General features: G+C 59.9%; 46 protein-coding genes (1 of these 46 running past the window's edge). 22 read left to right on the top strand and 24 right to left on the bottom strand.

Going from position 1 to position 57671, the window contains the following annotated elements; genetic code table 11:
• Positions 1-79: the end of a fused MFS/spermidine synthase gene (locus tag PMI32_RS12915; RefSeq protein ID WP_008030173.1), read on the top strand. 2435 nt of this gene lie to the left of the window's left edge; the window shows 79 of its 2514 coding nt (coding positions 2436-2514); its start codon lies beyond the left edge, outside the window; it ends in the stop codon at positions 77-79.
• A gap of 117 nt (positions 80-196) precedes the next feature.
• On the opposite strand, the gene PMI32_RS12920 is transcribed toward PMI32_RS12915, so the two are convergent.
• Positions 197-868, bottom strand: a complete 672-nt coding sequence (locus PMI32_RS12920) for a DUF3313 domain-containing protein (protein WP_008030171.1) — start codon at positions 866-868, stop codon at positions 197-199.
• A 213-nt stretch (positions 869-1081) separates the two neighbouring features.
• On the opposite strand from PMI32_RS12920, the gene PMI32_RS12925 reads away from it, so the two are divergent.
• Complete coding sequence (locus tag PMI32_RS12925; protein WP_008030168.1) at positions 1082-3436, top strand: tetratricopeptide repeat protein; 2355 nt, start codon at positions 1082-1084, stop codon at positions 3434-3436.
• Positions 3437-3576: 140 nt separating this feature from the next.
• Here PMI32_RS12925 and PMI32_RS12930 read toward each other — a convergent pair whose 3' ends face one another.
• From PMI32_RS12930 to nirA, 3 genes are all read right to left on the bottom strand, one after another.
• Entirely contained in the window at positions 3577-4545 is a 969-nt protein-coding gene (locus PMI32_RS12930; protein ID WP_008030165.1) for a hypothetical protein, read from the bottom strand.
• An 89-nt stretch (positions 4546-4634) separates the two neighbouring features.
• The gene (locus PMI32_RS12935) at positions 4635-5114 is read right to left on the bottom strand and encodes a DUF934 domain-containing protein (protein WP_008030161.1); all 480 of its coding nucleotides are present in this window, start codon (positions 5112-5114) and stop codon (positions 4635-4637) included.
• Complete coding sequence (gene nirA / locus PMI32_RS12940) at positions 5111-6784, bottom strand: nitrite reductase NirA (protein ID WP_008030159.1); 1674 nt, start codon at positions 6782-6784, stop codon at positions 5111-5113. Before nirA ends, PMI32_RS12935 begins: the two co-directional genes overlap by 4 nt.
• Before the next feature lie 379 nt (positions 6785-7163).
• Between nirA and ccoN the strand changes: the two genes are divergently transcribed.
• Complete coding sequence (ccoN, locus tag PMI32_RS12945) at positions 7164-8591, top strand: cytochrome-c oxidase, cbb3-type subunit I (protein WP_008030155.1); 1428 nt, start codon at positions 7164-7166, stop codon at positions 8589-8591.
• Positions 8592-8605: 14 nt separating this feature from the next.
• A complete protein-coding gene (locus tag PMI32_RS12950; RefSeq protein ID WP_008030151.1) occupies positions 8606-8827 on the top strand; it encodes a hypothetical protein in 222 nt (73 codons plus the stop codon).
• Between the two features lie 131 nt (positions 8828-8958).
• On the opposite strand, the gene PMI32_RS12955 is transcribed toward PMI32_RS12950, so the two are convergent.
• Both PMI32_RS12955 and PMI32_RS12960 read right to left on the bottom strand, forming a co-directional pair.
• On the bottom strand, positions 8959-9453 hold the full coding sequence (locus PMI32_RS12955) for a hypothetical protein (protein ID WP_008030149.1): 495 nt from the start codon (positions 9451-9453) through the stop codon (positions 8959-8961).
• Positions 9454-9522: 69 nt separating this feature from the next.
• Complete coding sequence (locus PMI32_RS12960) at positions 9523-10290, bottom strand: helix-turn-helix domain-containing protein (RefSeq protein ID WP_008030147.1); 768 nt, start codon at positions 10288-10290, stop codon at positions 9523-9525.
• 78 nt (positions 10291-10368) lie between these two features.
• Here PMI32_RS12960 and PMI32_RS12965 point away from each other — a divergent pair, with 78 nt between their 5' ends.
• The gene (locus PMI32_RS12965; RefSeq protein WP_008030145.1) at positions 10369-11061 is read left to right on the top strand and encodes an aspartate/glutamate racemase family protein; all 693 of its coding nucleotides are present in this window, start codon (positions 10369-10371) and stop codon (positions 11059-11061) included.
• A gap of 1 nt (position 11062) precedes the next feature.
• Here the strand turns inward: PMI32_RS12965 and PMI32_RS12970 are convergent, their stop codons facing one another.
• The 3 genes from PMI32_RS12970 to PMI32_RS12980 form a co-directional block, all read right to left on the bottom strand.
• Complete coding sequence (locus PMI32_RS12970; protein WP_008030144.1) at positions 11063-11584, bottom strand: GNAT family N-acetyltransferase; 522 nt, start codon at positions 11582-11584, stop codon at positions 11063-11065.
• A 166-nt stretch (positions 11585-11750) separates the two neighbouring features.
• On the bottom strand, positions 11751-12731 hold the full coding sequence (locus PMI32_RS12975) for a LysR substrate-binding domain-containing protein (protein WP_008030141.1): 981 nt from the start codon (positions 12729-12731) through the stop codon (positions 11751-11753).
• A 75-nt stretch (positions 12732-12806) separates the two neighbouring features.
• Complete coding sequence (locus tag PMI32_RS12980; RefSeq protein WP_008030139.1) at positions 12807-13247, bottom strand: carboxymuconolactone decarboxylase family protein; 441 nt, start codon at positions 13245-13247, stop codon at positions 12807-12809.
• A gap of 201 nt (positions 13248-13448) precedes the next feature.
• On the opposite strand from PMI32_RS12980, the gene pdxR reads away from it, so the two are divergent.
• From pdxR to PMI32_RS13000, 4 genes are all read left to right on the top strand, one after another.
• Positions 13449-14882, top strand: a complete 1434-nt coding sequence (gene pdxR, locus PMI32_RS12985; RefSeq protein ID WP_008030137.1) for a MocR-like pyridoxine biosynthesis transcription factor PdxR — start codon at positions 13449-13451, stop codon at positions 14880-14882.
• A gap of 122 nt (positions 14883-15004) precedes the next feature.
• The gene (locus tag PMI32_RS12990; RefSeq protein ID WP_008030135.1) at positions 15005-15298 is read left to right on the top strand and encodes a putative quinol monooxygenase; all 294 of its coding nucleotides are present in this window, start codon (positions 15005-15007) and stop codon (positions 15296-15298) included.
• A 359-nt stretch (positions 15299-15657) separates the two neighbouring features.
• The gene (locus tag PMI32_RS12995; protein ID WP_008030133.1) at positions 15658-16068 is read left to right on the top strand and encodes a cupin domain-containing protein; all 411 of its coding nucleotides are present in this window, start codon (positions 15658-15660) and stop codon (positions 16066-16068) included.
• Positions 16069-16293: 225 nt separating this feature from the next.
• On the top strand, positions 16294-17004 hold the full coding sequence (locus PMI32_RS13000) for a hypothetical protein (RefSeq protein WP_008030131.1): 711 nt from the start codon (positions 16294-16296) through the stop codon (positions 17002-17004).
• Positions 17005-17188: 184 nt separating this feature from the next.
• Here PMI32_RS13000 and PMI32_RS13005 read toward each other — a convergent pair whose 3' ends face one another.
• The 4 genes from PMI32_RS13005 to PMI32_RS29375 form a co-directional block, all read right to left on the bottom strand.
• On the bottom strand, positions 17189-22093 hold the full coding sequence (locus PMI32_RS13005; protein WP_008030130.1) for an NAD-glutamate dehydrogenase: 4905 nt from the start codon (positions 22091-22093) through the stop codon (positions 17189-17191).
• A 499-nt stretch (positions 22094-22592) separates the two neighbouring features.
• Complete coding sequence (locus PMI32_RS30295; RefSeq protein ID WP_157214365.1) at positions 22593-22904, bottom strand: hypothetical protein; 312 nt, start codon at positions 22902-22904, stop codon at positions 22593-22595.
• 29 nt (positions 22905-22933) lie between these two features.
• Positions 22934-23650, bottom strand: coding sequence for an RHS repeat-associated core domain-containing protein (locus PMI32_RS29845; RefSeq protein ID WP_008030128.1), 717 nt, complete (start codon positions 23648-23650; stop codon positions 22934-22936).
• A 59-nt stretch (positions 23651-23709) separates the two neighbouring features.
• Positions 23710-24789 carry an RHS repeat-associated core domain-containing protein gene (locus PMI32_RS29375; RefSeq protein ID WP_008030125.1) on the bottom strand — a complete coding sequence of 360 codons (1080 nt, stop codon included), beginning with the start codon at positions 24787-24789 and terminating at the stop codon, positions 23710-23712.
• Positions 24790-24950: 161 nt separating this feature from the next.
• On the opposite strand from PMI32_RS29375, the gene PMI32_RS13010 reads away from it, so the two are divergent.
• The 10 genes from PMI32_RS13010 to PMI32_RS13055 all read left to right on the top strand — a co-directional run bounded on the left by PMI32_RS13010 (position 24951) and on the right by PMI32_RS13055 (position 38145).
• A complete protein-coding gene (locus tag PMI32_RS13010) occupies positions 24951-25307 on the top strand; it encodes a hypothetical protein (RefSeq protein ID WP_008030124.1) in 357 nt (118 codons plus the stop codon).
• A 250-nt stretch (positions 25308-25557) separates the two neighbouring features.
• Positions 25558-26517, top strand: coding sequence for an AAA family ATPase (locus PMI32_RS13015; protein ID WP_008030123.1), 960 nt, complete (start codon positions 25558-25560; stop codon positions 26515-26517).
• 5 nt (positions 26518-26522) lie between these two features.
• The gene (locus tag PMI32_RS13020) at positions 26523-27467 is read left to right on the top strand and encodes a DUF58 domain-containing protein (protein WP_008030122.1); all 945 of its coding nucleotides are present in this window, start codon (positions 26523-26525) and stop codon (positions 27465-27467) included.
• Entirely contained in the window at positions 27464-27958 is a 495-nt protein-coding gene (locus PMI32_RS13025; protein WP_008030120.1) for a DUF4381 domain-containing protein, read from the top strand. The genes PMI32_RS13020 and PMI32_RS13025 overlap by 4 nt, the downstream gene beginning before the upstream one ends.
• A complete protein-coding gene (locus tag PMI32_RS13030) occupies positions 27951-29030 on the top strand; it encodes a vWA domain-containing protein (RefSeq protein ID WP_008030119.1) in 1080 nt (359 codons plus the stop codon). Before PMI32_RS13025 ends, PMI32_RS13030 begins: the two co-directional genes overlap by 8 nt.
• Positions 29027-30763: a VWA domain-containing protein gene (locus tag PMI32_RS13035; protein ID WP_008030117.1), complete on the top strand. Its 1737-nt coding sequence runs from the start codon at positions 29027-29029 to the stop codon at positions 30761-30763. The genes PMI32_RS13030 and PMI32_RS13035 overlap by 4 nt, the downstream gene beginning before the upstream one ends.
• Positions 30760-32400, top strand: coding sequence for a BatD family protein (locus PMI32_RS13040; protein WP_008030115.1), 1641 nt, complete (start codon positions 30760-30762; stop codon positions 32398-32400). The genes PMI32_RS13035 and PMI32_RS13040 overlap by 4 nt, the downstream gene beginning before the upstream one ends.
• 269 nt (positions 32401-32669) lie before the next feature.
• The gene (locus tag PMI32_RS13045; RefSeq protein ID WP_008030113.1) at positions 32670-33914 is read left to right on the top strand and encodes an exonuclease SbcCD subunit D C-terminal domain-containing protein; all 1245 of its coding nucleotides are present in this window, start codon (positions 32670-32672) and stop codon (positions 33912-33914) included.
• A complete protein-coding gene (locus tag PMI32_RS13050; protein ID WP_008030111.1) occupies positions 33911-37552 on the top strand; it encodes an SbcC/MukB-like Walker B domain-containing protein in 3642 nt (1213 codons plus the stop codon). The genes PMI32_RS13045 and PMI32_RS13050 overlap by 4 nt, the downstream gene beginning before the upstream one ends.
• Positions 37549-38145, top strand: coding sequence for a glutathione S-transferase (locus tag PMI32_RS13055; RefSeq protein ID WP_008030109.1), 597 nt, complete (start codon positions 37549-37551; stop codon positions 38143-38145). Before PMI32_RS13050 ends, PMI32_RS13055 begins: the two co-directional genes overlap by 4 nt.
• Before the next feature lie 104 nt (positions 38146-38249).
• On the opposite strand, the gene PMI32_RS13060 is transcribed toward PMI32_RS13055, so the two are convergent.
• From PMI32_RS13060 to PMI32_RS13095, 9 genes are all read right to left on the bottom strand, one after another.
• Positions 38250-38507 (bottom strand): hypothetical protein, encoded by a 258-nt coding sequence (locus PMI32_RS13060; protein WP_008030107.1) that lies wholly within the window; start codon positions 38505-38507, stop codon positions 38250-38252.
• Complete coding sequence (locus PMI32_RS13065) at positions 38504-38716, bottom strand: hypothetical protein (protein ID WP_008030105.1); 213 nt, start codon at positions 38714-38716, stop codon at positions 38504-38506. The genes PMI32_RS13060 and PMI32_RS13065 overlap by 4 nt, the downstream gene beginning before the upstream one ends.
• A 115-nt stretch (positions 38717-38831) precedes the next feature.
• A complete protein-coding gene (locus PMI32_RS30880) occupies positions 38832-38957 on the bottom strand; it encodes a hypothetical protein (protein WP_008030104.1) in 126 nt (41 codons plus the stop codon).
• Between the two features lie 211 nt (positions 38958-39168).
• Positions 39169-39348: a hypothetical protein gene (locus PMI32_RS13070; RefSeq protein ID WP_008030101.1), complete on the bottom strand. Its 180-nt coding sequence runs from the start codon at positions 39346-39348 to the stop codon at positions 39169-39171.
• A 155-nt stretch (positions 39349-39503) separates the two neighbouring features.
• Positions 39504-40673 carry a lactonase family protein gene (locus tag PMI32_RS13075; protein WP_008030099.1) on the bottom strand — a complete coding sequence of 390 codons (1170 nt, stop codon included), beginning with the start codon at positions 40671-40673 and terminating at the stop codon, positions 39504-39506.
• Entirely contained in the window at positions 40666-40962 is a 297-nt protein-coding gene (locus PMI32_RS13080; RefSeq protein ID WP_008030097.1) for a DUF5629 family protein, read from the bottom strand. Before PMI32_RS13080 ends, PMI32_RS13075 begins: the two co-directional genes overlap by 8 nt.
• A 199-nt stretch (positions 40963-41161) precedes the next feature.
• Entirely contained in the window at positions 41162-42736 is a 1575-nt protein-coding gene (locus PMI32_RS13085; protein ID WP_008030094.1) for an aldehyde dehydrogenase (NADP(+)), read from the bottom strand.
• 10 nt (positions 42737-42746) lie between these two features.
• Positions 42747-43739: an AraD1 family protein gene (gene araD1, locus PMI32_RS13090; protein ID WP_008030092.1), complete on the bottom strand. Its 993-nt coding sequence runs from the start codon at positions 43737-43739 to the stop codon at positions 42747-42749.
• Between the two features lie 140 nt (positions 43740-43879).
• Complete coding sequence (locus tag PMI32_RS13095) at positions 43880-45202, bottom strand: MFS transporter (protein WP_008030089.1); 1323 nt, start codon at positions 45200-45202, stop codon at positions 43880-43882.
• Positions 45203-45395: 193 nt separating this feature from the next.
• On the opposite strand from PMI32_RS13095, the gene PMI32_RS13100 reads away from it, so the two are divergent.
• From PMI32_RS13100 to PMI32_RS13110, 3 genes are all read left to right on the top strand, one after another.
• On the top strand, positions 45396-47132 hold the full coding sequence (locus PMI32_RS13100; protein WP_008030087.1) for an IlvD/Edd family dehydratase: 1737 nt from the start codon (positions 45396-45398) through the stop codon (positions 47130-47132).
• Positions 47133-47329: 197 nt separating this feature from the next.
• A complete protein-coding gene (locus PMI32_RS13105; protein WP_008030085.1) occupies positions 47330-48049 on the top strand; it encodes a FadR/GntR family transcriptional regulator in 720 nt (239 codons plus the stop codon).
• A gap of 271 nt (positions 48050-48320) precedes the next feature.
• Complete coding sequence (locus tag PMI32_RS13110; protein ID WP_008030083.1) at positions 48321-53018, top strand: dermonecrotic toxin domain-containing protein; 4698 nt, start codon at positions 48321-48323, stop codon at positions 53016-53018.
• Positions 53019-53252: 234 nt separating this feature from the next.
• On the opposite strand, the gene PMI32_RS13115 is transcribed toward PMI32_RS13110, so the two are convergent.
• A complete protein-coding gene (locus PMI32_RS13115) occupies positions 53253-55637 on the bottom strand; it encodes an efflux RND transporter permease subunit (RefSeq protein WP_008030082.1) in 2385 nt (794 codons plus the stop codon).
• A 28-nt stretch (positions 55638-55665) separates the two neighbouring features.
• Positions 55666-56739: a WD40/YVTN/BNR-like repeat-containing protein gene (locus PMI32_RS13120; RefSeq protein WP_008030080.1), complete on the bottom strand. Its 1074-nt coding sequence runs from the start codon at positions 56737-56739 to the stop codon at positions 55666-55668.
• Positions 56740-57671: the final 932 nt, after the last annotated feature.

Raw genomic sequence — 57671 nt, 5'->3', positions numbered from 1 at the left:
TGCGTGGGCCAGGGATATTCGCGAGGTGATGCGCGGGGATGGGGGGAATCCGTATTACCGGTGGTTTGTCGGGGAGTGATTCAGCGCCTGGTAGACCGCCTTCGCGAGCAAGCCCGCTCCCACATTGGATTTGTGATTGGCACATAACCCATGTGGGAGCGGGCTTGCTCGCGAAGGGGCCCTCAGCCCCGATACATTATTTGGATTTGAGCTTCAGATACGACTGATGCATATCCGCAGCCCAGCCATCGATCACGCCTTTCACGTCATCGGCCTTCATTACCTGCGATTCGTTTTCCAGCGGTTTTCCGGTGCCCTTGCGCACGACCTGGGCCACGACTTTATTGCTGCCGCCGTCGAGGAACACCGCTTCGGTGGCCAGGTCGGTCTGTTGATCACGAATACCGCTGGCAGTACTCACCGCCGCTGCCACCAGCGCAATCGGGATCACTTCATAAGGCTTCAGCCCTTCGGTCTTGCTGCTCACGGCAGTGATCGCGGCGCGCACCACAATCACACCCGGGCCAGGGCCTGAGGCCAGAGGCAGGGATTTGCCGATTTCGCGTTTGAGCGCCTGATCGTAATAACTGGTGATTCCGTTCAGGGTGGTCTGAGGGATTTTTGCCGTCGGCTGAGGCTTGGGATACAGCTGGGTTGGCTCGATGTACACGCTTTGGAATTTCTTGATGTCAACTTTCGGATCGATCCAGCGCATCACTACTGCACCCGAAGGTGACTTGGCTTCCTGGAGTTGGCTGTAATTTTTGAGGAAGCCTGAATACTCGTCTGGCTCGACCTTTTTGCTGGCGCAGCCAACTACGCCGATCGAGGCAATACACAATGTACTCATCATCAATGCAAGCTTCATGCGGTAACTCCTGTAGGGCGGTCGACTACGGTTTGGAAACGGTTTAACAGGTATAGCTAATGCAGCGCGTTTTGTTGTGCAGAATCACAACATTCATCTATCGCCGCGCAGAGGATCACAGCTGTCATTTGACAGACGCCCGGCATCCGTCAAAGCTGCATCGAGCTAGAACGCGCGCCTGACGGCAAACGCACCCGGACTATGGAAGTCGCAATGCCGAAACATAAAAATAAAGCAGCCGCCCCAAACCCTGATTCGTCACCGACTTCGTTTTCTCGTTATCTGTTTCCCGTTCTCATTAGCGTGTTGCTCCTGGCGATCGCGGGCATTGGCTGGTTTCTGTTCAGCAGCCAACCCGCCCCGGTGACCTATGCGCCGCCGCTCAGTACACCAGTCATTGCTCCTGAAAAACCCGTGGTCGCCGCGCCGGCGAAGATGGTCGATGAGCAACAGTGCCAGGCTTGCCACAGTGAACAAGTGAAGGACTGGCAAGGCTCGCATCACCAATTGGCGATGCAGGAAGCCAGCGCCGGAACGATGCTTGGCGACTTCAACAACGTCACCTTCAAGGCCGAAAACGAGACGACCCGGTTTTCGCGCAAGGACGACGAATTCTGGGTCAACACGCCGGGCATTGATGGCAACAACGCTGACTTCAAGGTCGCCTACACCTTTGGCATCGCGCCGTTGCAGCAGTATTTGATTGAGGTCGGTGACGGTCGGTTGCAGGCGTTGGGCGTCGCCTGGGATACCGAGAAACACCGCTGGTTTCACCTTTATCCAGGCCAGGGTGTGAACTTCAAAAACCCGTTGCACTGGAGCAAGCCGAGCCAGAACGCCAATTTCATGTGCGTCGAGTGCCATACCACCGGCTACAAACGCAACTTCGACGCGGCTAAAAACACCTTTGACAGTCAGTGGAACAGCCTTGGCGTGGGTTGTCAGGCGTGCCACGGTCCGGCATCCAGCCACCTGGAATGGACCGCGAAAAAGACTGATCTGATCCACGCCGGTTTCGCCGTCGACCTCAAGGACAAGGACGCGACCGTCGAGATCGAAACCTGCGCCCGCTGCCACTCACGGCGCGCACCGCTGGGTGATGGTTTTACCGTCGGCAAGCGCCTGATGGATGACTATCTGCCCAGCCCCCTGACCCGCGAGTTGTATGCGCTGGATGGCAAGATCAAGGACGAAGTGTTCGAACACGGTTCCTTCGCCCAGAGCAAAATGTTCGACAAGGGCGTGCGCTGCAGCAACTGCCACAACCCCCACAGCAACGAACTCAAGGCACCGGGCAACGGCGTCTGCCTGCAATGCCACAACAGCGCCGGCAAAACCTCGGTGGCCGGTGTCGAGGGCAAGGGCTTGCAGGCGAAAAACTACGATTCTGTCGAGCACACCCGCCACGCCATGGGGCAACCGGGTTCGCAGTGCGTGGATTGCCACATGCCCGGCAAGTTCTACATGGGCAATGACTTTCGGCATGACCACAGCTTCAGTATTCCCAATCCTGAACGGGCGAAAAAACTCGGCACGCCGGACGCCTGCCTGACCTGCCATCAGGGTAAGGCCGGTGACAAAGTCACTGAACAATTCAAGCTCTGGAACACCGCAGCCACCGCCGCCCAGGCGCCGCGTTACGACGAAAGCCTGTGGCTGATTCGCAACGGTCAGCCCGGCGCGGCGCAAGCCTTGTACGAACAGCTGCAACGCAGCAACCTGCCGGCGATCCAGCGCGCAACGCTGCTGGCCGAGTTGCCGCTGTACCCCAGCGAACAGGCGTTGAAACTGGCGACTCAGGACTTGCGCAACCCGGCACCGCAAGTGCGTGAAAGCGCCGTTCGGGCGATCAGCGCATTCCTCCCGCCGCCGGAGCGCGCACCACTGTTGACACCGTTACTGGGTGACCCGGTCAAAGCGGTACGCATCGCTGCCGCCCGGGATCTGCTCAGCGTCGCCCGCAATGGTTTGGGCAGCGCTCAGGCGAACTGGAACGCCGCCATCGCCGAGTATGAGGATGTGCAAAAGAGCCTGGCCGAACGCGCGGAAGCCAACCTCAACCTCGCCATGCTGTATCAGGCCAGCGGTCGCAGCGCTGAAGTTGAAGCACTGTTGCGCACGGCGCTCCAGCGCGATCCGGACTTTTACCCGGCGCTGGTGACGCTGGTGCAGTGGCTGGAAGCCAGTGGGCGCGGTCAGGAGGCACAGACCCTGCTGGAACAGGGCATCAAGGAGCATCCGGACGCCGCTTTGCTCTTGCATACCCAAGGGTTGTCGCTGATACGAGCGGGCAAAACGGCCCAGGCCATGCCGGTGCTGCGCAAAGCCGCCGGGCTGGAACCCCAGAGCGCGCAGTTCGGCTACGTGCTGGCGGTGGCGCTGCATGACAGCGGCAAGGTTGATGAGGCCTGCGAGGAACTGGAACGGTTGTTGAAGATGCAACCGGCGAACCGCAATGCGCGGTTGTCGTTGATCCAGTACTACCTGGAAAACGGACAAGAGCCCAAGGCCCAGGTGCTGTTGCAAGGCTGGAAGAAGATGAACATGGGGGATCCGGCGTTGAAGTGATCCGAGGGTTGATTCGAGGGCCCCTTCGCGGGCAAGCCTCGCTCCTACAGGTTATGTGTCGTACAAAAAAATGGCGTACACACATTACCTGTAGGAGCGAGGCTTGCCCGCGAAAGCGTCGCCACGGTCTTAACCTTGCATCACCACGAAGAACCACTCTTCAACGCCAACTCCCGCCGACTGTTCGCCCGCATCGCCTTGATCAACGACACCGTGCCCACCAGCAGAATCGCGGCGCCGAACAGGAAGTCGATGTTGTACAGCTGGAAGTCCTCCAGCGGTCCCACCAACAGCACGCGGATCGCGCCGATACTCACCAGTGTCGCGAGAAAATCGATGCCCGGTTCGTCGCGGTAAAATACGTGCATCAGCGGCAGGCAGATCACCAGCAACAACAGCAGCACGATCACCTTGAACGAGCCTTTGCGCTCGACACTGAAGGCGCACTCATTGGCCGCGTAGGGCTTGTAATCGTCCTCGCGAACCAATGAATTTTTCTCGTTGATGTACTCGACCCGGTTGTACTTTTGAATCGGCGTGAAGGTATTGGACATCTCCATGAGGGTGGTGATGCGCTTGAACTTCAGGTCGATCCGCTCATTGCCCTTAAGGATGTACAGCACCGGTTTGTAGCCGTAGCGCCAGGTGTCGAACGGAAACGCCGCTGCCCGCCCCTGCACGCCGATGGGCCGGGATTCAAGCTCGGCGTAGGCGCTTTTGTCGAGCGAAGAGAGGTTGCGACTCAGCGGTTTGATCCTGACCTGCTCAAGGAAGATTGGCGTGACGCCGTAGGACCATTGAAGAGGTTCCAGACGCAGGCGCAACTCGTTGCGGCCCAGGTCATACCGATCGAAAGTGCGCTCGGAGACGATGACCGCCCCCGAGAGCATGAAATCGCCCCGCACGTTGTTGGTGATGCGCAGGGTCAGGTGATCCTTGCCCAGCGCTGCCGCATCGCTGGCCGGTGGCGTGCCGCACCAGGCAGAACTGTCGGTCGACGCCCCGAGTTGCCCGTCACGGTTCTCCTGGAACAGGTACACATAACTGCCCCACAGGGCCGCCATCAGCAACACTGCGACCAGCCCTAAAACTTTCTTGCCCGCGCTCAAACCAGACTCCTTTCTTTGACCCGCTTCCTTATGAGGCGCGGACTCTATCAAAACGGGGTCCCCGGCCAAAGCAAAAAGTCGTGTGGTTGTCAGCGCCGCCGAAACAACGGTCGTGGCTCGATCACCGAGCGGCCATACAACACGCTCATGCCGGCGAGGCCCTTGAGCGCGTCTTCGGCGGACTTGTCCTCGCGCACCGCGAAGCTGTCGAAACCGCATTGGCGCATGTGGCTGAGTTGATCGCGCAGGACATCGCCAACCGCGCGCAACTCGCCGGTCCAGCCCAATCGGGTACGCAGCAAATACGCCTGGCTGTAACCACGACCGTCGCGAAAACTCGGGAAGTCCAGCGCAATCAGCGGCAGTTGGTCGAACCACGGCTTGAGGCTTTCCACCTCATCGTCCGGCCCCAGCCACACGCCCTGCTGCCCGGGCTCCTCCAGCCAGCAGGCCAGCGGCACTATCACCGGACCTGAAGGTAATCCGGTGGCTGGATCCCTGACCAGGGTCCACGGATCGGCGCTATCGATCCGCGCCACACCGGTCTCCAGTCGCAGCAGATTGTTCATGCCGAGACCTCCAGCAACTTCGGATAGACCGTCTCTTTGAACGGCTCCAGACCAAGGCGCTGCAACGTGTCGACGAACAGTTCCTCACTCTCGCGGTAACGCACGAACGTGGCGATGATCCGCTCGATCACGTCGGGCACCTCAGCCGCGCTGAAGGACGGGCCGATGACTTTGCCCAACGCGCTGTTCTTGCCCTGAGCGCCGCCGAGGGTGATCTGGTACCACTCGCTGCCGTTCTTGTCGACGCCAAGAATGCCGATATTGCCGATGTGGTGATGACCGCAGGCGTTCATGCAACCGGAAATGTTGAGGCTGATGTCGCCCAGATCGTGCAGATAGTCCAGGTCGTCAAAACGCGCCTGAATGCCTTGCGCAATGGGGATCGACTTGGCGTTGGCCAACGCACAGAAGTCGCCGCCGGGGCACGCGATGATGTCGGTCAGCAAACCGACATTGGCACTGCCCAACCCATGCTGGCAAGCCACACGCCAGAGCGTGAACAGGTCCGACTTCGGCACGTCCGGCAGGACGATGTTCTGTTCATGGGCAATGCGGATTTCGCCGAAACCGAATTGCTCGGACCACGCGGCCACGGCATCCATTTGTTCACCGGTGACATCTCCCGGCGGCGAAGCACTGCCCGGTTTGGTCGACAGCACCACACTGGCGTAGCCCGGCACTTTGTGCGGCTGGACATTGCGCGAGACCCAGCGGGCGAATGCCGGGTTTTCGGCCAGGCGGGTGCCAAACTCCAGATCAGTGCCGGACAGCGAACGGTAATCCGGCGGCACGAAGGCACTGGCGACACGCGCATATTCGTCGCCGGTCAACTGCGCCGGACCGTCCTTGAGATGCTGCCACTCTTCCTCCACTTCCCTGGCAAAGGCGTCGATCCCGAGTGCCTTGACCAGAATCTTGATCCGCGCCTTGTACTTGTTGTCCCGCCGACCGTGGCGGTTGTAGACTCGCAGCACCGCTTCGACATACGACAGCAAATGCTGCCACGGCAAGCCTTCGCGAATCTGCAGGCCCAGAATCGGCGTGCGTCCCAAACCACCGCCAACGATCACCCGCAGGAGCATTTGTCCGTCGGCGCCGGGGTAAAGATAAAGACCGATGTCGTGCATCATGATCGCCGCGCGGTCCTGTACGGCCGAGCAGATGGCAATCTTGAACTTGCGTGGCAGGAACAGGAATTCCGGGTTGATCGTCGACCATTGGCGCAGGATTTCCGCCAGTGGTCGCGGGTCGATCAACTCATCCGCCGCGACCCCGGCGAAGGCTTCGGTGGTGATGTTGCGCACGCAGTTGCCGGACGTCTGGATCGCGTGCATTTCTACCTGGGCCAGGCGTTCGAGGATTTCCGGCACCTGGGCCAGTTCGATCCAGTTGAACTGCATGTTCTGCCGGGTGGTGAAGTGGCCGTAGCCGCGGTCGTAATCCCGGGCGATGCTCGCCAGCGTACGCATCTGTTGCGCGCTGAGCGTGCCGTAGGGAATGGCCACGCGCAGCATGTACGCGTGTTTTTGCATGTACAGACCGTTCTGCAAGCGCAACGGCAGGAATTCCTCTTCGCTCAACTCGCCTGCCGTGAAGCGTTCGACCTGATCACGAAACTGCGCAACGCGCTCGAAGACCAGCGCCCGGTCATAGTCGTCGTACTGATACATCTGGCTACCTCATCAGGATTAGTCACGGAACCCTGTAGGAGCGAGCTTGCTCGCGAAGGTCGTGAACGATAATGCGTAAAACCGGATGCCCAGCGGCACCCTTGGGTTTTTCGCCAGCAAGCTGGTTCCTACAGGCATCAGGCTCTGCGGCTCGTTTTCTGGGGAGTGACTATGGACCTGCGGCGCAGTGCATTACAGATTCAGCTAAACAGTAAAAAACCGTATCAGCGTGCCGCCGATGATCGCAGGCAGGCGCCGCATCTGATCCGCATAAACTCGTTTTTTCTGAGTCTGTTTTGTTTAGGCCCGGGTTTCTACAGTGGGTTGCATGCCAGTCCGGGTGGCCTGGCAAGACTTTGCAACCGTGGAAGCATTGACCATGAGCACAGCAACAATCGGACAGGCCTATAACTACAAGGTCGTCCGCCAATTCGTCGTGGCGACCATTTTCTGGGGCGTCGTGGGGATGGCGATGGGGGTGTGGATCGCCTCGCAACTGGTGTGGCCCGAGATGAACCTCGACCTGCCGTGGACCTCGTTCGGGCGTTTGCGTCCGCTGCACACCAGCCTGGTGATTTTCGGCTTTGCCGGCAGCGCGCAGTTCGCCGCCAGTTATTACGCCGTGCAGCGTACCTGCCAGGTGCGGCTGTACTCGGACACCCTCGCCGCCTTCACCTTCTGGGGTTGGCAATCGGTCATCGTGGTGATGCTGATCACTCTGCCGCTGGGCTACACGACCACCAAGGAATACGCCGAGATCGAATTCTCCGGCGCGGTGTGGATGACCGTGGTCTGGGTGGCGTACGCCGTGGTGTTTTTCACGACGGTGGTGCAACGCAAGACCCACCACATTTACGTCGGCAACTGGTTTTTCGGTGCGTTCATCGTGGTGATCGCCATGTTGCACGTGGTCAATCACCTGTCGATTCCGGTGGACTGGTTCAAGTCCTACCCGGTGTATTCCGGCGCCACCGACGCCATGGTGCAGTGGTGGTACGGGCATAACGCGGTGGGTTTTTTCCTGACCACCGGGTTCCTCGGGATGATGTATTACTTCGTGCCGAAACAGGTCGGGCGGCCGGTGTATTCCTATCGCTTGTCCATCGTGCATTTCTGGGCGTTGATCACCCTGTACATCTGGGCCGGCCCGCACCATTTGCACTACACCGCGTTGCCGGACTGGGCGCAGTCGTTGGGCATGGCCATGTCGCTGATCCTGCTGGCGCCGAGCTGGGGCGGCATGATCAACGGCATGATGACGCTCTCGGGCGCCTGGCATAAATTGCGCACCGATCCGATCTTGCGTTTTCTGGTGCTGTCGCTGGCCTTCTACGGCATGTCGACCTTCGAGGGGCCGATGATGGCGATCAAAACCGTGAACGCCCTCTCCCACTACACCGACTGGACGATCGGCCACGTGCACGCCGGCGCCCTCGGTTGGGTGGCGATGATCACCTTCGGCGCGGTCTACCACATGATTCCGAAAGTCTTTGGCCGCGAGCAGATGTACAGCACGCCGCTGATCAACCTGCATTTCTGGCTGGCGACCATCGGCACCGTGCTGTACATCGCCTCGATGTGGGTCAACGGGATTACCCAAGGCCTGATGTGGCGCGCGATCAACGACGACGGCACGCTGACCTACTCCTTCGTCGAAGCCTTGCAGGCCAGTCATCCGGGATTTGTGGTGCGGTTTGCCGGCGGCGTGTTCTTCCTCAGCGGCATGCTGTTGATGGCTTACAACGCCTGGCGCACCGTGCGGGTTTCCGATGTGGCGATGGCTGAACGTGATGCACGGATTGCCTGAGGCGAGGAGCTGAAATGTTCGAGATCGTGTTGAATATCGTGGGTGTTGCGGGGCTTTGGCTGTCGGTCGAGTACTGCCTGAAGCAGCAGACGGCAGAAAGTCTGGAGGAAGCGAGCCTGATCCCGTTTGCCGATGACCCGGAGGTGGCTCGACGGGTGGAGTTGGCGACGGGGAAAGTGGTGAAAGCGGTTGCGCCGGAAGTGGCAAAACCCGGTTGGATAAACCTCGAAATCTGATGCACCGCAGATCCATTGTAGGAGTGAGCCTGCTCGCGATGACGGTTTGGCAATCAACATAAATGTTGGCTGAACCACCGCTATCGCGAGCAGGCTCGCTCCCACAGGGGAAAGGTGAAAGTCCGGAGAGATCAGCTCCGATCGCGGGGGATCAAGCTCTGCAACTGCTGCGCCAGGAAATTCGCATCGAAGGCAAAGGTGTCCGGGTCCTTCAAGCCATTGGTCTTGCGCCATTGCCAGTTGTTGGAAGGCGGCAGGCACACCAGCGAAATGCTGCCATACCGCGCGGCGGTCAAACCCATCACCGCCAGGGAAATCTGCCCACCTGCGCCCATCACGTCCGGCACGAATTCCACGGGTTTGCCGGCGATCACGATGCCCAGTTTCTCGGTCTTGAACGTTGAAGTCTCTACCGGAACACTCGGCCCCGAGGCGACATACGCCTCGCGGCTGACTTCCAGCAGGTTCGGCGCCCGGACCGGTTCCAGCCATTGCTGGATCTGATCGAACAGTTCGCCAATGCGCGTCACCCACACGGCCGATTGCGACTCGAACAGTTGTTTTTTGTGCGCTTCGCTGTCTGCGTAGTGGCGAAGCATCTCGCCCAGTTGCTGTACGTCGTCCATTGCGGTGTTCCTTTGTTGAAACAGTGCTGCGGACTTTGAGCATGGCAGATGCGCGCGGCGGGCGTACGACTAAAAGCGTGAGCGGTATTGGCTGGGGGTCATGGCGAGGAATTTGCGGAAGGCGCTGCCCATGTGGGACTGGTGGGCGAAACCGGCATCAAGGGCGATGTCAGCCAGGCTCAGCCGGGTGTGCTCGATCATCCGCCGTGCCGCCTGCAATCGTACTTCAACGAGGTAAGCGTGCGGTGTCAGGCCGATGGCGCGGGTAAAGTCGCGCAGAAAGCGCAGCTCGTTCTGGCCGTAGGCCGCCGCCAGTTGTTGCAGCGTGAGGGGCTGGTGGAATTGTTCTGCAATCAGGTCCAGCACTTGGGCGAGTGCGGCTGGCGCGGGCCGATGAGCCATTTCGACCTGCGGTTGCGCCAACCCCACAAATCCCAGGGCACATTGTTCGAGTGCCAGAAGGTCGGGTTGTGGCGCCAGTAACAAACGCCGCACTTCGCGTGCCAGGCTCAGCGCCTGTCGATTGCCGCATGACTGTACGCGATGGCCAATGGAGGGCAAATGCTCATCGGCAAACGATTCGTCCAGCCGCATCAGCAAATATTCGCCACCGCTGGACGATTCGGAAAACACTTCGACGCCCACCGGGGTATACGCCAGAACACCGGGCAACGTATCGAAATCCACCCGCCGATCCGAGTCAATCGCGTGCACGCCCTGCTGGCGCTCCAGCGTCACCCCAAGGGTTCGCGATTGCGCCGGATCGCGTGCGCTGTAAGCGGCACGGGGCAAGAGTTGCAAGCTGACTTTAGCGCCCGGCAGCCGTTGGCTCAGCATGTGAAATTTCCTGATAGAAAGCCGTGAAGCGCCACGGGATACTCCCAGACAAAGGGTTGCCAACAACAGGAGCACGCCATGCGCACCATCGGCCTTATCGGCGGCATGAGCTGGGAGTCCAGCGCCGAGTATTACCGCCTCATCAACCAACAGGTACGCGACCGGCTCGGGCCGTTGCGTTCGGCGAAACTGCTAATGTACAGCGTCGACTTCGGGCCTGTCGAACAGGCCCAGCATGCCGGTCGCTGGGACGATGCGGCGCTGATTCTGGTAGATGCCGCGCGGCGGTTGGAGGCTGGCGGCGCCGATTGCGTGGTGCTGTGCACCAACACCATGCACAAGGTCGCCGGGCAGATTCAGGCGGCCATCAACATTCCGTTCCTGCACATCGCCGACCCGGCCGGACAGGCGGCGGTGGATGCCGGTGCGCTGAACGTCGGGTTGCTGGGGACTGCGTTCACCATGGAACAGGACTTTCTCAAGGAGCGCCTGACTTCGATGGGGCTGACCGTACTGGTGCCGGGCGCCGAGGAGCGTCAAGCCGTGCACCGGATCATCTACGACGAGTTGTGCGTCGGGGTGATCAGCGAGGCCTCACGCCGGATTTATCAGCAGGTGATCGAATCCCTGCACCAGCGCGGTGCCCAGGTCATCATCCTCGGTTGCACCGAAATCGGCCTGCTGATCAAGCCCGAACACAGCACCCTGCCCCTGCTCGACACCACCGAACTGCATGCGCAGGCGGCGGTGGCGTTTGCACTGGGCGAGTGAATCAACCGGCCTTGGGCGTGCGGCGCAGACGCGCCATGCTCAAGGTGTCCACCAGCACTCCGTCACGCACGGCGTAGTCCCGAAACAGGCCTTCGGTTTCAAAACCAAACTTGCGGTACAAACCGATGGCTGCTTCATTGTCGGCGTACACCGACAGCTCGACCCGTTGCAGATTCATCCAGTTGTCGGCGATGTCCAGCGCGGTGGCCAGCAGCTTCGAGCCAACACCCTTGCCCTGCCACGCCTCAGAGACACCCATGCCGAAATTGGCAGCATGACTGCGGCGGATGCGCGAAAACTGCTCGAGGCCGATGTTGCCGATCACCCTCCCCTGACTCAGCGCCACCAGTTGCACATGCCGTTCGTTGCCCGGATCCAGGCGTTTGCGCCAGACCTCGATGGACTGAAACGGCATTTGCAGCACTTGCCGGGTAATCGCTGGCTCGTTGTAAAGCGCGGTGATGCCTTCGAGGTGGGATTCGTTGAAGCGTTCAAGCGTAATGACAGCGTCAGTGGCGGGCATGGGTGATTCATCCTTGATACAGACATGGCCGCTCACTCTACAACGCAATCTTCCAGCATGGCGAGAAACGACTGTAGGAGCGAGCTTGCTCGCGATGGTGCATCACGCGACACCGATGTGACTGACCCACCATCGCGAGCAAGCTCGCTCCTACAGTTGATAGTGCTCAGGCTTCGAACCACTCCCGGCGCTCATTGAAGGTGTTTTGAATCAGCTCGACGATCATCTGCACCTGCGCCTCATCCTGCGACTGCGCATTGACCGCCATCCACACCTGGCGCTGCATCGGCTTGCCAAACAACCCTGGCAGCGCGATGAGACCACGGTCAAAACGGCTCATGTAACCCGGCAACAAACCGATGCAGGCGCTGCAACGAATCATCTCCAGCATCAGCTCATAGGCATGCAACTGCACCACCCCGGCGAGGCGCTGATCCACCAGCGCATTCCACGGCACAAAACTTTCGACCTGACGATGAGGCTGCCATTGCACCAGCAAGAAATCAGCGAGGTCATCGAGGTTGTCCGGGCGTGACGCAGTGCGTGAATAACGCTTGGCAATGTGCGGCAGGTAGTCGAGCCGCGCCAGGCGCCGGGGTTCGCTGACGGCAAAACTCGGGCCCGGCAGTGGCGAATCAGTGCCGGCCAGCCACACCACCACATCGGCGCTGACGGCGCGCAGGGCCAGCTCGCTGTCGAGGGAAATGATCTCCAGACGCACACTGGCGTTGCGGCGCAGCAAGGCCACCAGGTCGCGACCGAGGATGTCATGCAGGATCGATTCGGCGACGGCCAGGCGCACCAAGGGCTGTTCGATCACCGGCAAGTCGCGATCATGGGCCAAGGCAATCAGCTGCGCCTGAAGCTGCAAGCCTTCACGACTGAGGGCGACACCATTGTCGCCATGGCTGAACAGCGGGCACTGCAGTTGCGCTTCGAGTTGCGCCAACTGCTTGCGCAGCAACGTCGCCTTGATGTTGAGACTGCGCGACGCCTGCATGTAACAGCCGCAGCGGGCACTGACCATGAACGCTTGCGCCAGTTGCGGATCAAGCGCGGCGGCCTGCGCATGTATGGATGACGATGTGTCTACCGGCGAGCGGTATTCGGCAGGGCTTTGGCGCCCGGCGGTTTCCATGAATGACATCAATGACTCCCTGTCGATCTGTCCTTTGAAAACCTCATCCTGCGCAACGCTCATGAACCTGATGTGACAGCGTCATCACGCGCTGGGGGACTGGCGGAAACTCACCGCCAGGCGATTCCAGCTGTTGATGGTGGTGACGGCGATGGTCAGGTCGACCATCTCGCTCTCGCTGAACTGTTCCCGGGCCTGGGCGTAGACGTCGTCCGGCACATGGCTTTGCGAGAGCAAGGTGACCGCTTCGGTCCAGGCCAGCGCCGCGCGCTCGCGCGGGTTGAAAAAGCCGCTGTCGCGCCAGACCACAATCGAATACAGACGCCGGTCGGTCTCGCCGAGGCGTCGCGCGTCCACCGAGTGCATGTCGGTGCAGAAGGCGCAGCCATTGAGCTGCGAGGCGCGGATCTTGATCAGGTGCAGCAACGCCGGCTCGATGCTCAGGTTGCTGGTCAACGCCTCCATGGCGATCATCGCTTTCATCGCTTTGGGCGACGCGCTGTAGTAATCCAGACGGGAAGTCATGGCGTGCCTCGTGGATTGATAGATGTTTTCACGGTAAGCGCTGATGCGCCGGTGTTACAGATCCAATTGCGCGAAATACCGGTGGACCACTCCGAGCAGACCAATCCGCGGTTTTTCCCCCACGCAACTTCTGCACGGCGGCGCATGCGCGTAATCTGGCGCGACGCACACGCGCCTCAACCGCCCAGGAGCCCCGCCGGTATGGAACTTCATGTTGTCATCAACGGCCGCAAGGACCTGGCAGGCCAGTTGTACAACCAACTGCGCAGCGCCATCGAATCCGGTCGTCTGGCAGCCGGGACGCAACTGCCGCCCAGCCGTCTGCTGGCCGAACAGCTGGGCATCTCGCGCAAGACCATTTCCGACACGTACGCGCAACTGACCTATGAAAACTTCCTGACCGGGGTGATCGGCAAAGGCACCTACGTCAATGCCCGGACGGCCAAAGCGCAGCCCAAGCAAAGCCATTCGCAGTTGGCGAGTGCCGAGGTCATCGAGTCGTGGCGCAATTTGCCGGTGTTTTTGCGTCACCCGACGCTGGAAGGCTCGCTGCGTTATGACTTCATCGGTGGCGCCACCAGCAAGGGCCAGTTTCCGCAGGATGATTGGCGGCGCTGCACCTCCCACGCGCTGCGTCAGATGTCCGGTTCCAAAGGCTTCTACAGCTTGCCTGAAGGCCTGCCGGCGCTGCGCAATACGATCGCCCGGCACATCGCGTTTTCCCGTGGGGTGAATTGCCAGGACGAAGACGTGGTGGTGTGCAACGGTGCGCAACAAGCGCTGGACCTGATCTCCCGCGTAATCACGCGCCCCGGCAGCATCGTCGCCATGGAAGACCCCGGTTACCCGCCCGCGCGCCTGCTGTTCGGCAGCCACGGCGCCACGGTGATCGGCGTACCGGTCGACGCAGACGGCATCCAGGTCGACAAAATCCCCCTCGGCACCCGGCTGATTTATGTCACGCCGTCCCACCAGTTTCCGCTCGGCATGCCGATGAGCCAGGCACGTCGCGTGGCGCTGCTGGAGCGCGCCTACGAGTTGGGCGCGATCATCATCGAGGACGATTACGACAGCGAATTCCGCTACGAAGGCCGGCCCACCGACTCGCTGCAAAGCATGGATGAGCGCGGGATCGTCGCCTACGTCGGGACCTTTTCGAAAACCCTGTTGCCGGAACTGCGCCTCGGCTACGCGATTTTGCCGCCGGCGATTCTCGAAGCGGTGATCCGCGCCAAGCAACTCACCGACCTGCACACCTCCACCCTGCCCCAATGGGCGCTGGCCAAATTCATTGCCGAAGGCTGCCTGCTCAAGCACATCCGGCGCTGCCACACCATCTACGCCGGGCGTCGCGAACGCATCCTCACGCGCATCGCAGGTGACCTGTCACCCTGGCTCGAAGCGATCCCGAGCACGGCGGGTTTCCACATGGTGCTTATGTGCAAAGTGCCTATCGATATGCCATTGCTGATTGAACTGGCGAAAAAGGTCGAAGTCGGGCTGTATTCCATCGATACCTTTTACTACCAGCGGGCCCCACAGGCCGGGCTTCTCATGGGGTTTGGCGCCATTGAAACCCTGGACATCGACACCGCGCTGGACCGCTTGCGCGACATTTTTCAGCAAATCGCCTGAGCGATTGGTCTGGGTTTTTATCCGGCAATTGGCTATTGGCGGTCCGCAAGTGCAGGCCTATCCTCGTAAGCGTTATCCCTCAATGAGCAGGATTCGTCCGGCCTGATTCAGGAGTGTGAGCAATGTCCAACGAAGTGATCAACACCGTAAAGGTGCAGGCCGTAGCCGGCCGCTCGGACGAACTGGGTAAGCAACTGCAAAAGATTGTCGAAACCCTGCGTGAACAATCGGGCTGCGAATCCTATATGGTCGACCGCTGCCCCGAGGACAGCAACCGCTGGAACGTCAGCGCCCGCTGGCAATCGGAAGCGGCCATGCAATCGCATTTCAACACCCCACAGGCGCAAGGTTTCATCGACCTGATCGATTGCCAATTGGCGAACGCCGTGGACTTCAACAGCTTCCCGATCCGTTAAACACCCCCCTGTAGGAGCCAGCTTGCTGGCGATAGCATCACCGCGGTGTACCTGATGCACCGCGGTGATGCTATCGCCAGCAAGCTGGCTCCTACAGGCGATCCATTCACCTCGGTGTGCCTGATGCACTGCGGTGATGCGATCGCCGGCAAGCCGGCTCCTACAGGCGATCCATTCACCGCGGTTCGCCTGATGCACTGCGGTGATGCAATCGCCGGCAAGACGGCTCCTACAGGTTTTGCATCGCCTTGCGTAAATCCGGATTGGTCCCCTGACCTTCTGCTGAATTGGCTGTTTGATTGCGGTCACTGGCGGACTAACGTTGTTTGCGACAACTAACCCCCCGCAGGTGATGAATCATGAAAGTTTTGCGTTTATTGGCCACCCCGCTTGCCGTCCTCGCCCTGAGCGTTTCTGCCTCGGCATTCGCCCACGACCCTTCGGAAAAAGTCACGATTCTGCAAGATGAAGTACTGAAGAACGTCCCGGGCAAAAAAGCGCTGATGATCGAAGTCGACTACAAGCCGGGCCAGTCCTCCATCGCCCACAAGCACGAAGGCACCGCGATGGCGTATGTGATTTCGGGCTCGATCACTTCCCAGGTGAAAGGCGAGCAACCGAAAACCTACAAGGCTGGCGAGTACTGGTATGAAGCCGCCGGTTCGGAGCATCTGGTCTCGAAAAATGCCAGCGCAACCAAGCCGGCCAAACTCCTGGTGTTCATGGTGTTGTCCCCCGACGAGAAAGTGTTGATCCCATTGGAAAACTGATAGCTGAACGTACAGCCATAAATAAACAGGCCCGAATCGAAAGTTCGGGCCTTTTTATTGCCCGACGCAATTAGCCGACAACTTTTAAACCAAACAATACTATTGGTCACCTGACAAGTTCATGAATTGGCTATTTCATTCAGCCGCCACAGGTTTAGTCTGAAGTCACTGCCGACACCGGCAACTTTAACTTCCGACTCAAGTTGTTTCACTGGAGAAACACCCATGAAACTTGCACTTGTCAGCACCTTGTCGTTTGCCGCTGTTTTAACCGGCTGCTCAATTCCCACTGCACCGACGGCAGTTTCTTCACTCGACGGTATTTTCAGCGCACCCGTCGGCCGCAGCAGCGCCACCCATGTCGCCAGCGGCGGTCAGGTCTCGCTGGGCATCGTCTACAGCCGCAACACCCAGACCAACCGCGCCTACCTGCAGGACTATCAGGCCAATGCCGGCACCGGTTTCGGCCAGAGCCTGCTGGTGCAACCGATTCATGATGCCTATGTCGCCACCTCCAAACCCGACCTGGCGGTGGATTGGGTCAAGGCCTCGTTGCAACGCCAGTTCGGCTCGGTCACGGTGTACCCGGACATGCAAAGCCTCAGGGCGGCGAAACCGGACGTGGTCGCGATTATCGACACCCGCAGCCAATTGATCACCTCGCGCAGTTCGGACATCAAGGCCGATGTAAGTGCAGACTTTTATGATGCCAACTTCAATTACATCGGGACTGCACAAGGGCATGACGCCAAAGCATTGAGCCCGGTGTGGGCGGACTATAAACGCAGCGAAGAGATCGTGGCGGATATTAATGAACAGCAGAATGTACAAGTTCGGGCATTGCAGAAGTTTGACCAGTCGCTCAGTAATTTATTGACCGGGCCGACAGATAAAGTGTCGATGATTGATAATAAAGCTGGCTGGAAGTTGTATTGAGGCAGATGGCCCATCGCCAGCAAGCCGACTCCTACAGATTTTATGTCGTTCGCAGCCCCAGTGATCGACACAAAACCTGTAGGAGCCGGCTTGCTGGCGATGAGGCCCGCCCGGACACCACAATCCTCCAGACAAAAAAAAGCCCCGCATCTCTCAATGCGGGGCTTTTTCATTCAGCGACTGATCAGGCCGCCGGTTCCAGCTCGGCACTGGCGGTGACAGCAGCGGCAGGCACCACCGCTTGCCCGCTCAACGCCAGGTCCAGCAACTCACGGTTGGCTACCGCATACATCGCGTAGTCAGTACCGCTCGCTGCACGGATTTCCACCAGCATGGCGCGCCAGCGTTCGATCATGCCTTCGTTCTCTTCCATCCACAGCGCCAGGCGTGTTTCCACATCCTGAGTGCCGCCGCCCTGTTGCAGGACAGAGATGGTGATCGCACGTTGCTGCCAGTCGACGTCATCGCGGAACGCTTCACGGGCCAGGGCCTGCCAGTTGTTTTCAACCGGCAGAGCGCTGATCTGTTGCAGGTACCAGGTGACGTCCAGCGCGCTGCCCACGGCGAAGTAGGCCTTGGCCACGTCCGCAGGGTTCTGGCCGGTCACGTCGGAGGCCTCGATGATCGGCAGCAGCGTGTACAGGTGCGAAGTACCAGCCACCATGCGCGCCAGCAACTCCGGCACACCGGCTTCGACGTACGCCTGATAACGGGACTGCCAGTTTTCGTGGATCTCGCCGCTCAGCAGTTCGTCGAGCTTGAGACCCAGCTCCTTCAGGTGCGGACCGAAGTGCGCAACGTCACGGGCAGCGTTCTGCTCGTTGCGGCGGGCACGCAGGAACCAGCGCGTAGCGCGACGGCCCAGACGCATCAGCTCGTCCATCAGCTCCAGTTGTACGTCAGCGGAAACCTGGTAATCCAGGGCTTCGATCTGACGGAACCAGTGCGGGAGGTGGAAGATGTCACGCACGATCACGTACGCACCGGCCACGTTCGCCGGGCTCATGCCGGTCGACTCTTTGAGTCGCTGAACGAAGGTGATGCCCATGTGGTTCACCAGATCGTTGGCGATCTGGGTGCTGACGATCTCGCGCTTCAGACGGTGACGACGCATGGCCTCGGAGAACTTGCTCACCAGTGTTGGCGGGAAAGCGGTTTCCATGTCGCGGGTCAGGTAGTCGTCGTCCGGTACACGGGAGTCGAGCAACTGCGCCTTGAGGTCGATCTTGCTGTAGGAGATCAGCACCGACAGCTCGGCACGGGTCAGGCCGTGGCCTTCCGCGAGGCGTTCGTTGATCGCGTCTTCCGACGGCAGGAACTCGATGGCGCGATCCAGCTTGCCACGGCCTTCCAGATCGTTCATCAGGCGCTTGTATTCGGCAATCCGCACGAAGGCACGGCGGGCCGCCAGGGACAGGGCCTGAGTCTGCTTGTAGTTGTTGCCCAGCACCAGGCTGCCGACTTCGTCGGTCATGCTCGCCAACAACTGGTTACGTTGCTTGTCGGTCATGTCACCGGCGTGAACCACTTCGTTCAGCAGGATCTTGATGTTCACTTCGTGGTCGGAGCAATCCACGCCACCGGCGTTGTCGATGAAGTCGGTGTTGGAACCGCCGCCATTGAGGCCGAATTCGACACGACCCAATTGGGTCATACCGAGGTTACCGCCCTCGCCCACGACTTTGCAGCGCAGTTCGTTGCCGTTCACGCGCAGCGCATCGTTGGCCTTGTCGCCGACATCGGCGTGGCTTTCGCTGCTGGCTTTGACGTAAGTACCGATACCGCCGTTCCACAACAGGTCTACCGGTGCCTTGAGCAAGGCATTCAGCAGTTCGGTCGGGGTCAGCTTGTCGGCCTGAATGTCGAAGCGCTCTTTCATCTGCGGGGAAATCGCGATGCTTTTCGCGCTGCGCGAGAAGATCCCGCCGCCTTCCGACATGATGCTGGTGTCGTAATCCGACCATGCCGAACGCGGCAGATCGAACAAGCGCTGACGCTCGGCGAAGCTGTTCGCAGGCTCTGGGTTCGGGTCGATGAAGATGTGCAGGTGGTTGAACGCTGCGACCAGTTGCAGCTTGTCGGACATCAGCAAGCCGTTACCGAACACGTCACCGGCCATGTCGCCGACGCCAACCACGGTGATGCTGTCTTCCTGGACATTGATGCCGCGTTCGCGGAAGTGACGTTGTACGCCAACCCACGCGCCTTTGGCAGTGATGCCCATTTTCTTGTGGTCGTAACCGGCAGAACCACCGGAGGCGAACGCGTCACCCAGCCAGAAACCGTAGTCGATGGCGATGCCGTTGGCGATGTCGGAGAAGGTTGCAGTGCCCTTGTCCGCAGCGACCACCAGGTACGGGTCATCGTCGTCATGACGCACGACGTTGGCCGGCGGTACCAGTGCGCCGTCTTTCAGGTTGTCGGTGATGTCCAACAGGCCCGAAATGAAGATGCGGTAGCAGGCGATGCCCTCGGCCGCGATCTCGTCACGGCTGCCGCCCAGTGGCAGGCGACGCGGCAGGAAGCCGCCCTTCGCGCCGACGGGCACGATGACCGAGTTCTTCACTTGCTGGGCTTTTACCAGGCCCAGGACTTCGGTACGGAAGTCTTCTTCACGGTCAGACCAGCGCAGACCGCCGCGAGCCACGTTGCCGAAGCGCAGGTGCACGCCTTCGACGCGAGGCGAGTAGACGAAGATTTCGAACTTCGGAACCGGCTTCGGCAGCTCTGGGATCTGGTGCGGGTTGAACTTGAAGCTGAAGTAGGACTTGTTCTGACCGTGGGCATCGGTCTGGTAGAAGTTGGTCCGCAGGGTCGCTTTGATCAGGTCGAGGTAGCGACGCAGGATGCGGTCTTCGTTCAACACCTGGACGTCGTCCAGTGCTGCCAGAATCGCGTGTTCCAGACGTTGCTGCTTGTCTTCCAGATCATCGGTGGCCAGCTTGCGCGCCAGGTAGAAACGGGTCTTGAACAACCGGGTCAACTCGCGAGCGATGTCGGTGTGGTTGTTCAGGGTGCTGGCGATGTAGCCGAGGTCGAAGCCCAGGCGAATCTGCTTCATGTAGCGTGCGTAGGCACGCAGCAGCGCAACATCGCGCCATGGCAGGCCGGCGGTCAGTACCAGACGGTTGAACGCATCGTTCTCGGCATCGCCACGCACGATGTGGACGAAGGCGTCCTGCAAGGTGTCGTTGAGTTGCTGGATGTCGAGTTCCAGGCCTTCGGCGGCGGTGAACGCGAAATCGTGAATCCAGAACTCGCGGCCATTGTTGTGACGCAGGCGATACGGGAACTCACCCAGCACACGCAGGCCGAGGTTTTCCAGAATCGGCAACACGTCGGACAGGGCCAGCGGGGTGTCGGCGTGATACAGCTTGCAGTGCAGCTCGCGCTGGCCGGAGACCTGACCCAGCGGCTGATAGAAGCTCATCACCAATGGATTTTTTTCGTTCAGGCTCAGCAGGTGCTGCATGTCGACCACAGCCGAATGCGCAGCGAAACGCTCGCGGTAACCGGCCGGGAAGCCTTTCGGGAAGTCCGCCAGCACGTTGGTGCCGTGGGCTTCGCCGAAGCTTTCCACCACCAGGCTGGCGTAGTCGTCCTGCCAGCTGCGGCAGGCCTGGATCACTTCGTTTTCCAGTTGCAGCGGGTCGATGTCCAGACGGTTCTTCGGATCGACGCGCAGAATCAGTTGCACGCGGGCCAGTACGGACTCGGAGAAGAAGGTCCAGAACTCGCAGTCCGAGGCTTTCAGGCGATCCATCAGCACTTGCTGGATCTTCTGGCGCACTTCGGTGGAGTAGATGTCACGCGGCACGTAGGCCAGGCAGTAGCAGAAACGGCCGTACGGGTCTTTGCGCAGGAACACGCGAATCTTGTTGCGCTCCTGGATCTGCACGATCGACATCACGGTGCTGAACAGCTCGTCGACCGGGGTCTGGAACAGGTCATCACGCGGCAGCACTTCGACCACCTGCGCCAGTTCCTTGCCCAGGTGAGCCTTGGCCTGGAAGCCGGAACGGCGTTCGATCTCTTCGACCTTGCGGCGGATGTACGGAATGACCCGCACGCTCTCGCCATACACCGACGAGGTGTACAGGCCCATGAAACGGCATTCCTTGATGACCTTGCCGTCGGCGTCGATCTCGCGGATCGACACGTAGTCCGGGTAAGCCGGACGGTGTACACGGCTTGGGTGCGCAGCCTTGGCGAACGACAGCAGGGTCGGTTCGCGCAGGTAGTTCACGGCGTAGTCTTCGATGCGCAGGTCATCGTAGGTCAGGCCGGTGCGCAGCAGTTTGGTCAGGCCGAGGAAGGAATTCTGGTCGTAAACGATGTGGCCGCCATCGGCTTCATCCTGAACCACGAACTCTTCGTAGCCGAGGAAGGTGAAGTGGTTGCCCACCAGCCATTCCAGGAAACTTTTGATTTCAGCTTTTTCTTCGCCGTCGACCGCAAATTTGCTGTTGTCGAGGCCGGTCAGGATTTCCTGGACCTTGGCTTTCATCGGCTCGAAATCGGCGACCGCGACGCGGACTTCACCGAGAACCTGTTCCAGCTCTTTGCCCAGGACATTCAGTTCTGCGGTGTTCGCGCAACGGTCGATTTCCAGGTACATCAGGGATTCTTGCAGGATCCCTTCGCCCTGGGTGCCTTTAGGCAGGATCTCCAGCAACTCGCCTTTGCTGCCGCGACGCACGCTCAGCACAGTGGTTTGCAGGGTATGAATGCTGTAGCCGCGACGGTTCAGCTCGGTGCGCACCGAGTCCACCAGGAAAGGCAGGTCGTGGTGCAGCACTTCGACCGCGGTGTGAGTCGACTGCCAGCCGTGGCGTTCGTAATCAGGGTTGAAGACGCGAACCTGCGGTTGCGCGTGATCGAAGCGCTCAAGCAGGCGCCACGCAGAAAGGGTGCAGCCGGCGAGGTCGGACAGCCGACGCTGGGTCAGCTCGTCAAGGGAAATGATGCCGAAGAATTGTTCAGCGAACAGCGCCACTTGTGGCAGTGCCTGTTCACTGATGTGCTGCGCCAGTGCCGCTTGCAGTTGGTGCTGGAAGTCGGCTTTGCTGGCTGCGGTGAAGAACGCCATCTGTGGTACTCCGCTTGGGCTTGTTATTGATGGAAGCGTCGCGTGCAAAACCCCTTTCGGGGCGATCCGTCACCCGGTTCCTGATTCTCGGGCAGAGGAAACAGGGTGACAGGTGGGTGAAGCTGGACGAGACACTCGGGTCACATTCACCTTCCATGAATGGGCATCTGCAAAAACGACTCTGCGATCAATTGCACAATGTCTTTACAGGTATCCATTCGATGCGCAGCTTAACCAGTGCGGCAAGGCCTGTGCTTGCGGTGCTGCGACATATTCGGTCATCGGTACGCAGCGCATCGGATAACACTAGCAGCCGTGTAGGAAATTGGGCGTTTTGTGCTCGGATTTCGGGTACGTTCGTGCCAGAAATGACCAGCTACACCCTGATTGTTCACGACACATCTTCTGACCGTCACTTGAGCAGAAATTCCTCAGAGTTGCAGGCGCGCCCCTGAATATGTCTGCCTCCTCGACTAACAGCTAGTCATCACGAGTAAAATCAGGCTTTCTTGACGGGGTTCCTGATCTCACTTGCCGATGCCACATTGTTATCTTTACCTCGAGGCTGAAAATATTCTGGAATATAAGGTTTGCCTTCCTTCAAAACTCCAAACCGCGCAGGAACGTCGACATAACCGGAGGACATAGGTAGATCCAAGCTCCAGACTATTCCTGAGTAAGCTTTTACAGGCAGCCCTGTAACATCAGAAAATTCTTGAGCAAAAGAAACAGATCGGGGACTGATGAACGAAGGAACATCAGCACTAAAACACATCACGAGACGTATATTTTTATAGTCTTCAAATTTCACACCTAGCTTTTCAACTCGATGCTTTAAGCTCAATGGTGAGTCAATCGAAAACTTGCCTGAATGGTAATAACCAATACGCCCCCATGCCCCTTTATCGTAAGTCTCGGCATACCATGATAAGTATCTTTTATCAGTCGACCGCTTTCTCCAAACCATGTTACTGATACTTCTTTGTGCGAAACAAACATCCGCCGACCACCAGAATTCACAAAAGAGCCAACACCTCCTGACGGGTCTACCCGATTCACTGGATCGCCCTGACAATAAGAATAGGTATTCAACCCACCCTCACCAAACGGACTCAATTTGTCCGGACTATTAAATCGCATCAGCAACGGATTAAACGCTCTATACCCATTACCCAATAAGTAATGCCCCGTCACTGATTCCGTTCGTTGACCATTGAAACGTGGCAAGCTGGTCAACCCACTTTCACAGTGGTGATATCCATAGGGTGAGTAGGCGATGGGTCGTTGATGGTTTACCAGTAGGGTATTGAGTACAGAACGCTGCTGATCCATGGCCAGCAACGTATTGTCGAGTCCGTCGCTGTCGCGCCGTTGCTGCGCAAGCAAATGATCTCCGTGCTGGACGATTGAAACCTGTTCGCCGCCCCCAATTTCTGAGACCAATCGACTTTCACAGTAGAAGCGCTGTCGATCGACACTACCCTGCCGACAATGGCGGGCAAGCCGATCCAGTGCATCGTATTGATAACGGATTTGAGTGGTTTGTTTATGTAACATGGCCTGAGCTCCAATAAATCAGTATAGGGGGCGTTTACTGCTATCAAGCGCTTTTTCAACTATGCTCCAACACGTCTAACCGGACGCTTAATCTTATCAAACACAACGGGCCGATACTGCACACCATACCGCTTCAGTGAACTGTCTTTTTTTGCGATCCCAAAATAGTAAAACCCCTCATAAACTTCGCCAATTTTCAGGTTTTCGAAAACCTTACCCGTATTGATCGTTTGAATCCTCCCTGAATAAGCTTTAACCGGGCGTTTCGCAAGCCGATTAATACTTTCAGCAAATGAAATATCTTCTATGCCAAATGAATTTTTTTCAATATCCGCCGAATGACACGCCGCAATTCTTATACTCTCAAATTTTGAGACATCAACCCCGTTGCGCTTAGCAAGCTTTAGCAAATCCAAACCAGTAAAATCACCCTTCACGCCCCCTGGAAAACCATGGGCATCAAAGGTAAGCCTGGAACCGCCCTTGTAAACATCTTCAAATGTAAAAACACCTTCAGAGAGCCTTGTCACATTCGATACAGGCTTAAGTTTTATCCCGAGTTCATATGAGGCGACCACTGCGGGAGCCTTCTTCAAAAACTGACTTAATGAAGAAGCAAGATGCCCCGTAGGATCACTCCTATTAATCGGATCTCCCAGACAGTACGCATAAACATTCAACCCGCCCACTCCAAATGGACTAAAACTATCTGGGCTGTTAAATCGCATCAGAATAGGGTTAAACGCTCGATAGCCGTTACCCAACAAATAGTGCCCCGTCACGGGGTCCGGTAGCTGACCGTTGAAGCCCGGTAAACCGCTACCAAAAGAATGATGACCGTAGGGAGCGTAGGCCGAGGAGCGTGGATTTTTTGTATCGAGGGTATAAAGCACAGAGCGTTGCAGGTCCGCGGCCAACAGCGTGCTTTCAAACCGACCCTCTTTTTGCTGCTGTTGCGCCAGCAGTTGGTCGCCGTGCTGCACGCCTGATTGGTGCTCCTCACCCTGGATCTCGGTAGTCAGGCGATTTTCGCAATAAAAGCGTTGGCGCTCGCAGCGAGCCGGCTGTCTGTGGCTGGTCATTCGATCCAGTGCATCGTATTTATAGTGGATGAAAAACCGATCCAGTTTGCCGATCATCGTTAAACCCTCCAGGAGCCCGGAATTATCGATGGCTTAGGCAACTGATAGCCACTAGCAGAACTGATAGGGCTCCCAAACGCGACCCAGCAAAAAACCGCCAACACTGGCAAAATCCCCCTTTGCCTGCCAACACCGCGCCCAGCGCCAGGACTGCTCAAATGCAAATGACCACCTCCCTCTTGATCGTCAACCCGTGCGACGAGGAAGAAGACAACATGGCCATGCTCGCCTGCCACAGCGATCAGGGTGAAATGTTCCTGATGAGCCGCTACCCGGACGAGGACGAGCTGGAGATCACCCTTGATGGCGAGCCTTCAACGCTGGACGGCGTGAAAGTGACGCTGAGCCCTACTCGCTTGCTGATCGAAATCGCGGCGGCGGATGCGGATGCGTTGAATGGGGATGATTCGCTGGAGATTACGCACAGCACGGATGCGGGTGATTTGGCGGAGGTGGAAGAAACGTTGCAGAACATTCTCAAGGGTACCGGCACTTACATAAGCCAGATTGCCTGACAGACCGCCATCGCCGGCAAGCTAGCTCCTACAAGGATTCGTGTCGAACGCAGATCAACTGTAGGAGCCGGCTTGCCGGCGATGGCGTCCGCAAGGACGCAAAATCCCCAAAACAATATCGATATCCCGACCCTGCGCACATTTGCACAAAATGCCGTTAGTCGCCGCCCCCCGCGATAGATTAAAGTAACGCCCCCAGCCCTGGCGTTATTCGAACGTCTTCGGTCACCCTTTCCAGGAACAGTCATCGATGGAACATCGTGAAGCGCTGCTCGCGCTGCGAACCTTTCTTTCAACGCAGATTCTCGGCCAGGAAAAACTCATCGAGCGCTTGCTCATCGCCCTGCTTGCCGACGGCCACATGCTGGTCGAGGGTGCTCCCGGCCTGGCCAAGACCAAGGCCATCAAAGAACTCGCCGAAGGCATCGAAGCCCAGTTCCATCGCATCCAGTTCACCCCTGACCTGTTGCCTGCCGACATCACCGGCACGGAAATCTATCGCCCGGAAACCGGCAGCTTCGTGTTCCAGCAAGGCCCGATCTTCCATAACCTGGTATTGGCGGACGAAATCAACCGTGCTCCGGCCAAGGTTCAGTCGGCTTTGCTTGAAGCCATGGGCGAGCGTCAGGTCAGTGTCGGGCGCAGCACCTACGAGCTGTCGCCGCTGTTCCTGGTGATGGCCACGCAAAACCCGATCGAGCAGGAAGGCACTTACCCACTGCCCGAAGCGCAGCTGGACCGCTTCCTGATGCACGTGAAAATCGGCTTCCCGGACGCCACCGTCGAGCGCCGCATCCTGCAACAGGCCCGTGGTGAAGCCTTGAACGGTGAAACCAAACCCGAGCGCCGGGTCAGCCAGCAGGCCATTTTCGCCGCCCGCAAGGAAATCCTCGGTCTGTACATGGCCGACGCCGTGGAGGAATACCTGGTGCAACTGGTCATGGCCACGCGCACGCCGGCCAAGTTCGACCCGGAGATGGCCGAGTGGATCGCCTACGGTGCCAGCCCGCGCGGTTCGATTGCCCTCGACCGCTGTGCCCGCGCCCACGCCTGGCTGGCCGGTCGCGACTTCGTCAGCCCGGAAGACATTCAAGCAGTGCTGTTCGACGTCTTGCGTCACCGCATCATTCTGTCCTTTGAAGCCGAAGCCGCTGGCATCGACCAGGACCGGGTGGTCCAGCGGATTCTCGACGTCGTAGCCGTCGCTTGACCCCGATGAACGCCATTCTGCCGCCCGAGCCGGGCATCCGCGTCAGCCTCGCCGAGCTGATCGAGATGCGCCATCGTGTGCGTGAAGTGCAGCTGTTTTCCACGCCGAGCCAGCGCAGCCCACTGATCGGCCTGCACCACTCCAAGCTGCGTGGCCGTGGCGTCGACTTCGATCAGGTGCGGGTCTATCAGGCCGGCGACGACGTACGCAGCATCGACTGGCGCGTCACCGCCCGAACCCAGGAACCGCACACCAAGCTGTTCCACGAAGAACGCGAGCGGCCGATTTTCATCATGGTCGAACAGAGCCGACGGCTGTTTTTCGGTTCGGGGCTGATGTTCAAATCGGTGCTCGCCGCCCAGGCCGCCAGCCTGATCGGCTGGGCCGCGCTCGGCCATAACGATCGAGTCGGCGGGCTGGTGTTCGGCGATAACGAACACTACGAAATCAAGCCCCGGCGCAGCAAACAAAGCCTGCTGCAATTTCTCAACCGGCTGGTGCGTGTCAATCAATCGTTGCACACCGAAAGCGAGCAGAACCGCGATTCCCTCAACCTGGCCCTGCGTCGTGCCCGGGAGGTGCTGCGCCCCGGCAGCCTGGTGATCGTGATCTGCGACGAGCGCGCGCTGACTGAGGGCTCCGAGCAGCAACTGAGCCTGCTGTCGCGCCATTGCGACCTGTTGTTGCTGCCACTGTCCGACCCACTGGACCACGCCCTGCCCGCTGCGGGCCTTTTGCGCTTTGCCGAACGCGGCGCGCAACTGGAACTCGACACGCTGAATTTCGACCTGCGCCAGACCTACCGCGCCCAGGCCGAAGCACGCATCGCCCATTGGGAATTGCTCGCGCAAAAACTGCGGGTGTTGTTGATGCCCCTGAGCACCCAGAGCGAGATGGTCGAACAACTGCGCGAGTACCTGAACCCGCAAAAACCGGGGAAATATCGATGAGCAGCCTCGATCAACTGCAACCGCTGATTTCCCCGCCGCCGATTGGCTTTTGGCCACCGGCACCGGGCTGGTGGTTTTTGCTGTTGTTACTGCCGCTGATCGGATTCGGCCTGTGGAAGGCGCGGCGTTTCCTGCCGAACAAGCGCCCCATCGTGCGCGCCGAACAACCGCTGGACCCGGTGCGCATCGCCGCACTGGCCGAACTGGCGCTGATGCCCAAGCCCTACGACGGCGCACCGGCCGGTGCCTGGCTCCAGCAACTCAATGGCTTGCTCAAACGCCTGTGCCGCAACCATTACCCCTACAGCCAGAGCCACACCCTCAACGGGCGCAAATGGCTGGCGTTTCTCGACAACCGTTGCCCGGCAGCCGGGCTGACGCGCTGGATGGTACTGGTCGAAGGCGCCTACAAACCCGAATGCAAACTCGACGACAAGGCCATCGCCGGCCTGACCCAAGCCGTCGACACGTGGATTCGCAAACATGTTTGAGTTCGCCTGGCCGTGGATCTTCGCCTTGCTGCCGCTGCCGTGGTTGATGCGCATCGTGTTGCCGGTGGCCGACAGCGGCGAACCGGCGCTAAAAGTCAGTTTCCTCAGTGACCTCGAAGGCCTCGCCCGACGCCGTGCCCGGGCCAACTTGCCAGCCTGGCGGCAACAAGCGCCGTTCATCCTGCTGTGGCTGTTTTTGCTGATCGCCGCAGCGCGCCCGCAATGGCTCGGCGAACCGTTGCCGATTGCCGCCAGTGGCCGTGATCTGCTGGTGGCGGTGGACGTTTCCGGCTCCATGGATTTCCCTGACATGCAGTGGCAGGACGATGAGGTCAGCCGCCTTACGCTGGTGCAACATTTGCTCGGTGATTTTCTCGAGCGACGCGAAGGCGACCGTGTCGGCCTGATCCTGTTCGGCAGCAGAGCGTACCTGCAAGCACCGCTGACCTTTGACCGGCGCACCGTGCGGGTCTGGCTCGACGAAGCGCGCATCGGCATCGCCGGCAAAAACACCGCCATCGGCGACGCCATCGGTCTCGCGCTCAAACGCCTGCGCCTGCGTCCGGCACAAAGCCGTGTGCTGATTCTGGTCACCGATGGTGCTAACAACGGCGGCGAAATCGACCCGTTGACCGCAGCGCGGCTGGCGGCCAAGGAAGGCGTGAAAATCTACCCGATCGGCATCGGCGCCGATCCCGAGCAAAGCGGCACCGCAGGATTCCTCGGCATCAACCCGAGCCTGGACCTCGACGAGCCTGCGCTGAAGGCCATCGCCGCCGCCACGGGCGGCCAGTATTTCCGCGCTCGCAACGGCAAGGAATTGCAAACGATCAAGGAAACCCTCGATCAACTGGAACCCGTGACCCAGCAACCGACCCAGGCCCGCCCGGCGCAGGCGTTGTATCACTGGCCGTTGGCGATGGCGCTGCTGTTGAGCCTATTGCTGGTGGCGCGCGAACGCTGGCCGGATAACCCGTTGCAGCGCCTGTTTACCAAGGATCTGTTCTTGCAAACGCAACTGCCTGACTGGCGCCAGCGACTCAAGCGCCTGCGCCTGCGGAGGCGCCGATGAGTGCACTGTGGCCTTACTGGTTCCGCCCCTGGTGGCTGCTGCTGTTGCCGCTGCTCGGCTGGTTGCTCTGGCAACTCTGGCATCGACAGAAGCGCGTCGGGCGCTGGCAGATGATTCTGCCGCCGGCCTTTCATTCCGCGCTGCTCAGTGGCGGCAACGGTCGCGACAGCAAATTGCCGTGGGTCGCCCTCGGTGTGGCGTGGCTGCTGACGATTCTGGCGCTGTTGGGGCCTAGCTGGGAGCGCGTCGAGCAAGCCAGTCAGAAACCGGCCGACCCGCTGGTGGTGATCCTTGAGCTGACCCCGGAGATGCTCGCCACAGACGTGACGCCAAACCGGCTGGAACAGGCCCGGCGCAAGCTGTTCGACCTGCTGCAAAACCGCAGCGACGCCCAGACCGCCATCGTCGTCTACGCCGGCAGCGCACACACGTTGGTGCCGCTGTCGGATGACCTGTCTACCAGCCGCAATCTGCTGGAGGCGCTCAAACCGTCGTTGATGCCCCAGACCGGCCATCGCGCCGATCTCGCGGTGACCAAGGCCCTTGCGCTGCTGAATCAGGCCGCGCTGGGTGACGGCCGGATTCTGCTGATCGGTTCGTCCCTGACCGAACTGGAACGCGAAGGCATTCAACAGGCGCTCGACGGCAAGTCGACCCGGTTTTTGATGCTCGGCATCGGCACCGCCGAAGGCGCACCGATCACTCAGGAAGATGGCAGTTTCCTCAAGGATGATCAGGGCGCGATTCTGGTGCCGCACCTCGACGAGCCGAACCTGAAAGCGTTCGTCAACGGCCTCGATGGCCGCTATCGCCACGCGCGCCTGGACGATGCCGACCTGCGCGCCCTCGGCTTGCTCGATGGCCCGCGCAACTTGCGCAATGACGGCCAGACCCTGCGTCTCGATAGCTGGGCCGATCAGGGTTATTGGCTGTTGTTGCCGCTGTTGCTGCTGGCGGCCTGCGCCGGTCGACGCGGCTGGTTGCTCTGCCTGCCGCTGCTGTTCCTGTTGCCGCAGCCGAGCTATGCCTTCGACTTCGAAGACTTGTGGTTACGCCCTGACCAGCAAGGCCTGCATCTGTTGAAAAAGAAGCGTCCGGCCGAGGCCGCGCAACATTTCCAGGATCGGCAATGGCAAGGCGTGGCGCTCTACGAGGCCGGCGACTACAGTGGCGCCGCCCAGCGGTTCGCCGAAGGCAATGATGCCCACGCCCACTACAATCGTGGCAACGCCCTGGCCAAAGGCGGTGAGTTGGAAGCAGCGCTGGATGCTTACGATCAGGCACTGGAGCGGCAACCGGATCTGCGCCCGGCGCAGACCAACAAGGCCTTGGTGGAAAGCTTGATCAAGCAGAAAAACACGCCGGCACCCGTTGAACCGGACAAAACCGAAGGCGACGAGACCGGGACCCCGCAGGAGCCACCGCCGGGCGCAGCCACCCAACAGTCGAACAGTGGCGAACCGAAGTCCGATGCCCAGACCACGGCACCCGATGCAGAGCAGTCGGATACGACACCGGCGCGCCCCGGCACCAATGAGGTGCCCGGCAGCGAGTTGGGCGATGAACAAAGCACCACCCCGCCGCTGCGTCCTGCCAGCGATACCATCGATGGCGAACAGCGCCAGGCGCTGGAACAATGGCTGCGCAAGATCCCGGACGACCCGGGCGAATTGCTCAGGCGCAAATTCTGGTACGAACAGCAGCAACATCAGGATCAGGAAAAAACCCGATGACCCGCTTCACCGCTTTCATGCTTGCACTGTTTATCTGGACCGTTCAGGCCCAGGCTGCGCAACTGGTCGCCAGTGTCGACCGCAGTCGCCTGAACTCCGGCGAAACGGTCGAGCTGACCCTGGAGTCCAACGATGTCACCCAGTTCGGCAAGCCTGACCTGACGGCGCTGGAACCGCTGTTTGAAGTGCGCGGCACCCGTCAGGTCAACCAGTTGACGACCCTTAACGGCGGCAACGGCGCCACCACCCGCTGGATCATCACCCTGCTGCCTCGCCAGAACGGCAGCGTGGTGATTCCGTCGCTGCAACTGGGCGATGTGCAGAGCCAGCCGATCACCCTGCAAGTGGTCGAGAGCGAAACCCAGGACAGCACACAAAAACTGGCCCCGGTATTCATCGACGCCAGCCTCGATCAAAACAGCGTGTACGTGCAGGCCCAGGCGATCCTGACCTTGCGCATCTACCATTCCGTGTCGCTGTATGACGACAGCAGCCTGACTCCGTTGCAGATTCCCGATGCGCGCATCGAGCAGTTGGGCGAGTCGCGCACTTACGAAAAAGACATCAACGGCCTGCGCCATGGCGTGATCGAATTGCGCTACGCGATCTACCCGCAACACAGCGGCCAGTTGACCATTCCGGCGCAGATCTTCAGCGCTACGCTGGTGGACGCGCAGCCGGCCAAGGACGTCGAGTCCCAGGTGCCGAAATCCGGCAAATTGATGCGTGTCAGCTCGGTCGAACTGCCACTGACCGTCAAGCCGAAACCTGCCACTTACCCGGCTGACGTACCTTGGCTGCCGGCCCGCAGCCTGACCCTGAGCGAGAGCTGGAATCCGGAACCGGATCACACGCAAGTGGGTGACTCGCTGACTCGCAGCCTGATTTTGGAAGCCGAAGGTTTGGCCAGTTCACAACTGCCGCCATTGCCGGCCACCGACGTCAACGGCTTGCGGCGCTATCCTGATCAGCCGGTGCTGGTCAACCAGAATAGCGAGCGCGGCCTGATCGGCAGCCGCGAGGACCGTGAGGCGCTGGTGCCTGTCCAGCGAGGGAACGTCGAGTTACCGGCTGTGGATGTGGTCTGGTGGAACACCTTCGAAGATCATCTGGAACACAGCAGCCTGCCGGCGCGGACGCTGCAAGTGGCCAACAACCCGGGCTTGATGGTTGATACCCCGGCCGGTACGCCGCTGGTCATTTCCCCTGCCGACAATGAAGCGCTCTGGTGGTGGAAACTCAGCACCGTCATTCTCGCCTGCACCACCCTGCTGGGTTTCGGCCTCTGGTGGCGTGCCCGCTGGCAACCGGCGATCCTGCGCGCCGCCCAGACCGGCCCGAGCCCACGTACCGTGCTCGACGACCTCAAGCGCGCCTGTCAGGCCAACGACTCCCACGCCACCCGCCAGGCCCTCGACGCCTGGGCCCGGCAACAACCGGAAACCCTGGCCGACATGGCGGCGCGATTCGTGCCGTTGTCGGACGCGCTGGATGGTTTGAACGGGGCGTTGTACAGCGAAACCGGCCAGCATTGGCAGGGTGAAGAACTGTGGCGTGCGATCAAGGCGATCCCGATTGCCGAGCGGGTTCAAGACCCGGTCGGCGACAGCGGCCTGCCACCGCTCTACCCGAAGTAACCCCAATCCTGTAGGAGCCGGCTTGCCGGCGAAGCGATCCCGAGTTCCGCGTCGCGCTCAAGGCCGCCTTCGCGGGCAAGCCTCGTTCCTACAAGGCCTGGGGGCGGCGCGAATCCCTGTAGGAGCCAGGCTTGCCGGCGAAGGGGCCCTTGAGGTTGTGGCGGCCAGTTCCTGCAGTAGGTTTGGTGTCGCTTTACCCGTAAACTCTATCCCCTTTCGCCGCTGTCAATTTCCTCGCGGCCATCACCTTATTTCCTACGGAGCTCGCCTTGCGTCTGTTTCACACCTCCGACTGGCACCTTGGGCAGAACCTGCACGGCCAGGAACGCGATTTCGAGCACGGCTGTTTCCTCGATTGGCTGCTGCATCAACTGAAACTGGACCAGCCCGATGTGCTGTTGATCGCCGGCGATATCTTCGACACGGTCAATCCACCGGTCAAAGCCCAGGAGCGCCTCTACGATTTCATCGTCAGCGCCCACGAACAACAGCCGAAGCTGACCATCGTGATGATCGCCGGCAATCATGATTCCGGCTCGCGCATCGAATTGCCTGCACCGTTGATGCGCCGTTTGCGCACGCATGCGCTGGGTCGTGTGTTGTGGCTGGATGACGGCCAACTCGACGCCGAGCGCCTGCTGCTGCCACTGCCGGACGCCAAGGGTAAAACCGTCGCCTGGTGCCTGGCGTTGCCATTTTTGCGACCTGCCGAAGTGACCGGCGCACACCTGGGCGACAACTACCTGCGCGGGATCGGCCAGGTTCACGAATGGCTGATCGAAGCCGCCAACGCCAAGCGCAAGAAAGGTCAGGCGCTGATTGCCATCAGTCATGCGCACATGGCCGGCGGTTCGGTGTCCGAAGACTCCGAGCGCAGCCTGATCATCGGCAACGCCGAAGCGCTGCCCGCCAGTCTCTTCGGCCCGAGCATCAGCTACGTTGCCCTTGGCCACTTGCACAAACCACAGAAGGTCAACGGTGAAGAACGCATTCGCTACAGCGGCTCGCCGATTCCACTGTCGTTTTCCGAAATCGGTTATCAGCATCAGATTCTCGACGTCCGGCTCGACGGCGAAACCCTGGTCAGCGTCGAACCGAAACTGATTCCCCGCGCCGTCAACCTGCAACGTATCGGCCCGGCGCCTCTGGCCGACATCCTGCTACAACTGGGCGACCTGCCGAACATCGACTTGCTCGCCGACATTCAGCGTCAGCCGTGGCTGGAAGTGCGGGTGCGCCTCGACGAGCCACAACCGGACTTGCGCCATCAGGTCGAAACCGCCCTGCAAGGCAAAGCCGTGCGCCTGGTGCGCATCGCCGCTGAATACGCCGGCAACGGCAGCCGTGATGGCCTCGATGACGGTGCGACCCTGCTTGAACTGGACCAGCTCACGCCTCAGGAATTGTTCAGCCGCGCCTGGCAGGACAACTACGGCAGCGAGGTCGATGAGCAAACGCTGAAGGACTTCGCCGAGCTGTTGCAAGACGTGCAGATGGAGAGCGAACAGCCATGAAAATTCTCGCGATCCGCCTGAAAAACCTCGCCTCCCTGGCCGGGCCGTTTGAAATCGACTTCACCGCCGAACCGTTGGCCAGTGCCGGTTTGTTCGCCATCACCGGGCCGACCGGTGCCGGTAAAAGTACCTTGCTCGATGCCTTGTGCCTGGCGCTATTCGGCGCCGTGCCTCGGCTGAGCAACGCGCAAGTGTCGGCCAAAGCGCCGGACGCCGACGGCGAAATCAGCACCGGTGACCCGCGCACGTTACTGCGTCGCGGTACGGGCGAAGGCTATGCCGAAGTTGATTTCGTCGGCATCGATGGCCGTCGTTACCGCGCGCGCTGGGAAGCCAATCGCGCCCGGGAAAAGGCCGGCGGCAAGCTGCAACACAGCCGTCAGAGCTTGCGCGACATCGATCTGGATCAACTGCTGGCCAGTCAGAAGGTTGAATTCAAGGTCCAGCTCGAAGCTGTCCTGGGCCTGAACTTCGAACAATTCACCCGTGCCGTGTTGCTGGCCCAGAGCGAATTCAGTGCGTTCCTCAAGGCCAACGACAACGAGCGCAGCGAACTGCTGGAAAAACTCACCGACACCGCGCTCTACACGCGTCTCGGCCGTCGCGCCTTCGACAAGGCCAAAGAGGCCCGTGAAGCGCACAAGCTGTTGCAGGATCAGGCCACCGGCGTCACGCCGCTGTCGACCGAAGCCCGCGCAGAACTGGATGAACGCTTCAACGAAGCACAACAGCAATTGAAGACTCAACAGGCGCAACTCAAACAGTTGGAGTTGCAACACACCTGGCTGAAAGAGCTGCGCCAATTGCAGGACGAGCAGCTCAGCGCCACCGAGCAACTGACCAGCGCCCGGCAGGATTGGGAAAACCTGGCCAGCGAACGCTTGAAGCTGACTCGACTGGAACAACTGGCACCACAACGGCACCAGTTCGCCCGTAAGACCGAACTGACCGCCCAGCTCACGCCGCTGGCCGCGCAGATTCAGCAGCACACCGGGCAAGAACAGGATCTGCAAACCCGTCAGACGCAACTCGAACACAGCCTCAGCGCGGCGCAAACCGCGCTGATCGAGGCACAAAGCCAACACACTTCAAGCACGCCACTGCTGCGCCAGGCCTTTGAGGCGCAAAGCACCCTCGCCCGCCTGATCAAGGACACCGGCCTCAGCGCCGACCTCAAGCAGCAAGCGGAGCGGGCCTGCTCCGAAGGCCAACAGACGATTCAAGGTTTGCTTGAGCAGCAGAACCGGGTTGCCGAGCGTCTGCAACGGATTGCCGCCGAACTTGAGCAAAGCACCCATCTGGCGCCGCTCAGCGATGCCTGGAACGCCTACCGCGACCGCTTGCAACAATTGATGCTGATCGGCAATCGATTGAACAAGGGGCAGGCGGAACTGGCCTCTCTGGAGCAGAACGCCACCCATGCCGCCGAGGAATTGGCGGCGCAAAAACAGAATCTGGAAGTGCTCTACAAAGAGGCCGGCGCCGAGCCTGATGCGGTGGCCGAACAGATCCAGCTGCTGGGCACTCTGTTGCAGGACAACCGCAAGCAACTGCGCGCCATTGAAGAGCTGACGCGACTGTGGACTGGCCAGCAGGAACTGGACAAGCGCATCGCCGAATTGCAGCAACGTCAAACCGTTGCCCAGCAGGAGCGCGACCGCCTGACCCAGGACGGGGTGAAGACCAAAAACGAATTGACCGTGGCCGAACAGACCCTGACGGTGACCCGCGAACTGCTGGAACGTCAGCGTCTGGCACGCAGCGCCAGTGTCGAAGAACTGCGCGAGCAATTGCAGGACGATCAGCCCTGCCCGGTCTGCGGCAGCCCGGACCATCCTTATCATCAACCGGAAGCGCTGCTGCAAAGCCTCGGCCGCCATGATGAAAGCGAACAGGCCAACGCGCAAAAAGCGGTGGATTCGCTCAAGGAAAAACTCACCGACCTGCGTACCGAAGTCGGCGGCGTGATTGCGCAACAGAAGGAATTGCTGCAACAGCAGGAACAACTGCTCGCTCAGCAGCAAAGCCTGGCACCGAGCCTCGATGCGCACCCGTTATCCGCGCAGCTTTTCACCCAGGACAGCGCCAAACGCGATGCCTGGTTGAACCAGCAAAACAGCCAGTTGAACCAAAGCATCACGCAGGACGAACAGCGCCAGACCGCCCTGCTCACCCTGCAACAGGACGCCACACGCCTGCAACAGCAACTGCGCAACGCCGAAACCGCGAGTCAGCAGGCGACCCAGCATCTGACCAACCAGCAACGCGAGTTGAGCAATGACCGTCAGCGCCTGGACGAAGAGCTGATCGCGTTCAGCACCCTGCTCCCGGCCGACACACTGGACGCCTTGCGCAACGAACCGGCTGCGACCTTCATGCAGCTCGACCGGCAGATCGCCCAGCGCCTGGAGCACCTCGACCAGCAACGCGATGAACTGAGCGAACAGCTACAACGCCAGCAGACGCTGGAGAAGGAACAGGATCGTCAACTGACCCGCGTCCAGCAGCTGGAAACAGCTCAGCGCCAGTTCACCACGCTCACCGAGCAGCAACAGGCTTGCCAGCAGCAACTGACGCAACTGCTCGGTTCCCACAGCAGCGCCGAACACTGGCAACAGCAACTGGATCAAGCCGTCGAACAGGCGCGCAATGCCCAGGCGACCGTCAGTCAGGAACTGCAATCGGTGCGCACGCACCTGGTGCAACTGGCTGCGGAACTGAAAGCGCAGCAAGACCGTCTGCTCGCCCTTGAAAGCGAAGATCGTGAACTGGGCCTGAAGATTGCCGACTGGCGCGCCTTGCATCCGGAACTGGATGACGGCGGCCTTGAGCACTTGCTGAGCGTCGACGACCAGCAGGTCAGCGAGTTGCGCCAACGGTTGCAGCACAACGAAAAAGCTATCGAACAAGCCAAGGTGTTGTTGCAGGAACGCGATAAGCGTCTGACCAGTCATCAGGCGCAGCACAACGGTAATCTCGATGCCGCGCAACTGGCCACCGCCCTGTCCGAGCTGCAAAACCAGTTTTCCGCCAGCGAGCACCGTTGCGCCGAACTGCGCGCCGAACAGGCAGAGGACCAGCGCCGGCAGAACGCCAATCAGGCCCTGGCGCAACAGATCGCCGACGCTTACAGCGAGTATCAGCGCTGGGCGCGCTTGAATGCCTTGATCGGCTCCGCGACCGGCGACACCTTCCGCAAGATCGCCCAGGCCTACAACCTCGACCTGCTGGTGCATCACGCCAACGTGCAGTTGCGGCAACTGGTGCGGCGCTATCGCCTCAAACGCGGCGGCAGCATGCTGGGCTTGCTGGTGATGGACACCGAGATGGGCGACGAGCTGCGTTCGGTGCATTCGCTGTCGGGTGGCGAGACGTTCCTGGTGTCGTTGGCCCTGGCATTGGGTCTGGCTTCGATGGCGTCGAGCACGCTGAAAATTGAATCGCTGTTCATCGACGAAGGCTTCGGCAGCCTCGACCCCGAATCCCTGCAACTGGCGATGGACGCCCTCGATGGCTTGCAGGCTCAGGGCCGCAAGGTCGCGGTGATTTCCCACGTCCAGGAAATGCACGAACGGATCCCGGTGCAGATCCAGGTCCATCGCCAGGGCAACGGCCTGAGCACCCTGGAGGTGAAATGACCACGCTGTACTCCTTCCGTCGCTGCCCGTACGCCATGCGGGCGCGGATGGCCCTGCGCTACTCGGACGTTGCCGTGAACATCGTCGAGGTCAGCCTGAAGGCCAAGCCTGCCGAGATGCTCGCACTGTCGAGCAAAGGCACGGTGCCGGTGTTGAGCGTCGACGGCCAGGTCATCGATGAAAGTCTGGCGATCATGCACTGGGCATTGGCGCAGAACGATCCGCAGGATTGGTTGCTCAAGGATGGTCCTGCGGGTCAAGCGCAGATCGCGGCGCTGATCGAAGAGAACGATCAGGTGTTCAAAGTGCATCTGAATCGCTACAAGTACGCCGAGCGTTATCCCGAGCAGCCAATGGCGCTTTATCGCAGCGAGGGTGAGGTGTTCTTGCGCAGGCTGGACGCGTTGCTGGAAGGCCGCGATTACTTGCTGGCGGTGCATCCGAGCCTGGCGGATGTGGCGTTGATGCCGTTCGTACGGCAGTTCGCCCATGTCGATCGTGAGTGGTTCGGGCAGACGCCTTACGTGCGGTTGCAGGCGTGGCTACAGCGTTTTCTGGAATCGGACCTGTTCACATCAATCATGAAAAAATGATCCCCCTGTAGGAGCCAGCTTGCTGGCGATGGAGTGTCAGTCGACGCAACTGTGCCTGACACACCATCGCCGGCAAGCCGGCTCCTACAGTGAGTGGTGGCGTATCAGGCGAACACTTCACACATCTGCAACACCGAGCAATCGACCTGGAACGGCCCGAAGAAATCGCCTTGGCGTTTGATCGGTGGATTACCGGCCAGCAGGCCCATGGCCTTTTCGGTTTCGATGCTGCGAGCGAGGTTGTGATTGGCTTCGATAGCGCGCGCCACGGAACCCGCCGAGGCTTGTCCGATGCCCAACAGTGATGAGCCATTGGTCATGAACGCCAGGAAGGCGATGACCCAGAGTTTGCCCCCTTTCATGCCCCTGTCACTCCCGCCACGTCTGCGTGATCGATCACGGCGTTTTGTGCGCGGTGCTCGAACTGAATGGCGGGATAAGCGACCTGAATCGGTGCGTCGATTTCGTGTTGCGATTGCGCGGTAATGCTGACAACCAACACCAGCGCCACGTAAAGACCGATGGCCAGGTAGGCGCCGTGTTTGGCAGAAGTGAGGATTGCGCTGGCCATGGTGTTCTCCGTGGGCATGTTTCAGTGCCCACAGAATCGATCAAAAAAGCTGTGATAACCACTCAGGGTTATCCATAGTCACCATCAGCTTCGTTGATCATTAAGCCAGTCTATTTCAGCCTTCGATAAAACTCATCATGCGCTCTCGGGCAGCGTCAGGCTCGCCTGGAACGGGCGTTGCGGCAGATAAAATGGGGGTTGAATAGAGGAACAGGAGTACCACGGCCAGACGCATCGCCATGCTGTCGATCCTTTTTATAGTAGAAGGAGTCAATAAATCAGCGTCAAATTTAAACTCATGGCCATGTGATATCAAGCGCAGCATTAATAGCAATATGATGCTGTCGTAAACGCGTTATGCAGGAGCGACATCACTCAGGCTTTCTCGAAGCTTTTCAGCTTGATCCGCGCAAGTGACTTCGCTCCTGCATAAAGGGTGCAGGGCTTGGCTTTCAGGCTTGGGTTTTGTGATCCAGGGCTGCGTAGAAGTTGGCGCTCTGTTGCAGGTATTTCTGGGTGTAGCTCTGGGCGTGGGATTTTTTGTCGCTGATTTCAACGTTGGCGCTGGCTGGCAGAGCAACGGTGGCAGAGATGGCGGATGCGGCGATAACAGAGAAGAGATTGAAGTTCATGGCGGTATTCCTCGGATTCAGTTGGCTTGCTTGCCCGGTGGGGCCGTGAAGCAAACTTAACTGCCGAGGCTGACGCCTTGAAATCTTTTGTAGCAGTAGCAGATATCAGCGTCATTAATAGAAGGATGCAGGCCCCATCAACCGGGGCCTGCGGCCTATTGACGCACCAGGAATTTCAGATCGCTCGGGGCATCCATCGGCAGTTTCTGCACGGTTTTACCCAGCAGGCCGCTCTTGGCATCGCGTTCGAGGACGACAATCTGGTTGCTCTTCTGATTGGCGATCAGCACGAACCTGCCACTCGGATCGAGGCTGAACTCGCGTGGGTGATCCCCTTCCACCGAACGACGTTGCAGCTCTTTGAGGTGCCCGGTCGCCGGGTCAATGGCAAACACCAGTAACTGATTGGCAGTGCCACGGTTGCTGACGTAGAGGAATTTGCCATCCTTTGATGCATGCAACGCTGCGGCGGCTTTGTCCGACGTCGGTTGCCCGGCCGCCAGATCGACCATTTGCGTTTGCTCAAGCGTGCCGTCCCGGTAATCGAACACCGCGACCTGCGCGCTCATTTCCATGGTCAGCCACGCGTGTTTGCCATCGGCGCTGAACAGCAAATGCCGTGGTCCGCTGCCGGGCGGCAACTGGACCGACGCGGGTGTGGCCGCGATCAACGGCAAGTCCGGGTTGGCCTTCGGATCGAAGCGATAGACAAAGATCTTGTCCGCGCCCAAATCATTGGAGAACACAAACTTGCCATCCGGCGAGGACACCGTCGAATGCACATGCGCCGACATCTGCCGCTCGGGGTTGACCCGGCTGGACGGATGACTGCTCATTTGCACCACGGGTTTGAGCGTGCCATCGGCGCCCACCGGCAACACCGCCAGCGTGCCGCCCGGGTCTTCACTCACGGAATAATTGCTGACGAACAGGTGGCTGGCATCGCCACTGAGGCTCGAATGGGTCGGCTCGTTGCCCAGGCTCCGGACCTGATTGATCAGGCGCAGCGCATGGGTTTTGGCGTCGATCGCATAACTGCTGACGCGCCCGACCGGGTCTTTTTGTCCCGGGCCGTTTTCGTTGACCACGAACAGGTGCCGCTGATCGTTGGACAGGGTCAACCAGGACGGGTTTTCGCTGTTGACCACTTGCAACGGCTTGGCGTCGAGCTGCCCGGTGGCGCTGTCGAAATTCAGGCGATAAATGCCCTGGCTTTGCCCTGCGGTGTAGGAACCCACGAGCAGTTGAAAGTCGTCGGCGGATGCGGCTTGAACACCCATTGCACCGATGCTGCCGGCGATCAACAGCGGCCAGAGGTTACGCATCCTCTTGTTCGTCGTCTTCGTTGTCGCCGCTGACGACGTCGCCGAGGCAGACCAGACGGTGTTCGCCGCCGTCGTCCTTGATCAGCCAGCTCTGCAAAGTCGAATCGAAGGTTGCCGCTTGAACCTGAGCGGGGGTGAATTCCCAGTGTTTGGCCGCTCGACCGTCCATGCATTCGATGTGCAGATTGTCGTCGACATCAAGGGCGAATTCGAAGGCATGCAAGCCGTCGATTTCCACCATTCCGCAGTGTTCGAGGGCGTTGAGCAAGGTGTCGGTTGAGGCAGTCATGGCAGTCAATCTTTGAAGGGGAAAGACGCAATGATAGCGCAATGTGGAAGCGGCTCAGAGCCGACCACAAAACTCCCACACCACACAGCCCCTGTAGGAGCAAGCTTGCTCGCGATGACGGTGACACATTCAATATCAATGCGACTGTCACACCGCTATCGCGAGCAAGCTTGCTCCTACAGGGGATCGCGCTCAGCCGTTAGAGCGCATCACGCGAAGGCTGGCCATCCACCAGCCGCTGAATACGCAGCGGGTTGCCATTCTTCAACGCCTCCGGCAGCAGGCTGTCGGGGTAGTTCTGGAAGCACACCGGCCGCAGGAAGCGGTCAATCGCCAGCGTGCCCACCGAGGTACCACGCGCATCAGACGTCGCCGGGTACGGCCCGCCATGGACCATCGAATCGCAGACTTCCACACCGGTCGGATAGCCGTTGAGCAGGATTCGTCCGACCTTCTGTTCCAGCAACGCCGTCAATTCGCCGAACTGCTCGAAGTCTGCCGGTTCGCCAATGATCGTTGCCGTGAGTTGTCCGTGCAGGCCATTTAAAGCAGCGCTGAGTTGCACCTGATCCGCCACTTCGACAAACACCGTAGTCGGGCCGAAGACCTCTTCCTGCAGCACTTCATCGCCGTCGAGCAACAGACTGACATCGGCCTTGAACAACTGCGGTTGCGCCTGATTGCCTTGCTGCGGATTACCCGCCAAGTGCGTCACGCCCGGATGCGCGAGGAGTTTTTGCAGGCCTTGGCCATAACTGCTCAACGTCCCGGCATTGAGCATGGTTTGCGCGGGCTGATCGTTGATCAACCCCGCCACCTGCTGCACAAACGCACTGAACTGCGCCGAGCGAATGCCGATCACCAGGCCGGGGTTGGTGCAGAACTGGCCACAGCCCTGCACCACCGAAGCGGTCAGGTCACGGGCCACGCTTTCAGCACGAACGGCCAGGGCCTTGGGCAAGACGATCACCGGGTTGATGCTCGACATCTCGGCAAACACCGGGATCGGTTGCGCACGCGCAGCGGCCATGTCGCACAACGCCCGTCCACCCTTGAGCGAACCGGTGAAACCAACCGCTTGAATCGCCGGGTGCTTGACCAGCGCTTCGCCGACCCCGCCGCCGTAGATCATGTTGAACACGCCAACCGGCATGCCGGTTTTTTCCGCGGCGCGCAGGATTGCATCAGCGACCTGCTCGGCCGTGGCCATGTGACCGCTGTGCGCCTTGAACACCACCGGGCAACCGGCGGCCAGGGCGGAAGCGGTGTCGCCGCCGGCGGTGGAAAACGCCAACGGGAAGTTGCTGGCGCCAAACACTGCGACCGGGCCGAGGCCGATGCGGTACTGACGCAGGTCGGGACGCGGCAACGGCTTGCGCTCCGGCAGCGCCAGATCGATCCGCGCGCCATAGAAATCACCACGCCGCAACACCTTGGCGAACAGGCGCATCTGGCCGCTGGTGCGACCGCGCTCGCCTTGAATGCGGGCGGCGGGCAACGCGGTTTCGCGGCAGACCACGGCGACAAATTCATCGCCCAACGCGTCCAGCTCATCGGCAATGGCATCGAGGAATTGCGCGCGGCGCTCGGCGCTCAGGCTGCGATAAGCGGGGTACGCGGCAGCGGCAGCCTTGGCGGCGGCATCGACTTCTTCCGGCGTGGCCTGATAGAAATCGTGAGGTAACGCCTCGCCGGTGCTGGCGTCGACGCTCTGGAGTTTGACGCTGCCGCAGGCACTGCGCTGGCCGCCAATATAGTTGTGACCAAGAATCATGGGTTGCTCCTTAAAGAATGCCGATGGTGCCGGGCTCGAAAGCCGCTTCAACCGGTGCGATGCCGTTGATCAACGGCGCACCGAACTCGGCCTGACTGATCTCGAACACATCCCCCGGCCGGGTGCGAATGCCGTCGGCAAAGGACAGGGTCGCGGTCCCGAAGAAGTGAATGTGCACGTCCCCCGGACGCAGGAACTGGCTGTATTTGAAATGGTGGTATTCGAGGTTTTCCAGGCTGTGGCACATGTTGGCCTCGCCGGTGAGAAACTCGTTCTGCCACAGCACTTCGCCGTCGCGCAAAATGCGGCTCGTGCCCGCCAGATGCTCCGGCAGCTCACCGACCCGAAGCTCCGGCCCGTAACTGCAACTGCGCAGTTTGGAATGCGCCAGATAGAGGTAGTTCTTGCGCTCCATGACGTGATCGGAAAACTCGTTGCCCACCGCATAACCGAGGCGATACGGCTTGCCGTCGTGGCCGATGACGTAAAGACCGCTGAGCTCGGGTTCTTCTCCGGCGTCTTCGGCAAACGGCGGCAGCGGGAACGGTTTACCCGGACGCACGACGATGCTGCCGTCGCCTTTGTAGAACCATTCCGGTTGCACACCGGCCTGCCCCGCTGCCGGTTTGCCGCCCTCCACGCCCCACTTGAAGATGCGCAGGGTGTCGGTCATCGTTGCTTCGTCGCCTGCCTGCTGATGCATCTTGTCCCGCGCCGAGGCGCTACCCAGATGGGTCAGGCCGGTGCCGCTGACGAGCATGTGTGCCGGGTCCGGATGGTCCAGCGGCGGCAGGATGCGCAGTTTCGCCAGCAGTTCTGCGTAGTCGTGGCTGATGCCCAGGCCCAGGGCGTTCACCTGCTGCTCAAGGCTGACGCCCGCCTCGATCGCCGCCAACGCCAGATCGCGCACCGTGCGCGCGTCCTGCACCTCACGGACCAGACCGTCCTCGACCACGCCAACCCGGCGCTCGCCGTTAAACAATTCAAATTGAACCAAACGCATGAATTTTCTCCTGTAAGCAATTCTCAAAAACACGCAGAACCCTGTAGGAGCCGGCTTGCTGGCGATAGCGGCATGCCTGTCGACATTGATGCCGGATGTGCCGACGCCATCGCCAGCAAGCCGGCTCCTACAGGTCCGGATCAGGTGCGGGTTGCGCCACGTGCGCTGGCTGCAAACTGGTCCGCCGGCAGCACATGCTTGCGCTCCAGCAACCGATACACCACGCCGGTCAAAATCAGCCCGAACACCATCACACCCGAGAGGAAATACAGCCCCGAAGCCAGGTTGCCGGTGTATTCCTTCAGTGCCCCGATCACGAACGGACCGATGTAGCCACCGAGGTTGCCCACCGAGTTGATCAGCGCGATCCCCGCCGCCGCACTGGCACCGGCGAAGAACCGGCCCGGCAAGGTCCAGAACACCGCGGTGCAGGAAAACAGGGAGAACGCCACCAGGCACAGCGCCGCCAGTTGCAGCACCGGCACCGTCAGCCAGGCACTGAGAAACAGGCCGATAGCACCCAACACATACAGCACCGCCAGATGGCCGTAGCGATCATTCAAACGGTCGGAACTGCGCGGGATGATCAAGAGACCGATGATCCCGAAAATGTACGGCACCGACGACACGAAACCCGTCACCAGATCAGTGCCACCGAACTGCTTGATCAGCGTCGGCAACCACAGGCCCAGGCCATAAATGCTCAGGGTGACCGGCAGATAAAACAGCGCCAGCAGCAACACGCGTTTGTCCTTGAGCGCATGCAACGGATTGCCGTGGCGGGTCTGGCCGTACTCCTCAAGGTCCTTTTTCAGTTCGCCGGCCAGCCAGTCTTTCTCGGGCTGATCCATCCACTTCACCTGTTGCGGACCGTCAGGCAGCCAACGCAGCACCGGCCAGGTCAGCAGGATCGCCGGGGAACCGATGACGATGAACAGCCACTGCCAGCCGTGCAATCCGAGGATGCCGTCCATGCCGAGCAGGCCGCCGGACACCGGGCCGGTGATCAGCATGGCGATCGGTTGGGAAAGGATGAACAGCCCGAGGATCTTGCCGCGATGGCGAACCGGGAACCACTGCGTGATGTAGTACAGAACGCCCGGGAAGAACCCGGCTTCGGCGGCGCCGAGCAAAAAGCGCATCAAGTAGAAGCTGTGCGGCCCCTGAACGAAGGCCATGCCGATGGTGATGGCGCCCCAGGTGACCATGATCCGCGCAAACCAGCGCCGCGCGCCGAAGCGTTCGAGCATCAGGTTGCTGGGGATTTCCAGCAGAAAGTAACCAATGAAAAACAGCCCGGCACCGAGGCCGTAAGCCGCATCGCCGATACCGATGTCGGCGCCCATGTGCAGCTTGGCGAAGCCCACGGCGGAGCGATCCACATAGGCGATCAGGTACAGCAGGATCAGGAAGGGAATCAGTTTCAGCGTGATGCGACGAATAAGCCGCAGTTCCTGGCTCATGAGATCGGTCTCCGATTGTTGTTGTTATAGAACCTCGGGGGACGCCTCTCGCCAAAAACTGCCAGGGCCTTCCCTCCGTTGGAGCGGACTATATAGTAATACTATTTACGCAACAACACTTCCAAACAGATCGAATTGCGCTTATGTTACGCCTCAGCCAGAACAATATAGTCATACAATAAGAGAATCGATCATGTCTGATAAGAAACCCACCCTGCGCTCCGCCCAATGGTTTGGCACTGCCGACAAGAACGGCTTCATGTACCGCAGCTGGATGAAGAATCAGGGCATCGCCGACCACCAGTTCCACGGCAAACCGATCATCGGCATCTGCAACACCTGGTCGGAACTGACCCCGTGCAACGCGCATTTCCGCCAGATCGCCGACCACGTCAAACGCGGCGTGATCGAGGCCGGCGGTTTCCCGGTGGAATTTCCGGTGTTCTCCAACGGCGAATCGAACCTGCGCCCGACCGCCATGTTTACCCGCAACCTGACGAGCATGGACGTCGAAGAAGCGATTCGCGGCAACCCGATTGACGGCGTGGTGCTGCTGACCGGTTGCGACAAAACCACCCCGGCGCTGTTGATGGGCGCGGCCAGTTGCGACGTGCCGGCCATCGTCGTTACCGGCGGGCCGATGCTCAACGGCAAGCACAAGGGCCAGGACATCGGCTCGGGCACCGTGGTCTGGCAGCTCAGCGAACAAGTGAAAGCGGGAACCATCTCCATCGATGACTTCCTCGCGGCCGAAGGCGGCATGTCCCGTTCCGCCGGCACTTGCAACACCATGGGCACCGCATCGACCATGGCGTGCATGGCCGAAGCACTCGGCACTTCCCTGCCCCACAACGCCGCGATTCCGGCGGTGGATGCGCGCCGTTATGTGTTGGCGCACATGTCCGGCATGCGTGCGGTGGAGATGGTTCGCGAAGACTTGAAACTGTCGAAAATCCTCACCAAGGAAGCCTTCGAAAACGCCATTCGGGTCAACGCCGCCATCGGTGGTTCGACCAACGCCGTGATCCACTTGAAAGCCATCGCCGGCCGCATTGGCGTGGAACTGGAGCTGGACGACTGGACCCGCATCGGGCGTGGCATGCCGACCATCGTCGACCTGCAACCCTCCGGGCGCTTCCTGATGGAAGAGTTCTACTACGCCGGTGGCTTGCCTGCGGTGTTGCGTCGCCTCGGCGAAGCCAACCTGATTCCCAATCCAAATGCCTTGACCGTCAACGGCAAGACCCTCGGTGAGAACACCAAGGACGCGCCGATCTACGGTCAGGACGAAGTGATCCGCACCCTCGACAACCCGATCCGCGCTGACGGCGGCATCTGCGTATTGCGCGGTAACCTGGCGCCACTCGGCGCGGTGCTCAAACCGTCCGCCGCCACGGCTGAGCTGATGCAGCATCGCGGGCGTGCGGTGGTGTTCGAGAACTTCGACATGTACAAGGCGCGGATCAACGATCCGGAGCTGGACGTGGATGCCAACTCGATTCTGGTGATGAAAAACTGCGGGCCGAAGGGTTATCCGGGCATGGCTGAAGTCGGCAACATGGGCTTGCCGGCCAAACTGCTGGCCCAGGGTGTGACGGACATGGTGCGTATTTCCGATGCGCGCATGAGCGGAACCGCGTACGGCACGGTGGTGTTGCACGTCGCACCGGAAGCGGCGGCCGGCGGGCCTTTGGCAGCGGTGAAGGAAGGCGACTGGATCGAACTCGATTGCGCCAACGGGCGTCTGCACCTGGACATTCCGGACGCCGAACTGGCGGCGCGCATGGCCGATCTGCAACCGCCGCAGCAGATGATCCTCGGTGGATATCGCCAGCTGTACATCGACCATGTGTTGCAAGCGGATCAGGGCTGCGACTTCGACTTCCTGGTCGGTTGCCGAGGCGCCGAAGTCCCCCGCCACTCCCACTAACCCCGCAACCCTTGCAGGAGCCGGCTTGCTGGCGATGGTGTGTCAGTCGACACAACGGTGACTGACACACCATCGCCAGCAAGCCGGCTCCTACAATTGATCTTCATAGAGTTCAGGATTGCTTGCTCTGGCGACCGTCCTCGCCGCGCCTGTTATGATGCGCAGCACCTCCCCTGCACAGGATCGCGCCGTTCCCCATGGATTACCGCAAACCCTCCGACCGCAAAAGCATGCACTCGCGCATTGTCCAGGAACTGGGCATGCAGATCGTTTCGGGACGCTTCAAACCGGACGACAAACTGCCCGCCGAAGCCCTGTTGTGCGAGGAGTACGCGGTCAGCCGTCCGGTGCTGCGCGAGGCCACTCGCGTGTTGGTCGCCAAAGGCCTGGTGTATTCCCGTCCGCGTGTCGGCACGGTGGTCAAGCAGCGCAAGGAATGGCACATGCTTGACCCGGACGTGCTGCACTGGCTGATGCAAAGCAGCCCGCAGAATCAGTTCTTCGATCTGCTGACCAGCGTGCGCAGCATCATCGAACCGGCAGCGGCGGCCCTTGCTGCGCAATTCGCCACCGACGAAGACATTGCCTCTATTGGCGAAGCCTACCAACGCATGGAAGCCGCGCCGACGCCTGAAGCCCTGTTGCAACCGGACCTGGATTTCCACAGCCGCATCGCCGACGCCACCCACAACGATCTGTTGGCGAACCTGTGCAACATGCTGTCGGTCGCGATTGCCGAAGCGTTGAAGCATTCCAACCAGCGGCCGAACCTGCATGAATTGGCGTTGCCACGGCACAAGGCGATTCTCACCGCCATCGAGAACCGCGATGCGCTGGGTGCACGGCATGCAACGCTGGTGCAGCTGGACGATGCGCGCAGTGCGCTGAATGTGGTGCTGGGCGCCGATCCCTCATAAAACACGGTCCATTGTAGGAGCCAGCTTGCTGGCGATGGTGTGTCAGTCGACATCGTTGTGGCTGACACACCATCGCCAGCAAGCTGGCTCCTACAAGGGTTGCGTTGATCTTCAGATGTAAAAAAGCCGCAACCCTGGTTGCGGCTTTTTCGTTTCTGGCCCGAACGCAGGCCTTAGCCTATCGCCTCGCCCAATGTGCGGTACCCGGCTACCGCACATCCCTTTCGATTCGGTTTTACGTTGAGGAACCACACATGCAAAGGATTGCATCATGCCCACACCTGCATCACCACCCGCCGCCGCAAGCGACACCGACATCATCGCGCGGGCGGTTCACACCCGATTCAATACCCGACCGACTTTACGCTCGCAAACCGCCCGCCTGCTCAAGGACGGCATTCTGGAAAAATACCCGCAACTGGCGTTCGACCCTGAGAGAACCAAAATTGCCCAACCGATCCCGGATGGCGCCTGGCGGCTGACGCTACTTTTGGACGTGGTACTCGACTACCTGGCCAGCGGCTCATTCCCCGATCTCAGCGAGCAATACGGTCGCAGCTGTTTTTTGACAAACCGTGCCCCCGCGCAACTTACCGTCGACAACACAACATCGCGACTGCCCGACCTGCAAGTGATTGCGCAGGTCATCCGTGAATTACCCGTCATTTTCTACATCGGCGCTCAGGAATCATTGGCCGCCTGCTGGAACGAACAGGACGAAGCCGGCGTCAGCCGTTGGCAATGGTTGGGAAACTTGCTCGCCGGCGTATTGAAAACATCCGCAACGCGCCTCGCGGCAAGTGATGCCGAGCAGGCCGGGATTCTATTGGAGCTGGCCCGCCAACCCGACAACCGCGAACGCCTTCAGCGTCCTTGGGCCAAAGGTGCAATTGAAGCCTGCACGCTGCAAGTCACGCTGAGCAGAGGCGACATGTCGCTCACACTGCAGACGCCGGATATCCTGGTGATTTGCGGCGAGACTCATTTGTTGTGCAGCGTGACCGGCAACATCGAATCGTTCCCGTCCCTGCAAGCCTTCGGCGCTGCGTGGGGCGCGCGGTTTCAGCAAGACTTCACGGCGGACTCCATCACCTGGAAACGTTTTGCTCCGGACGGCAACATCTTTGATACCCAGGCAGCTCTGCTGCTGAACCGGCAACTGGAAGATTTGGGGTCGCTCAAACTGCCCGCACGCCAAAGCCTGGCTGACCTTGAAAAGCGTTTTGACGCAATCACCGATGTCGCCGCACTGTTTATCGGCAGCGACAACCACCCGACGCACCTTCACGCCCTACAGACAACGATTCCCGAGTGGTTGCAGGGTGCCAGCACCACAGAGCGCATGGCGTGGCGTAAACACACGTTGTCGATGGCCAGTGTCAAACAGCAGACACAGGGGCGCTCGTTACCCGACGACGTCGTTGACCTTCGCACATTCGCCAGAAATGCGCTGCATGAGCAAATGCTCAAAGACCAGCCCTTGGCACCCGGCTACAAGTCCGATGAACTGGAACTGACCTTTCACGTGCCTGTCGGCGATTTGGGCAGCGGCTACCTCGAACCCGTCAAAATGTCCCTGACCGAGCTGGCGATAAAAAACCTGGCCGGCAAACCCAAGGGCCGGATGACCCTTCGCCACACCGAAAACCAGCTGATTCAAGACTGGACCACCGAGGCCTATTTGCTGGATCTGGTGAGCCGCGTTGATGTCGGAAAACATTACCCCGAGTACATCGAGGCGCAGTTGCTTGGCAACAGTCCCGAAGCCAATGAGCGACTGCGACTCTTCGGCCTGGAACTGAGCCTGAATTTGCCGCTGCGCGCCCTAGAGCATTCGATCAAGGGTGAGCATGGCTTCACCTTCCTGGGCTATCGATATGTCGATGCAGTGTTCCAGTCGCTGGCCGCCGAACGCATCGTCGAGGAACAGTCCGTCGTCATCAGGCCATTGGCGTTTCAACGCAAGGCCGGGGCCACGTGTGATGTGGTCAGCAACATGTTCATCATTGAGCCGAAAGACCTGAGCGTAGGCGGCCCGCATATTCTTTACCGACCGCTGTATTCAGAACCTCTGCACCAATACTCCAGCCGTCAGGACTTGCTGAGTGCCATTGCGCAAACCGGCCCGTTGCAAACCAGCGTGCTGACCTGGCTGCCGGATCGCGCACGGCCGATCTACGACAACAACGGCTTCACCGAACCGCACATTGTCCACTTCCATGCAGGGGACGAATTTACACTGCCTGAAAAGCCCCAACCGGCGATGCTGGCCGGCGACGAAGCAATTGGTGACTGGCTCACCGCGCTGGAAGAAGGTCGATTGCTGGCCAGTCTGTTCGTCAGCAATGCACGCACACTGATTGATCTGGCGGATCGGCAATCGGTGTCGAATGCCGAAAGCCGTTGGGCGATCATCCTCGAGGGTGGCTGGCTGGTGTTCAACAACCTGATTCTGCCGTTGTTGCGCGGCCCTGCCATGGTGGTGGGCTGGATGCTGCAAATCGCCCACAGCCTGATCAACGATCTGCCGGCGCTGGACAGTGATGACCCGAAGGCGCGGAATCAGGCATGGATCGATGTGCTGTTGAACATTGGCCTGTTGGTTCTGCATGTCGCTCGAGAGGAAGCAGCCCCAGCACTTTCCGACAGCGCAGCGACGGCAGTTCCGGATGCCCTCGCCTCCTTGCGCCGTCCTGCGCAGACATTTTCGTGGCCCGCCGAATCGACTATTACCCAAGACACTCCGGGCCTGCCCTCCGAGCCGCCGGGCAGTGGCAAGACCCTGCTCGACTTCAACCAGTCGAGCGCGCGCGATTCGGCAGCGGCCCGACTGTTCAACACGTTACGCGAGGTTCAGGTGCCATGGCCGACACCTCTGCCAGAGCCCGTTAGCACCGGCGTGTTCAAAGGTCTGTACCGGATCGGCAATCTTTGGCACGCCACTGTCGCCGGCCTGCTGTTTCGCGTGAGTATCGTGCCCGGTTTCGGCGAGGTGTATCTGATACATCCGGAGCACCCGGATCATCCCGGCATCAAGCTCAAGACCAATGGAGCGGGCCGCTGGACTCTGGATCAAGGGTTGAAACTGGTTGGCGGCGGGCGCAATTCGAGAATCAACGCCCAGCGAGAAATCACGCAACAACGCATCAGCCTGCTGGAACTCAATCGTCAGGAGTTCGTGGACCAACAAGTACGGGTGCAGAAGCGTGTCGATATCGCTGAAAACCTGATGCAGCTGAAAAGGAACGACGCCGCCAGTACAGAGCTCGATCGCGCCACGTACAGGCAACGGTTCGTTGATGAGCTGGACAAACAGACCGAAAGCTACGCCACGCTGCTGGCCGAGAAAAGGGAATTGGCCGAGTTGACCAAATCCGATCCCGATCCTGTGCAGTTGTGCAACCTGTCGGAAAACCTCATCAACAATGCCCGCAAACGGATCGTCATTGCTGACTGGGAGAGAGAAGCTGTCAATCAAACGTATGCGGACTTGAGAAATGGCGTCGGGCATTTGCATGACGCGTTGATCCGCGAAGGCGACGCGGTACTGGATCGCTACTTTGAGTTCATGCGCAAAACCTCCGACATCAACGAATCCATGATCAAGTGTCTAGATCAGGTAGACAGCCGACTGCTGGAACTCAAGCAGATCCCTCGCCAGGGCATCGAGTACTGGAAACGACTGACCGGCAACAGGCCCGAAGATGAAATAACGGCACTGCGCGTCAAGTGCTATCAGCTGAGTGTCTTGCGCCTGCTCAGTCTCAAGGCCCTCGGAAGCAGCACCATGGGTGTGCTCGAACACACCCTCAGCCCATTACTGCTGCTGTCTCGCTCGCATGCCGAACTGCAAACGGAACACACCTACACCAACAGCGACCGGATCGCCGTTCTGGAGAACCTGGTCGATCAGTACAACAAGGCACAGGACGGCCTTGAGGCGATAGGCATTTTCAGCACAGATGAACTGCAGGCACACCCCTTCAATCGACTGCGCGAGCTCATTGACCAACTGCGTATCGACGCCGAACAACGTCTGGCGGAAGCGCTTCAACTGCTGCCGCAACCGGAGGAGCCTTCAACGTCGGCATCAGGCCCCAAGCCGCCGGTGAAGCGTCCCTATTCATGGTCCAGTCGCAAGCGGGTGATCAAAACCGCTAAAGGCACATTGATCGGCGATCTTCGACAACGGGTCGCTCACCAGGAAGGAGACATTGTCGACATCAACCATCCGTTCGAAGAAAGGCCACTGGCTTCGTTCCACGAGCACGAGCCCAATCTCTGGGTAGAAATCGTCGATGCCAGGCCCGCAGCGACCAAGGCAACGCGCCCCTATCAGCAGCTCAAGGGCGATGCCCGCAAGGCGTTGGCCGATGTCGATAAAAACGTGCAGAAGATCGAGGGTTACGCGCAGCGCGCCAGTTCTCCCAAGGAAATCGAAGAGCAATTGCAACGGGAGGCACAAAAACTGATCGGGTACGCCGATGGACTGGAACAACACAAAAGCCCCCCGGCCAACCGCGACCCAGACGTTCCGCTGATCAGCGGACTCCGCGACAAAGCGCACGTCCTCGACACCAAGGCCGCCGAACTTCGCACCCGCATGACACTCGCTCGACCGCCCAGTAGCGAGGGGGTGGAGTATCTGTTGCGGCGCAATGAAATTTTTGCGCGAATCAATGGCCACCGGGTTCAGCTGAAAACCGGGCGGCGTGACTTCATGCAAGAGTACGTCTTGTTGAATGAAGACAATCAACCCTGGTGGTACGGGCATTTTCACTACGCCAATGCGGATGATGCCAAGGCTGAATACACCCAGGCGCATCTGAAAACCAGGGAACAACACTTCGAAACCTACGAATCGGCCATGGCCAAGGCCAAGGATCCGAAGCAGAAAATCGAAATTCATCACGGAATCATCAGCAAGGAACTGGCGAACAGCGATTTTCTACCGTTGCAACCCCGCTGAGGTTTTCAATAGTGTCTAGTCCTGAATGGTTTTACACCTGTTTCAGGACCAGGCAGCCTGTAGGAGCGAGCTTGCTCGCGATGGACTCGAGACCGGCGAGTGAACCCAAAACACCGTTTTATCGTTAGCGCCCATCGCGAGTAAGCTCGCTCCTACAGGTATGCGGCAGTCCGGCACAAAACCCCATAAAAAAGCCGCAACCTTGGGTTGCGGCTTTTTGGTTTTGCCTGAGGTTTAGTGAGCGAACAACGAGTTGCCCTTCTGCCCCGCCAGTTTCTCCGGTTTGATCAGGAAACGAGCCAGCGCTGGCAGCAGCCACAACGCGCCGAACATGTTCCAGAGCAGCATGAAGGTCAGCATCAGCCCCATGTCGGCCTGGAACTTGATGGCCGAGAAGATCCAGGTGCACACGCCGATCGCCAGGCACAGGCCGGTGAACAATACGGCTTTACCGGTGGACTTCAGCGTCTGGTAGTACGCCTCTTGCAACGGCAGACCGGCACGCAGGAAACTTTCCAGGCGGCTGTAGATGTAGATGCCGTAGTCCACGCCAATCCCCACGCCCAATGCCACCACCGGCAAGGTCGCGACTTTGACGCCGATGCCCATGAAGGCCATCAGGGCGTTGCCGAGTACCGACGTCAGCACCAGTGGCAACACGATGCACAAGGTCGCCGCCCAGGAACGGAAGGTGATCATGCACATGGTCGCAACGCAGATGTAGACGAGGATCAGGATGGTCAGCTCGGATTCCTTGATCACTTCGTTGGTGGCCGCCTCGATGCCGGCGTTACCCGCTGCAAGGATGAACTCCAGGCCTTCCTTGTTGTTTTCCTTGGCGAAGTCCTGCACCGCATGAACTGCGCGATCCAGGGTGGCAGCCTTGTGATCGTTGAGGAACACCAGCACCGGCGCCAGGGAGCAACTGTTGTTGTACAGGCCGTCAGCGCGGGCGATGGAGTTGTTCAGCACGTCCGGGTTGCGCGACAGGGTTTCCCATTTCAGGTTGCCCTCGTTCATGCCCTTGATCATCTGCTTGGACACGGTCACCAGCGAAATCGCCGACTGCACGCCCTCGGTGTTCTGCATCTTCCACATCAGTTCGTCGATGGGTGCCATCGCTTCATAGCGCGAGCAACCTTCGGACTTGGTCTTGACCATCACCACCAATACATCGGAACTGGTGGAGTAGTTGCTGATGATGAAGTTGTTGTCCTTGTTGTAGCGCGAATCCGGACGCAGCTCTGGAGCACCTTGATCGAGGTCGCCGATTTTCAGGTTCTGGCTGTACCAGAGGCCGCCACCGAAGGCCAGCAGGGCCAACACGATCGACACCGGGGCGACTTTCGGGCTGGCGAAGTTGGACAGCAGGCGCCAGAACGGGTGTTCGCGGTGCGCGTCTTTCTTGCTGCGCTCGACGGCGCGCTTGCTGATGCCAACGTAGGAAATCGCCACCGGCAACAGGATCAGGTTGGTGAACACGATCACCGCCACACCGATGGATGCGCCGATGGCCAGCTCGCGAATCACGCCGATGTCGATGATCAGCAGCGTGATGAAGCCCACCGCATCCGCAAGGATCGCGATCATCCCCGGCAGGAACAATTGGCGGAAGGTGCGCCGCGCCGCCGTCAACGCGTTGTCGGCCTCACTGGACTGCAAGGCGATACCGTTGATCTTTTGCACGCCGTGGGAAATACCGATGGCGAAGATCAGGAACGGCACCAGCATCGAGTACGGATCCAGCCCGAAGCCGAAGAAGTGCATCAGGCCGAGCTGCCAGATCACCGCCACCAGCGTCGTGCTCAACACCGCCACGGTGCTGCGCATGCAGTTGGTGAACCAGTACAACAGAATCAGGGTGATGACGAAGGCGACACCGAAGAACATCACCACCATCACCAGGCCATCGATCAGGTCGCCGACTTTCTTGGCGAAACCGACGATGTGGATCTGCACGTTGGGGTTCTGTTTCTCGTACTTGTCGCGGATCTTTTCTTCCAGCTCGTGGGAGAACTTGCGGTAGTCCAGGGCCAGCAACTTGCCTTGGTCCTGCGGGTCCGGGTAGGACTCCAGCAGCGGGATATCAACGATGCTCGACTTGAAGTCGTTGGCCACCAGACGCCCGACTTGCCCGGACTTAAGCACGTTGTTGCGCAACAAATCGAGGCTTTGCTGGGAGCCGTTGTAGCTCTGCGGGATCACTTCACCGCCGGCGAAGCCCTCCTCCGTCACCTCGGTCCAGCGTACGCTCGGACTCCACAGCGACTTGAGGCCGGAACGGTCGACGCCGGAGATGTAGAACACCTCGTCGTTGATCTGACGCAGGGTCTCCATGTACTCCTTGGAGAAGATGTCGCCGTCGGTGGCTTCGACCGAAATGCGAACGGTGTTGCCCAGGTTCGCCAGGTCGTTGCGGTGCTCCATCATCTTTTGAATGAACGGATGCTCGAGCGGGATCATCTTTTCGAAACTGGTGGACGGCCGAATCAGCGTCGCTTGCCAGAACAGGAAAATGCTCACCAACAGACAGATCACGATCACTGCCGGGCGGTTGTTGAAAATCAGGCGTTCAAGAAACGTCGCCTTGTCTTGGTGATGGCTGCTCAAGGATGTCATAGACCCGCCTTCTTATTATTTGCCCGGCTCATTTGGACGACCCGTTTTTTCCATTCTCTGCACCGGCGCCGGTTGGCGAGGTGACACGAACGCCACCCTGTCCTGCCAGAACCAGATTGCCGTCGCCCGCCGCAGTCACCGCCGAAACCGAAATACGATCCGGACGGTTGAACACGCTGAAGGTTTCGCCGTTGTCGTTGCTGCGGATCACCGAGCCACCGTTGCCGACGATCACGATGGAACCGTCGTCGAGCAAGGTCGCACCGGACAGACCGAACTCCAGCGCACCACGGGTGGCTTTCAACTCGACCGGCTCCCAGGTGGTGCCAAAATCGGTGGAGCGGAACAGGTTGCCCCGCAGGCCGTAGGCCAGCAGCGTGTTGGCCTCGGCGGTGCCGATCACGCCGAACAACGAGCCTTCATAGGGGCCTTCGAGTTTTTCCCAGGTCTGCCCCCAGTCGGAGGAACGGAACATGCTGCCCTGCTCACCGACGATGAACAGTCCGGCATCCTTGATCGCTGCAATGGCGTTGAGGTGGTACTGGTCTTCGTTGTCCAGGCGGTCGCTGGCGTCTTCCCAGGTCTTGCCGCCGTCGGTGGTGGCCACCAACGCGCCGTAAGCGCCCACGGCGAAGCCGTTGCTGGCATCCTGGAACCAGACGTCGAGCAGCGGTGATTCGCGTTTCAGGTCTTCATATTGTTTGGTCCAGGTGACGCCACCGTCCTCGCTGGCGAGGATCTGCGCGTCATGCCCGACGGCCCAGCCGTGTTTGTCGTCGACAAAATAGACCGAGGTCAGCAGTGCCCGGGTCGGCACCTTGGCCTGGGTCCAGGTCGCGCCCTGGTCATCGGAATACAGAATGTGCCCGCGATCCCCGACGGCCACCAGGCGCTTGCCGGCGTGCACGACGTCGAGCATCAGGCTTTTGCTGGCTTTGGCGGATTCAACGGAATAGACAACGTCGGTGGCTGGCGCCGCATTGGCCAGCGCAGGTGCCGACAACACGGCACAGCCCAACAGCGAGAGCGCTGTAGCCAGCAATGCGAATTTGCGCAGTGCCGGCGGGCGGCAGATACCCACACCCATGACAGGCTCACTCATAGACCTTCCCCCATTATTATTGTTAGGTCGTTCAACCTTTCAGGGCGCCGTAAGGGGTGCTCATCGGGATTGGATGGTTAGGAGCATAGTCCTGAAACCCGCAATCCAGAGCCCCTTCGGAAGCTGGCTTATCCTATCGGGGTTTGGAAAGGTCTGACAATCGACGCCACGTTATCTTTTGTTAACCTGGGGGGGATGGGGTTTTTCTGAATGTTGGGGTATCAGGTGGGGTGATTTGGTGGCTTTTTGTTTGTGTGCATATCCGTTGCAGCGGTAACGGCCTCTATTGGTTCCGCTCTTACAGCGGGTCACTTGGAGAAGCGCCAAGTAACCAAGCGCTCTTGCCCCTTTCGTTCGGTGCCTCGCTAAGGCTCGCCATGCCCTCGCTCCGGTCCTGCTCCGTGGCCCGCCGCCATCGGCCATCCATGGCCGGGGGCGGCTAACCCGGCATCCATGCCGGGTTGCCCACTGCGCAGAACCTCCACTCGGCCTCTCGAGGGGGCGTGTACCTCAAGATCAAAAGCTGAAGGCGAGCTAACGCTCGGCCTGATGAGTGGTGAAAATCAAAAGCGTACGCGGTTCCCTGTAGGAGCCGGCTTGCCGGCGAAAATCGTCTGGACACCGCGTTCATCCAGATTCCCCGCGTTATCGTTGACGCCCATCGCCAGCAAGCTGGCTCCTACAATTTTGAATCGTGTGAACCCAATCCCCGTGTAGGAGCCGGCTTGCTGCGGGCGGCGTTCCGACGATAGCGGTGGGTCAGCGACACATGTATCGCCTGAACGGACACTATCGCCAGCAAGCCGGCTCCTACAGGGGAATGCGTACACTCAAAGAGACAGGTCGGCTGGCAGGCCGCCTCGCTTTGGCTTTTGCTTGGCTTTTGATTTTGATCTGCCCCGTCGGGAGGCCGAGTGGAGGTTCTGCGCAGT

The sequence above is a fragment of the Pseudomonas sp. GM60 genome, assembly GCF_000282415.1.
Lineage (GTDB): Bacteria > Pseudomonadota > Gammaproteobacteria > Pseudomonadales > Pseudomonadaceae > Aquipseudomonas > Aquipseudomonas migulae.
This window is presented reverse-complemented; position numbering and strand designations above follow the sequence as displayed.

Excerpts from the sequence above, each read along its gene's own strand:
- PMI32_RS12920 (WP_008030171.1), bottom strand. The coding sequence starts at position 868 with ATGAAGCTTGCATTGATGATGAGTACATTGTGTATTGCCTCGATCGGC.
- PMI32_RS12925 (WP_008030168.1), top strand. The coding sequence starts at position 1,082 with ATGCCGAAACATAAAAATAAAGCAGCCGCCCCAAACCCTGATTCGTCA.
- PMI32_RS12935 (WP_008030161.1), bottom strand. The coding sequence starts at position 5,114 with ATGAACAATCTGCTGCGACTGGAGACCGGTGTGGCGCGGATCGATAGC.
- nirA (WP_008030159.1), bottom strand. The coding sequence starts at position 6,784 with ATGTATCAGTACGACGACTATGACCGGGCGCTGGTCTTCGAGCGCGTT.
- ccoN (WP_008030155.1), top strand. The coding sequence starts at position 7,164 with ATGAGCACAGCAACAATCGGACAGGCCTATAACTACAAGGTCGTCCGC.
- PMI32_RS12950 (WP_008030151.1), top strand. The coding sequence starts at position 8,606 with ATGTTCGAGATCGTGTTGAATATCGTGGGTGTTGCGGGGCTTTGGCTG.
- PMI32_RS12955 (WP_008030149.1), bottom strand. The coding sequence starts at position 9,453 with ATGGACGACGTACAGCAACTGGGCGAGATGCTTCGCCACTACGCAGAC.
- PMI32_RS12960 (WP_008030147.1), bottom strand. The coding sequence starts at position 10,290 with ATGCTGAGCCAACGGCTGCCGGGCGCTAAAGTCAGCTTGCAACTCTTG.
- PMI32_RS12965 (WP_008030145.1), top strand. The coding sequence starts at position 10,369 with ATGCGCACCATCGGCCTTATCGGCGGCATGAGCTGGGAGTCCAGCGCC.
- PMI32_RS12970 (WP_008030144.1), bottom strand. The coding sequence starts at position 11,584 with ATGCCCGCCACTGACGCTGTCATTACGCTTGAACGCTTCAACGAATCC.
- PMI32_RS12975 (WP_008030141.1), bottom strand. The coding sequence starts at position 12,731 with ATGTCATTCATGGAAACCGCCGGGCGCCAAAGCCCTGCCGAATACCGC.
- PMI32_RS12980 (WP_008030139.1), bottom strand. The coding sequence starts at position 13,247 with ATGACTTCCCGTCTGGATTACTACAGCGCGTCGCCCAAAGCGATGAAA.
- pdxR (WP_008030137.1), top strand. The coding sequence starts at position 13,449 with ATGGAACTTCATGTTGTCATCAACGGCCGCAAGGACCTGGCAGGCCAG.
- PMI32_RS12990 (WP_008030135.1), top strand. The coding sequence starts at position 15,005 with ATGTCCAACGAAGTGATCAACACCGTAAAGGTGCAGGCCGTAGCCGGC.
- PMI32_RS12995 (WP_008030133.1), top strand. The coding sequence starts at position 15,658 with ATGAAAGTTTTGCGTTTATTGGCCACCCCGCTTGCCGTCCTCGCCCTG.
- PMI32_RS13000 (WP_008030131.1), top strand. The coding sequence starts at position 16,294 with ATGAAACTTGCACTTGTCAGCACCTTGTCGTTTGCCGCTGTTTTAACC.
- PMI32_RS13005 (WP_008030130.1), bottom strand. The coding sequence starts at position 22,093 with ATGGCGTTCTTCACCGCAGCCAGCAAAGCCGACTTCCAGCACCAACTG.
- PMI32_RS29845 (WP_008030128.1), bottom strand. The coding sequence starts at position 23,650 with ATGTTACATAAACAAACCACTCAAATCCGTTATCAATACGATGCACTG.
- PMI32_RS29375 (WP_008030125.1), bottom strand. The coding sequence starts at position 24,789 with ATGATCGGCAAACTGGATCGGTTTTTCATCCACTATAAATACGATGCA.
- PMI32_RS13010 (WP_008030124.1), top strand. The coding sequence starts at position 24,951 with ATGCAAATGACCACCTCCCTCTTGATCGTCAACCCGTGCGACGAGGAA.
- PMI32_RS13015 (WP_008030123.1), top strand. The coding sequence starts at position 25,558 with ATGGAACATCGTGAAGCGCTGCTCGCGCTGCGAACCTTTCTTTCAACG.
- PMI32_RS13020 (WP_008030122.1), top strand. The coding sequence starts at position 26,523 with ATGAACGCCATTCTGCCGCCCGAGCCGGGCATCCGCGTCAGCCTCGCC.
- PMI32_RS13025 (WP_008030120.1), top strand. The coding sequence starts at position 27,464 with ATGAGCAGCCTCGATCAACTGCAACCGCTGATTTCCCCGCCGCCGATT.
- PMI32_RS13030 (WP_008030119.1), top strand. The coding sequence starts at position 27,951 with ATGTTTGAGTTCGCCTGGCCGTGGATCTTCGCCTTGCTGCCGCTGCCG.
- PMI32_RS13035 (WP_008030117.1), top strand. The coding sequence starts at position 29,027 with ATGAGTGCACTGTGGCCTTACTGGTTCCGCCCCTGGTGGCTGCTGCTG.
- PMI32_RS13040 (WP_008030115.1), top strand. The coding sequence starts at position 30,760 with ATGACCCGCTTCACCGCTTTCATGCTTGCACTGTTTATCTGGACCGTT.
- PMI32_RS13050 (WP_008030111.1), top strand. The coding sequence starts at position 33,911 with ATGAAAATTCTCGCGATCCGCCTGAAAAACCTCGCCTCCCTGGCCGGG.
- PMI32_RS13055 (WP_008030109.1), top strand. The coding sequence starts at position 37,549 with ATGACCACGCTGTACTCCTTCCGTCGCTGCCCGTACGCCATGCGGGCG.
- PMI32_RS13060 (WP_008030107.1), bottom strand. The coding sequence starts at position 38,507 with ATGAAAGGGGGCAAACTCTGGGTCATCGCCTTCCTGGCGTTCATGACC.
- PMI32_RS13065 (WP_008030105.1), bottom strand. The coding sequence starts at position 38,716 with ATGGCCAGCGCAATCCTCACTTCTGCCAAACACGGCGCCTACCTGGCC.
- PMI32_RS30880 (WP_008030104.1), bottom strand. The coding sequence starts at position 38,957 with ATGGCGATGCGTCTGGCCGTGGTACTCCTGTTCCTCTATTCAACCCCC.
- PMI32_RS13070 (WP_008030101.1), bottom strand. The coding sequence starts at position 39,348 with ATGAACTTCAATCTCTTCTCTGTTATCGCCGCATCCGCCATCTCTGCC.
- PMI32_RS13075 (WP_008030099.1), bottom strand. The coding sequence starts at position 40,673 with ATGCGTAACCTCTGGCCGCTGTTGATCGCCGGCAGCATCGGTGCAATG.
- PMI32_RS13080 (WP_008030097.1), bottom strand. The coding sequence starts at position 40,962 with ATGACTGCCTCAACCGACACCTTGCTCAACGCCCTCGAACACTGCGGA.
- PMI32_RS13085 (WP_008030094.1), bottom strand. The coding sequence starts at position 42,736 with ATGATTCTTGGTCACAACTATATTGGCGGCCAGCGCAGTGCCTGCGGC.
- araD1 (WP_008030092.1), bottom strand. The coding sequence starts at position 43,739 with ATGCGTTTGGTTCAATTTGAATTGTTTAACGGCGAGCGCCGGGTTGGC.
- PMI32_RS13095 (WP_008030089.1), bottom strand. The coding sequence starts at position 45,202 with ATGAGCCAGGAACTGCGGCTTATTCGTCGCATCACGCTGAAACTGATT.
- PMI32_RS13100 (WP_008030087.1), top strand. The coding sequence starts at position 45,396 with ATGTCTGATAAGAAACCCACCCTGCGCTCCGCCCAATGGTTTGGCACT.
- PMI32_RS13105 (WP_008030085.1), top strand. The coding sequence starts at position 47,330 with ATGGATTACCGCAAACCCTCCGACCGCAAAAGCATGCACTCGCGCATT.
- PMI32_RS13110 (WP_008030083.1), top strand. The coding sequence starts at position 48,321 with ATGCCCACACCTGCATCACCACCCGCCGCCGCAAGCGACACCGACATC.
- PMI32_RS13115 (WP_008030082.1), bottom strand. The coding sequence starts at position 55,637 with ATGACATCCTTGAGCAGCCATCACCAAGACAAGGCGACGTTTCTTGAA.
- PMI32_RS13120 (WP_008030080.1), bottom strand. The coding sequence starts at position 56,739 with ATGAGTGAGCCTGTCATGGGTGTGGGTATCTGCCGCCCGCCGGCACTG.